The sequence below is a fragment of the Catenuloplanes indicus genome (genome assembly GCF_030813715.1).
GTDB classification, from domain to species: Bacteria; Actinomycetota; Actinomycetes; order Mycobacteriales; family Micromonosporaceae; genus Catenuloplanes; species Catenuloplanes indicus.
The window spans coordinates 6,848,340-6,904,888 of record NZ_JAUSUZ010000001.1; the positions used below are offsets into that span (position 1 = coordinate 6,848,340).

The window sequence follows — 56,549 nt, forward strand, 5'->3', positions numbered from 1 at the left end:
CGTCTCGTCGCTGGTGTGCGCGCCGCGGATCACCTCGACCAGCGGCATCCTGTCGACCGGGGAGAAGAAGTGCAGCCCGGCGAAGTCCGCCTGGCGGCGGACGCCCTCGGCCAGCATCGTGATCGGCAGTGTCGACGTGTTCGAGCAGAGCAGTGCGTCCGGCGCGACCAGCTCCTCGATCTCGGCGAAGACCTTGTGCTTGAGCGCCGGGTCCTCGTAGACCGCCTCGATCACCACGTGGACGCCGGTCAGCGCGGCCGGGTCGTCGGCGGGGGAGATGCGGGAGAGCAGCTCGGTGCCGGCCGCCTCGGTGAGCCGGCCGCGCTGCACGGCCTCGGCGACCAGGCGTTGCGAGTAGCCGAGGCCGCGGGTGGCGGCCGCCATGGACACGTCCTTGAGCACCACGTCGAGCCCGGCCTTGGCGCAGACGTACGCGATCGCGGCGCCCATCATGCCGGCGCCGAGCACGCCGACCCGCTGGAACGGCGGGACGTCGCCGATGTCGCGCGCGTTCGCCGCGTTCAGGTCGAAGAAGAACGCGCCGATCATGTTCTTCGCGATCTGGCCGGTGACCAGCTCCACGAAGTACCGGTTCTCGATCGTGAACGCGGTGTCGAGGTCGACCTGCGCGCCCTCGACCGCGGCCGCGAGGATGTTGCGAGGTGCCGGGTACGGCGCGTTCTTCAGCTCCTTGCGCAGGGTGGCCGGGAACGCGGGCAGCATCGCGGCCAGCGCGGGCGTGGACGGCGTACCCCCTGGAATCTTGTAGCCCTTGACGTCCCACGGCTGGGTGGCGCCGGGGTTCGCCCGGATCCACTCCCGGGCGGCCGGCAGCAGGTCGGCGACGGACGGGACGAGCGCGGAGATCAGGCCGAGATCGCGGGCCGCGGCGGCGCGGTGCCGCTGACCGCGCAGCAGCACCTGGGTGAGCGCGGTGGCCAGGCCCAGCATGCGCACGGTGCGGACCACGCCACCGGCGCCGGGGAGCAGGCCCAGCGTCACCTCGGGGAAACCGACCTCCAGCTTCGGGTCGTCGACCGCGATCCGGTGGTGGCAGGCGAGCGCCAGCTCCAGCCCGCCGCCCAGCGCGGACCCGTTGAGCGCGGCGACCACCGGCCGGCCGAGCGTCTCCAGCCGGCGGAACTGTGCCTTGACGGTCGCGGCCCGGGCGAACGACGCGGCGCCCTGGTCCGGCCCGGGCGTGCGGAGCGAATCGAGGTCGCCACCGGCGAAGAACGACTTCTTCGCGGACACGAGGACCACGCCGGTGATCGAGTCGCGTTCCGCCTCCAGCCGGGTGACGGTCTCCGCCATGCTCCGCACGTAGGCCTCGGTCATGGTGTTGGCGGCGCGCGTCGGGTCGTTCAGCGTGAGCACGACGATGCCGTCGTCCTCGCGGTCCCAGCGGATCATTCGCATAACCTCCGTCAGAGCCGTTCGACGACCGTGGCGATGCCCATGCCGCCGCCGATGCAGAGTGTGGCCAGGCCGTATCGACCGCCGCGCCGGTCCAGCTCGTCGACGAGCGTGCCGAGGATCATCGCGCCGGTCGCGCCGAGCGGGTGGCCCATGGCGATCGCCCCGCCGTTGACGTTGACGATCTCCGGGTCGAACTTCATGTCGTCGATGTAGTGCAGGACCACGGCCGCGAACGCCTCGTTGATCTCGACCAGGTCGACGTCGTCGACGGTCAGGCCGGCCCGGTCGAGCGCCTTGCGGGACGCCGGCGCGGGGCCGGTCAGCATGATGGTCGGGTCGGCGCCGCTGAGCGCGGCGGAGACGATGCGCGCCCGCGGGGTCATGCCGGCCGCTTCGCCCGCGGCCTGCGACCCGACCAGCACCAGCGCGGCACCGTCCACGATGCCGGACGAGTTGCCCGCGTGGTGCACGTGCGCGATGCGCTCGACCCAGTGGTATTTCTGCAGCGCCACCGCGTCGAACCCGGCCTGCTCGCCGATCTGCGCGAACGAGGGCTTGAGCGCGCCCAGACCGGCCAGTGTGGAATCGGCGCGGATGTGCTCGTCGTGGTCGAGGATCAGCAGGCCGTTGCGGTCGTGCACCGGCACCACGCTGCGGCTGAACCGGCCCTCCGCCCAGGCCCGGGCCGCCCGCTCCTGCGAGCGCAGCGCGAACCGGTCGACGTCCTCCCGGGAGTAGCCGCCGATGGTGGCGATCAGGTCGGCGCTGATGCCCTGCGGGACGAAGTCGGTCAGCATGCTGGTCTCCGGGTCGAGCGCCCACGCCCCACCGTCCGAGCCCATCGGCACCCGGGACATCGACTCGACGCCACCGGCCAGCACCAGATGCTCCCAGCCGGACCGGACCTTCTGCGCCGCGATGTTCACCGCCTCGAGCCCGGAGCCGCAGAACCGGTTGACCTGCACGCCGGCCACCTCCGGCGGCAGCCCGGCCGCGAGCGCCGCGGTCTTGGCCAGGTCGGAGCCCTGGTCGCCGAGCGGGGAGACGATGCCGAGCACCACGTCGTCGATGCGTGCCGGGTCGACGCCGGGGAAACGGTGGCGCAGCTCCGCGATCAGGCCGACGACGAGCGAGATCGGCTTCACCCCGTGCAGTGCGCCGTCCTGCTTGCCCCGGCCGCGCGGCGTGCGCACCGCGTCGTAGATGAACGCCTCGCTCATCACGCCTCCCCATCTGCGAACCGGCGTTAACTTTCCGCCTCGTTTCGGCTAGCTGTCAAGGATCTCACGGTTTCCTCGATGCGAACGCGCTCTCACCGGCGGTATGCTTCCGCCGGTGCGTAGCGCAGAGACGATCGAGCCGCCGAGGCGCCGGCCGAAGGACCGCAAGGACCAGATCGCCATGGTCGCGGCCGAGCTGTTCTGCGCGCGTGGCTACCACGGTGTCGGCATCGACGAGATCGCGGCCACGGTCGGCATCAGTGGCCCCGCGGTCTACCGGCACTTCCGCGGGAAGTACGCGATCCTGGTCTACGCCACGCGCCGGCTGATCGAACGCGTGCTGGTGGAGGTGGACGCGGACGACGCCGACCCGGCCGCCCGGCTGGACGCACTGCTCGCGGCGCTGGCCCGGATCGCGGTCGAGGGCCGCAAGGTCGGCGGCCTCTACCAGTGGGAGTGGCGCTACCTGGAGCCGGCGCACGTCGCGGAGTTCACGGCGCAGCTGGCGGTCCTGTCCCACCGTTTCGCCGTACCGTTGCGGGCGGTTCGAAATGATCTTGATGATCGTGGCGCGTCCGCGCTGGTCCGGGCGATGCTCAGCGTGTTCGGCAGCCTCGCCACGCACCGCGCCGCGATCGCGCGCGGCCGCGCCGAGCAGACGCTGCACCGCGTCGGCCTGGCCGTGCTGCACGGGGAGCCACCGGTGCCCCGCACGCCGGGTGACGATCCCGAGCCAGATCAAGATCCCGCGGGGGTACGGCCCGGAGCGCGCCGCGAGCTGATCCTGACCGAGGCGGTCATGCTGTTCCATCGGTACGGCTACCACGCGGTCGGGGTGGACGACATCGCGCACCGGGTGGGCATCAACGCGTCCAGCGTCTACCGGGTCTTTCCCGGCAAGGCGGACATCCTGGCCGCCGCGTTCTACCGGGCGTCCGAGCGGGTGGCCGAGGCGACCGCGGTCGCGCTGGACGGCGCCGTGGACGCGCCGGACGCGCTGCGCCGGATGGCGGAGTCCTACGTGGAGCTGACGTTCGAGCGCAGCGACCTGGTCTCGGTCTACCTCGCGGAGAACAGCAACCTGCCCGGCGGCGACCGGCACGAGCTGCGCAAGGTGCAGCGGCTGCACGTGGAGGAGTGGGTGCTGCTGCTGACCGAGGTGCGACCGGAGCTGCCGGCGCCCGAGGCGCGGGTGCTGGTGCACGCGGCGCTGAATCTGGTGACCGATCTGAGCAGATGGGTCCGGTTCGACCGGCGGACCGGCATGGACGCGCACCTGGTCCGGCTCGCGATGCTGATCATGACCGCGTGAAGTTAATCCCGGTTCGCGCATCCGGGCAGCGGCATCCAGACCGATCGAGCGGAATCGCTTCCCTCCGAAGTTAACCGCCGTTTACAGTCTCGGCATGAACGACGCACCCCCGTCCGCCACCGCGACGCCGGCCCGCCCGGACCGGCGAAGGGAGCCGTCATGTCCACTGCCTCCACCGATCGCGCCGCCCGCTGCGCCGAGGCCGCGCGCGGTCTGACCGTTCCGCTGCTGCTGCACCGCAACGCCACCGAGTTCGGTGACCTGCCCGCGCTGACCGCGCTCGGCGCGGACGACGACACGCTCACCTGGTCGGCGCTGCGCGACCGGGTCACCCACGCCGCCCGCGGTCTCTCCGCGCTCGGCCTCGACAGCGGCGACCGCATGCTGATCAACATGTCGAGCCGGCCCGAGCACTGGCTCCTCGACCTCGCCGCCGTCCACGTCGGCGCGATCCCGTCCACGGTGTACGCCACGCTCAGCCCCGGCCAGCTGCGCTACCTCGCCGAGCACAGCGGCGCCGGGATCGTGGTGCTGGAGGGCGAGGCCGAGCTGGCCCGGTGGGCGCCGATCCTGGCCGGGGTGCCCACGATCCGCCACGTGGTCACGGTCTCCGGCCAGGGCTCCGGCGACGGGCGCGTGGTGACGCTGGCGGAGCTGGAGTCCACCGGCGCGGCCGCGCACCGGGCCGATCCGGGCGCGTTCGAGAAACGCTGGCGCGAGGTGCCGCCGGAGGCGCCGGTCACGATGCTCTACACGTCCGGCACCACCGGGGACCCGAAGGGCGTGGTGCTCACTCACCGCAACGTGGCCCACCAGTGTGTGCTGATCGAGGACACGGTGAAGACGCCGGACCACTCGCGATCGCTGGCATACCTGCCGCTGGCGCACATCGCGGAGCGGGTGCTCGGCATCTACTACCCGCTCTACCGGGCCAACCACGTCACCATCTGCCCCGACCAGAGGCAGCTGCTCGCCGCGCTGACCGCGGTCCGGCCGATCTCGTTCTTCGGCGTGCCGCGCGTGTGGGAGAAGATGGCGGCCGGTGTGCAGGCGCGGATCGCCGCGGCCGACGAGCGGGTCCGGGCCGCGTTCGACGCGGCCAGCACCGCGGCGCTGGAGAGCTACCGGCTGCGCGCGGCCGGCTCGCCGGTCCCGCCGGAGCTCGCCGCGCGGGTCGCCGCGCTGGACGAGGCCGTGCTGCGCCCGCTGCGTACCGGGCTCGGCCTGGAGAACCTGGTCTGGCCGGGCAGCGGCGCCGCGCCGATCCCGGTGTCCACGCTGCTCTACCTGGCCGGGCTCGGCATCGACGTGTTCGAGGTGTGGGGGATGACCGAGACCACCGGCTCCTGCACGATCAACACACCGGAGGCGTTCCGCACCGGCAGCGTCGGCCGGGTGCTGCCCGGCATGGAGCTGCGCGTCGCCGGTGACGGCGAGATCCTGGTGCGCGGCCCGCTGGTCTGCTCCGGGTACCTCACGGCCGGCGGCGGCGTGGAGCCGATCACGGACGCGGACGGCTGGCTGGCCACCGGCGACGTCGGCGTGCTCGATGACGACGGATTCCTGACGATCACCGACCGGAAGAAGGAGCTGATCATCAACTCCGGTGGGAAGAACATCTCACCGGCGCGGATCGAGTCGCTGCTGCGCGCCCACCCGCTGATCGGCCAGGCCGTGGCGATCGGCGACCGGCGGCCGTACGTGACCGCGCTGATCGTGCTGGACGAGGAGATCGCGCCGATGTGGGCCCGCGGCAAAGGCCTGCCGGACACCTCGATCGCGGCGCTGGCCACCGACCCGCTGCTGCACGCGGAGATCACCGGAGCGGTCGACGCGGCCAACGCCGAACTGTCCCGGCCGGAGCAGGTCAAGGCGTTCCGGATCATGCCGACGCCGTGGACGCCGGAGACCGGCGAACTCACCCCGACGCTCAAGCTACGCCGCCGGATCGTCGCTCAGCAGCACGCGGCGGCGATCGACGCGCTCTACGACACGCCGTCCGCCACCTGACCTCGGCCGGTCGTCGGCTGCTGCCGTTCGCCGCGGCCGGCGAGCGTCGTCGTGATCAGTGCCGCGATCCGGCCGCCCGCGATGCGCAGTGGCGGCGGGACGACGGCCATGGTGCCGCACACGACCGTGGCGAAGCGGCGCAGGCGGCGCTCCTGCGCCGCGGACCAGGTGAGGCCGAGACGGTCGCGCAGCACCTCGGGCAGCGCGCCGACCAGCACCAGGTACGCGAGCCGCCCGGCGGCGGCACCGACCGGGCGCCACACGAAGGAGGGGATCACGGCCAGCGGCTTCTTCAGGTGACGGACACTGTCGATCACGTCCCACACCGCGCGGTTGTCCTCCAGGCGGTGCCGGACGCGCTCGTCGTAGTACGCGCGGAAGCTCGCCCAGTCCGCGGGCAGGTGGTGCTCGCGCAGCCCGAGCAGCAGGCCGACCTGGCGCATGTCCGCGTAGTACGCGGCGATCTGCGCGTCGGTGAGCGGGTGGCCGAAGGTGCGGTGCGCGTCCACGCCGCCCTGGACGAGCGTGGCGTGCACCCACAGGTACGCCTCCGGGTGGAGCGCGTGGTAGCGACGGCCCTGGTCGTCGACGCCCTTGATGGTCTCGTGCAGCCGGCGCAGGCGGGCGGCCTCCCGCTCGGCGCCGCGCTGCCCGCCGTAGATGACTGTGGAGAGCGACAGGTAGGTGCGGACCAGACGCTGCCATGGCTCGTCCCGGTAGTTCGAGTGCTGCAGCACGCCCGCGCCCACCACCGGGTGCGCCACCTGGAGCACCAGCAGCGACGGCCCGAGCAGCATGTTCCGGGCGTCGCCGAAGTACCGCCAGACCACCGACCCGCGCCGCGGCGCCCGGCCCTCCGCCCGCATACCCGTCCCCTCTCTCCGCCGTCCCCTCATGCATACCTCGCCCGGCCGGCCGGGACCGGCCGCGCCGGGTCAGTCCCGGTGCGGCGCGACCGCGTCGCGGATCGCGGCGGCGACGACGCCGATCGTGGTGGCGCGGACGGTGTCGAGGTCGCCGTCGCCGGCCGGGGCGGCGGTGCCGGTGGCGAGGGCGACCACCGCGTCCCCGTCGAAGCGGGTGTGCGACGGGTGCAGGGCGCGGGCCATGCCGTCGTGGCCGCTCTGCGCGACCAGCAGGCACTCGCTCTTGCTGAGCGCCGCGTCCGTGACGACCACGACCAGCGTGGTGTTCTCCCGCCCGGACCCGAACGGCCGTTCCGCGCCGCCGGTGGCCGGGGTGCCGTGGCCCGGCGCGGTGCGCACCGGCGAGCCGTCCGGGCCGATGACCACGCCGAGCGCGTTGACCACGGCGAACGCGGTCACCAGGGCGCCACCGGCATCACGCGCGGACGCGGCGCCGAACCCGCCGGGATCCTGCCGGCCGAGCCACCGCCCGCTCATCGCGCCCGCGCCGGCACCGACCCGGCCGACGCGGAGCGCGCCGCCCGGCGCCAGCGCGTCCAGGAGCGCGGCACGCCCCGCGGCGGCGTCCGGTGGCGTGGCGGCCACGGACGCGTCGAAGACGGACATGCCGACCACGATCGGGACCGGGCCGTGCGCGGTCGGGAAGCCCTCGCCGCGGTCGCGCAGCGCCCGCATCACGCCGTCGCCGGCGGCCAGGCCGAACGCGGAGCCGCCGGAGAGCACCACGGCGTCCACCCGGCCGACCATCCGTTCCGGGCTCAGCAGCGCGAACTCCCGGGTCGCGGGCGCCCCACCGCGCACCTCGCCGGAGCCGACCGTGCCGGCCGGCGGCAGCACGACGGTGACGCCCGTGCCGTCGCCGGTCCAGTGCCCGACGCGCACCCCGGCCGGCACCTCGACCGGCGCGGGAGAGTCGGTGACCTCGTGCGGACCGGTATGCATGAGGCGATCGTAGGCCCGCCGATCATGGCTCTCGTCGCTCCCGGGCCGGTGACGCCCGTTCTCACAACCCGAGCGACCGGCCGATGACCTCCTTCATGATCTCGGTCGTGCCGCCGTAGATGGTCTGCACGCGCGAGTCGAGATAGGCGCGGGCGACCGGGTACTCGCGCATGTATCCGTACCCTCCGTGCAACTGCAGGCAGCGGTCGACGACACGCTGCTGAAGTTCCGTCGTCCACCACTTCGCCATCGCGGCGTCGGCCGGGCTCAGGTCCGGTTCGACCAGGCAGCGGTCGACGAACACCCGGCCGAGCCGCAGTTCGGTGGCGAGTTCGGCGAGCACGAAACGGCTGTGCTGGAACCGCCCGATCGGTCGGCCGAACGCCTCCCGGTCCCGGCAGTAGTCCAGCGTGATCCGGAAGATCTCCTCGGCCGCGGCCATCGCGGCGACCGCGATGGAGAGACGTTCCGCGGGCAGGTTCCGCATCAGGTACGCGAAGCCCATGCCCGGCTCGCCGAGCACGTTGGCCGCGGGCACCCGCACGTCCTGGAAGAACAGCTCCGCGGTGTCCTGCGCGTGCTGCCCGATCTTGTCGAGCGTGCGCCCGCGGGTGAAGCCGTCCATGCCGCGCTCGACCACGAGCAGGCTGATCCCGTGGCTGCCGGCGTCCGGGTCGGTGCGCGCCGCCACGATCACCAGGTCGGAGATGATGCCGTTGCTGATGAACGTCTTCTGCCCGTTGAGGATCCAGTCGTCGCCGTCGCGGACCGCGGTGGTGCGCATGCCCTGCAGGTCGCTGCCCGCGCCCGGCTCGGTCATCGCGATCGCCGTGATGATCTCCCCGGTGCAGAACCCGGGCAGCCAGCGTGCCCTCTGGGCGTCGGTGGCCAGCGACGTCAGGTACGGCCCCACGATGTCGTTGTGCAGCGGGAACGCCGGCCCGGTCGCACCGGCGCGGGCCAGTTCCTCCGCCAGGATCGCGTGGTAGCGGAGGTCGGTGACGCCGGCGCCGCCGTACGCCGCGGGCACGAAGAAGCCGAGCAGCCCGGCACGCCCGGCCGCGGTCCACACCGCGCGGTCGACGATCCGGTCCTGCTCCCACCGCGCGTGGTGCGGCACGATCTCCTTGGCCACGAACGACGACACCAGCGACCGGAACGCCGCGTGGTCCTCCGTGAAGATGTCCCGCTTCACGACACCAGCTCCTTCACCTGAACGATCAGCGTCCGCCGGCCCGGTCAGGGCGACGTCCCGATTCGCATCACGCCTCCCAGTCGGCCAGTACGTCGGTGGTGTGCGCGCCGGGCAGCGCCGGTGGCCGGCGCAGCGATGCCGGGGTGGCGGAGAAGCGCGGCGCCGGGGCCGGCTGCGGCACGCCGTCCCGGTTCGCGAACGTGCCGCGGGCCACCAGATGCGGGTCACGTGTCGCCTCGGCGAGCGAGAGCACCGGCGCCACGCACGCGTCGCTGCCCGCGAAGACCTTCACCCATTCGTCCCGGGTACGGCCGGCGAACGCGTTGCTGATCTCCTCGCGCAGGCCGGGGCCGTCAGAGACGCCCAGCAGGCCGATGAACTCCGCGAAGAACCTCGGCTCCAGCGCGCCGACCGCCATGTGCCGGCCGTCCGCGGTCTCGTACACGTCGTAGCGCGCGGCGCCGGTGTCCAGCAGGTTCACGCCGCGTTCGTCCCGCCACGCACCGGCCGCGAGCAGGCCGTGCAGCATCGTGGTCAGATGCGCGGCGCCGTCCACGATCGCCGCGTCCACCACCTGGCCGCGGCCGGAGCGCAGCGCCGCGAGCACGCCGATCACCAGGTACAGCGAGCCGCCGGCGAAGTCGCCGAGCAGGTTCACCGGCACCTGCGGCGGCCCGCCGGCCCGGCCGATCGGGTGCAGCGCGCCGGACAGCGCCAGGTAGCCGATGTCGTGCCCGGCCGTGTGCGCGAGCGGGCCGTCCTGCCCCCAGCCGGTCATCCGGCCGTAGACCAGCAGCGGGTTGCGCGCCAGCACCGGCTCCGGGCCGACGCCGAGCCGTTCCGCGACGCCCGGCCGCCAGCCCTCGATCAGCACGTCCGCGCGGGCGGCCAGCCGCAGCACCAGGCCGACGCCGTCCGGCGTCTTCAGATCCGCGAGGACCGAGCGTTTGCCGCGGTTGAGCAGGTCGTGTGCCGGGTCCCCGGCGAGCGGCGAGCCGGGGCCGGGGCGGTCGACGCGCACCACGTCCGCACCGAGGTCGGCCAGCAGCATCGCCGCGAACGGCGCCGGCCCGATCCCGGCCAGCTCGACCACCCTGAGCCCGTGCAACGGTCCTGCCACGCGTACCCCCATATACTGATATTTGGTAATGTAAGTGGATGCTGGCTGAGGAAGTGGCGACCGCGCTGCGCGCCCGGATCATGTCCGGTGAGCTGCGGCCCGGCGACCGGATCCGGCTCGAGGAGGTCGCCTCGCAGCTCGGCGTCAGCATCACGCCGGTCCGCGAGGCGCTGCTGCACCTGCGCGGTGAGGACATGGTGGAGCTGGAGCCGCGCAAGGGCTACGTGGTGGCGCCGCTGTCCCGCCAGGACATTCGCGACGTCTTCCAGCTCCAGGGCGACATCGCCGGTGAGCTGGCCGCGCGCGTCGCGGCCCGGGTCACCGACGGGCAGCTCGCGCAGCTGCGCCTGATGGACCGTGCGCTGGCCCGCTCCCGGAAGGCCGGTGAGATCGAGACGCTGGAGTTCGACTTCCATCGCGCGGTCAACCGGATCACGGAGGCGCGCAAGCTCAGCTGGTTCCTGCACACGGCCACGCGCTACACACCGGCCCGCTTCTATTCCGCCGACCCGGGCTGGCGAGCCGGCATGCGCGAGGACCACGAGGCGCTGCTGGCCGCGTTCGCCGCGCACGATCCGGGGGCGGCGCGCACCGTGATGCGGCGGCACTTCGTCGACGGCGCGGACCGGCTGGTCAAGCACCTCGACGAGCTCGGCATCTGGTCCTGACATGCCTCTCCCGATCGGGAACACGTACCGCCAGATTTGATATTTGATATTTTACTTTCATTGTCAATACCCTGTTGATAATGCATATGCGTGGCAATAGGTATCGATCTTTAAGGGCTGGGCGATGAGCAGCAGGCAATCGCCGAGGCGGGCCGCGCGTCCGTGATGCCGTGCTCCGGCACCGCATCGCCGACCTGGCCACCGGTAGACGGGTGCACCCGTCTACCGGTCCACCGCACCGCCGCACCGGTCGACCGCGACCCCGCGCGTGCTGCCCCGACGGTCTACGGCGACATCACCGGCAAGACCCACGGACTTTGACGTTTATCCCCACACCCGTCGGGTACGCCTACGTATCCGCTGCTCAGAGGGGTGGTAGTCATGGGTCTGCAGACGCTCGCGACCGGCATCGACACCGCCGGCGTGCACCTCGCCGCCGACATCGTGATGCCGGCCGAGGCGATCGGCGTGGTCCTGTTCGCACACGGCAGCGGCAGCTCCCGGCACAGCCCGCGCAACACCGTCGTCGCGGAGGAACTGCACCGCCACCGGCTCGGCACGATCCTGCCCGACCTGCTCACCTGGGACGAGGCCGCCGAGGACGCGCGCGACCACCACCTGCGCTTCGACATCGGGCTGCTCGCCGACCGGCTGATCGGCGTGATCGACTGGATCCACGCGCAGGACTGGCGACGCGGCCAGCCCTACCAGGGCAACCACGAGCCGAACGTACCGCCGGCGATCGGGCTCTTCGGCGCCAGCACCGGCGCCGCGGCCGCGCTGGTCGCCGCGGCCGCCCGCCCCGACGCGGTCCGCGCGGTCGTCTCCCGCGGCGGCCGCCCCGACCTGGCCGGCCCCGCGCTGGTCCAGGTGGCCGCGCCGACGCTGCTCGTCGTGGGCGAGCACGACCCGGACGTGATGGCGCTCAACCGGGACGCCCGCGCGCAGCTCACCACGCGCTCCGACCTGCTGATGATCCCCGGCGCCACCCATCTCTTCGAGGAGGAGGGCACGCTGGAGCAGGTCTCGTCCGCGGCCGCGGCCTGGTTCGCGGACCACCTGCGAAAGGGTTGACCGATGCGGTTCACCGACCGTGCCGACGCCGCCCGCCGGCTTGCCGGTGCGGTCGCCGACCATCTCGCCACGCTGCCGCCCGGCCGGCCACTCGTGCTGGGCCTGCCGCGCGGCGGCGTGCCGATGGCCGCGCTCGTCGCCCGGCAGGTGGACGGCGACCTGGACGTCACGGTCGCCCGGAAGATCGGCGCGCCTGGTCACCCGGAGTTCGGCATCGGCGCGGTCGCGGCCTCCGGCGAACCGATCTTCGACCTCCGCTCGCTCGACCGGCTCGGCCTGAGCCCGGCCGACCTCGCCGCGGACGTGGACCGGGAACGCACGGAGGCGCGCCGCCGCCTCGTTGCCTACCGCGGCACGCACCCGCCGCCGCAGGCCGGTGGCCGCATCGTGATCGTGGTCGACGACGGCCTGGCCACCGGCGTCACCGCCCGCGCCGCGGTGCGTGCACTGCGCGCCGCCGGTCCGGCACACCTCGCGCTGGCCGTGCCGGTGTGCACGCCGGAGGCACGGGAGCTGCTCGCCGCGGAGACGGACGCGGTGCTCTGCCTGCACTGCCCGCCCGACTTCCGCGCGGTCGGCGCGTACTACGACGACTTCGCCCAGCTGACCGACGCGGACGTGCACGCCGCGCTCTCCGCCGCGGCGAGGTGACGGGCGGACAAGGCCCGCAGGTCTTCAGATCAGCGCGGGGGTCAGCGCGACCGGCAGGCTGATCGTCACGTGGGTGCCCTGGTCGAGTTCGGAGACCAGCGTGATGTCGCCGCCGTGCCCCTCGACGATGCTGCGGGTGATGGCGAGACCGAGGCCGGAGCCCTGGATCGCCTGTTCGCTGGCGTTCGCGGCGCGGTAGAAGCGGCGGAACAGGTTCGCCTGGTCCTCGCGCGGGATGCCCATGCCGGTGTCGCTGACGGTGATCTCGACGTGGTCGGGGCGGGAGCTCGGTACGGCGCAGCGGATCGTGACGTGGCCGGGGCCCGGGGTGAACTTGATGGCGTTGGAGAGCAGGTGCAGGAGCGCGCGTTCGAGCAGCTCCGGGTCGCCGGCCACGTGGGCGTCGCGGGCGCGGTTGTCGACGGTGAAGGACAGGTTCGCGGCGGTGGCCATCGGGGCGAGCGAGGTGGTCGCGAGGTCGACCACGCTGGCTATGCGGACCGGGCGCTTCTCCAGTTCGGAGCTGGCGGCCTCGACCTGGGAGAGCGTGAGCAGGTCCTCGACCAGGTTGAGCAGGCGGCGCGCGTTGCGGTCGACGACGCCGAGCATGCGCTGCTGCGCGGGCGGGATCGCGGTCATGTCGTCCTGGATCGCCTCCAGGTAGCCCTGGATGCTGGTCAGCGGCGTGCGCAGCTCGTGCGAGATGGTGGAGACGAACTCGTCCTTGTGCCGGTCCAGCGCCTGCAGCTCGGCCACGACGGCGCGCTGCTGCGCGTGGAGCGCGGCGTGGTGCAGCGCGCGGTTGAGGTCCTCGACGACCAGGTCGAGCAGCTGCCGGTCGTCGTCGGTGGTCTCCCGGCGCGGGTCCAGCTCGACGCTGATCACGCCGCGCGCCTCGTCGGTGACGCCGACCGGGCGGCTCAGGTCCTTGCCGGGCGCGGCCCGGTCGAGCAGCATCGGCTCCAGGCCCGCGCGGTGCCACTGCGCCGCGCGGGGCAGGCCGCCGCCGAGACGGATCCAGACCCGGTCGGCGTGCATGGCGACGCCGAGGCGGTCCACCACCTCCTGGAGGATCACGTCGGTCTCCAGCGCGTCGCCGATCGCGCCGCCGATCGCGCGGGCCAGCGCGCGCGTCTCCAGCTGCTGCTGTTGCAGGCGGCGCAGCCGGTCGCTCTCCTCCGCGAGCGTGTTCAGCGACAGGCCGGCCTCACGCAACTCGGCCGGGCCGGACACCCGGGCACGGGCGCCGTGCTCGGCCGCGGCCAACCGGCGCAGCGTGCGGGTCAGGTCGGTCAGCGGCATGCCGATGCCGCGAACCACGCGGACCGCCAGTACCAGCACGAACGCGACGCTGACCATGGACAGGACGACCGTGGTGGCGTCCGCGACCGGGACCAGCCGGCCGATCGTGCGGACCACCTGGGCCTGCTTGCCGGCCAGCCACGCCTCGGCCTCGCGGTGCGCGGCGCGGAACCGATCGCTCCACTGCTTGCCGACCGCGTCCCAGGCCGTGCTGACGGCCGCGGGCCCGCCGGGGCCGGCCGCGATCGGCGCCGCGAACTCGGTGAGCCAGCGGTCGCCCAGCGTGCGTTCGGTCTCCAGCAGCCGGCGCAGTGTCGGGTCGCCGGTGTGGCCGAGCGCCTCCTCCAGCGCGGGTCCGAAATCGGCCGCGCCCCGGTGGTACGCGTCCAGAAAGCGCGCGTCCGCGGTCAGCTGGTAGCCACGGATGCCGGTCTCCGCGTCGGTCAGCGCCTGCAGCGCACGGGTGTTCGCGGCACCGGCCGGATAGATCGACTCGGTGAGGATGCGTGCGGACGCGGTCAGCTGGCCGATCATGGCCCACCGCACCACGCCGGCGGCCAGCAGGAATACGGTCAGGAAGGTGAAGCCGACGATGAGCTGCCGGACCGCGGAACCACGCGGAGCATCACGCCACCATGCTGCGCGCATCTCTCTCCAGTCGTCGCGGTTCCCTGCGGATCCATACGGCGGCTGTGCACCGAACCTGAGTTTTTGCCGCTCAGCCCGCGACGGCCTGCAGCGTGTACGTCAGCGGCAGCCGCTCCGGCCGCTCCGTGAGCCGCCACTCGCCCCGCGCGTCCTGGTGCATCTTCCCGGGAAGTGCCTCCCACGGTACGGAGTCGTGCTCGACCAGCCCGGTGATCCGCATCCCGGCGTCCAGGACCGCGCTGACGATCTCGCCGAGGCCGTGGTTCCAGCTGTGCGTGGTGGTGTTCGTCAGCTTCCGGCCGCCGGTGTCGACGTAGGTCTCGTCCTCCTCCCAGACCAGCGGCTCCGGCGTCTCGAAGTAGGGCAGATCAACCACCAGTCGTGCACCCGCGATCCGCTCGTCGATCGCCCACATCATCGGGTGTCCCTCGCGGATGAACAGCCGGCCGCCGGGCCGCAGCAGCCCGGCCACGGTCCACGCCCAGCGCCGGATGTCGGGCAGCCAGCCGATCGCCCCGATCCCGGTGTAGACCAGGTCGAACCGGGCGCCGCCGAGCACGTCGACCGCGCCGTAGACGTCCGACTCGACGAACTCCACGGACGCGCCCGCACGCGCGGCGAGCCGCCGTGCCTCGGTCAGCGACGCGGGGGAGAAGTCCAGGCCGGTCATCCGCGCGCCGAGCCGGGCCAGCGAGATCGTGTCGGTGCCGATGTGGCACTGCAGGTGCACCGCGTCCAGGCCGTCGACGTCGCCGAGCCGCGGCCGGTCGAACCGCACGACGTCGCTCAGGAACGCCGGGTCGTCCACGAACCGGTCCGTGCGGTACCCGCTCACGTGCAGGCCCGCGCGCTCGTCCCAGTTCCGCCGGTTGATGTCCAGGTAGTCGCTGCTCACGGCGGAAGGCTAACGTCCGGCGGTCTGGTCCTCGAACGAAATTCGCAGTAGGTTGACATGCTCCGGGAGCGCTCGCCAGACTGTGCCCCGATGAGAGCGCTCTCTATGGCGCCGTGGACGGCGCTCGTCGTACCGGTGCTGGCTCTGGCCGTGGGATGTTCCGGCCCGGCGCCGGTCCCGGCCCCGGCGCCGCCGCCCAGCGTGGCGGCAACGGCCGAGACCACCTTCAACGGTACGGACGTCGCCTGGATCCAGTTGATGATCCCGATGACCGAGCAGCTGGTGCCGCTGCTGGACATCGCGGCCGCGCGCGCCGGTGAGCAGCCGCTGCGCGACCTCGCGGCCCGGCTGCGCGACACGCACCGCGCGGAGGCCGGCGAGCTGCGCGCGCTGCTGGCCCGCACCGGCCTGCCGGACGTGAACCCGCACGAGGGCCACAACATGCCCGGCATGGTCACGCCGGACGAGGTCACCGCGCTCGCCCAGGCGCAGGGCGCCGCGTTCGACGAGGGCTTCACCACGTCGCTGCGCGACTATCTGGCCCAGGTCGCGATGGTCTCCGGCAGCGAGAGCGAGGTCGGCGCGGACCCGCAGACCACCGCGCTGGCCGCCCGGATCGCCGCGGACCGGGCGAAGGACCTGGCCGAGCTGGAGAAGACCGGCTAGCGTGCCGGCTCCGGGTCGGTCACGTCCGCGACCGTGGCGGTCAGGGCCGCGATCGCGTCGTCCGCGGCCAGCGACAGCGCGGTGCCGTGCGCGCCGCCGCCGAGCGAGATCCGGCGGCCGGCGATCCGCTCGTCCGCGATCACCGGCCAGGCCGTGGTGGCGCCGAACGGCGTGATCGTGCCGCGCTCGTACCCGGTGGCGTCCTTCGCGGTCCCGGCGTCCGGCATGGAGAGGCGGCTGACGCCGAGCAGCGTCCGCAGCTTCGGCCAGGAGATCACCCGGCCGCCCGGGACCAGCACGAACAGGTAGTCGTCGACGCCGCGCCGGACCACGATCGTCTTCACGATGTCGCGGACCTCGGCGTTGCGCGCGGCCGCGGCCTCGGCGAGGCTCCGGACCGGCCCGTGCGTCACGACCTCGTGGGCGATGCCGGCGGCGGCGACCGCACGCGTGGCTGGGGTGTCGCTCATGACAGAGATCAAACCATTGATGCCACGGTACGGTTCCCGGCAGTGGCGGATGTCGCCATCCGGAACCTGGTCCGCGCTTTCCGCGTCTCTTCCTGTGCCGGTCGGCCGATCGGCACGGACCTCGAGGGAGGCGGAATGCAGCCTTACGCCGATGCACCGGAGAGTCGTTCGTGGAGGGCGCCGGTGGTGCCCGCGCGCCGCGACGGCGAGATGCCGTCCGTGGGGATCAATCCCCGGCCGCCGAAGCGCACCGACCGGAAGAAGCGGTCATGAAGCGAGCCCGGCCCCCGGCGCCGTGAACGGCCCGAGGGCGCCGGGCTCTCATCGTGCGATCGCCGCCGCCTGCCGTAGTGCGGTGATCTCCGGATAGGCCACCGCGAGCGTGTCGCGCACCCAGAGCATCCGCCGGACGGCGGTCTCCGGGTCGTCGCCGAACTCGGCCGCCATCACGGCGGCACAGCCCTCACTGCCGAGGCGCAGGATCATCCGGGTCACCTCGGCCTGGACCACCTCGCACGTGGGGCGCTGCGACGGCTGCAGGTGGGAGACGAAGAGCGCCTCCGCAGCCAGATCGTCAACTGTTGTCATCACCATGTCCCCGCTGCTAGCTCCATCTTCTTCCAACGTAGCACTGTTGTGATCTACCTAACTCCCAACTACGTACCGCATCGGCGGACAACGGGTACGTCGACCGGCTGTCTGATCCATCGCCCGAACGGTCATTTCCTGAAATAGCCCCAAAAAACCGGGCGACGCGGGAATTCCAGGCGGGGTTCGTTTTGTGGACAGGACTATGGCGTGATCACGGTGCGGGCGCCCTCGCCGCGACTCATCCGGGCGAACGCGGCGGGCGCGTCGTCCAGCGTGGCGTGGTGCGTGACAAGCGGCCGCAGGTCCAGCGAACCGTCCAGCACCGCGGCCGCGAGCCGGGGAATCTCCACGTCGAAGTCGGCCGTACCGTAGACGCAGCCGCGCAGCGTCCGGCCGGAGTGGAACAGCTCGAGCGCGGAGAGCTCCACGATGTCCGACCGTGCGCCCATGCCGACCACGACGACCCGGCCGCCCCGGCGCGCACCGCGGTACGCGGCCCGGATCGTCGCGGCCCGGCCCACGCACTCGACCACCACGTCCGCACCGCGCCCGCCGGTCAGCCCGCGCAGCGCCCGGCTCAGCGTGCCGTCCGAGACCAGAAAGTCCGTCGCACCGGCGGCCAGCGCCAGCTTCTCCTTCTCCGGGGACACGTCGACCGCCACGATCGGGCGGGCCCCGGCCGCGCGCGCGGCGCCGACCACGGACAGGCCGACGCCGCCCAGGCCGATCACCGCCACGGACTCGCCGGACCGGACGCCCGCGGTGTTGCGTATCGCGCCGAAGCCGGTCAGCACCGCGCAGCCGAGCAGCGCCGCGTCCGCGAACGACAGCTCGCCCGGTACCGGCACGGCGGCCCGCGCGGGGATGACCACGCGGGTGGCCAGCGCGCCCAGGCCCAGCGTGACGTGCAGCGGCGTGCCGTCCGGCAGCGCGCCGCGTGGCGTGGACGGGGCACCGGCGGTCTCGCACAGCCATGGCTCGCCGTGCGTGCAGTGCCAGCACGCCCGGCACGGCGGCGCCCAGTTCAGCACCACCCGGTCGCCGGCGCGCATGCGGTCGACGTCCGCCCCCACCGCGACCACGGTGCCGGCCGCCTCGTGGCCGAGGACCAGCGGGAACGACGGCGCGAGCGTGCCGTTGACCATGGACAGGTCGGAGTGGCAGACGCCGGCCGCGCCGATCTCCACCTCGATCTCGCCGTCGCCGGGCGGATCGAGGTGGAACTCCTCCACGGTCAGCTCGGCGCCGCGTGCGATCAGGCCGCGGGCCGCGATCACCGCTGGATGGCCTTGGTCTCGAGGAACTCGTGCAGGCCGTGCACGCCCAGCTCGCGGCCGAGGCCGGAGCGCTTGTAGCCGCCGAACGGCGCGACCGGGTTGAACCGGCCGCCGTTGATGTCGACCTGCCCGGTGCGCATCCGGCGGGCGACCCGCAGCGCACGCTCCTCGTCGCCGGACCAGACGCCGCCGGCCAGCCCGTACCGCGAGTTGTTCGCGATCGCGACCGCCTCGTCGTCGTCCGCGAACGGGATGATCGACAGCACCGGGCCGAAGATCTCCTCCTGGGCCACGGTGGCGTCCGGCGTCACGTCGGCCAGCACGGTCGGCGCCACGAAATGACCGCGCTCCGGGACGGTCGCGTCCAGGCCGCCGGTGGTGAGCCGGGCACCCTCGGCGAGCCCTTTCGCCACGTACCCCCGGACCCGGTTCTTCTGGCTCTGCGAACTGAGTGGGCCGAGCCGCGTACCCGCGGCGAAGGGGTCGCCCAGCGGGTACGCCGAGGCGGCGGCCGTGGCCAGCTCGACCGCGTCCGGGTAGAGCGAGCGGTGCACCAGCATGCGCGTCCAGGCGGTGCAGGTCTGACCGGAGTTGAGGAACGCGTTGCCGACGCCGACCTTGACCGCCTTCGTCAGGTCCGCGTCGGCGAGGATCACGTTGGCGGACTTGCCGCCCAGCTCCAGCGCCACCCGGGCGATCCGGTCCGCGGCCAGGTGGCTGATCCGCGCGCCGACCGCGGTCGAGCCGGTGAACGAGACCATGTCCACGTCCGGGTGGACCGCGAGCGCCTCGCCGACCACCGGGCCGGTGCCGGTGACCAGGTTGACCACGCCCGGTGGCAGGCCGGCCGCGTCGATCGCGTCGAAGAGCAGGTACGCCACCAGCGGCGTGATCTCGCTCGGCTTGAGCACCACGGTGCAGCCGGCGGCCAGCGCGGGCGCGAGCTTCGCGACCACCTGATGCAGCGGATAGTTCCACGGCGTGATCGCGCCGACCACGCCGATCGGCTCGCGCACCACGGTGGAGTTGCCGATCGTCTCCTCCGGCAGCGGCCGCGCGGCCAGATCGGCGTAACTGCGCAGCACCGCCAGCGGCAGCCCGGCCTGCACCGCGGTCGCCACCTTCAGCGGCGTGCCCAGCTCGCGTGCGATCGTGCGGGCGATCTCGTCGGCCCGGCCGGCCAGCACGGTGTGCAGCTTGTCCAGGTGCGCGGCGCGCTCGGCCGGGTCCGCGGCCGACCAGGCCGGGAACGCGCGCCGGGCCGCGGCCACCGCGCGGTCGACGTCCTCGGCGGTGCCGGCCGGGACGTGGTCGATGATCGTCTCGTGGGTCGGGTCCTCGACCGGGATCGTGTCCCGGCCGGCCGGTGCGACCCATCCGCCGTCGATGTAGAAGCGGTCCATGGTGTGCCCCTTCGTCGGTGAAGAGATCATAAAACTAGCGCCGCAAGTTTTCACCGTACCGGAACTGCTCGTAGGTGCGCGTCAGCCCGTCGATCAACGCGTCCAGGCCGAGCGTGAACGCGCCCTCGTCCACGCTGCGCTGGTGTTCCGCCAGCCGGTGCGCCTGGGTGAGGTGCGGGTAGTCCTCCGCGTAGAGTGCCGGGTCCTCGACGAAACCGCGCGCGAACGAGCCGAGCGCGGACCCGGCCACCAGGTAGCGCATCAGTGCGCCGATGTGCGTGGCGCGCGCCGGTGGCCAGCCCGCGCGGACCAGCCCGCCGTAGACCGCGTCCGCCATCCGCAGCGCGGCCGGCCGCCGGCCCGGGCCACGGGCCATGTGCGGCACGATGTTCGGGTGCGCGGCCAGTGCGGACCGGTAGGCGTGGCCCCACGTCCGCAGTGCCTCCGGCCAGGGCTTCCGCGCGAAGGCCGAGGTGTCGACGTGCTCGATGATGGAGTCGGCGACCGCGTCCAGGATCTCGTCCTTGGTGGCGAAGTGGTTGTACAGCGACGGGCCGCGCACGCCCAGCTCGGCCGCGAGTCGCCGGGTGGAGACCGCCTCCAGGCCCTCGCCGTCGATCAGCGCGGTCGCGGCCTCGATGATCCGATCGCGGCTGAGGAGGGCTTGCTTCGGCCTCGGCATGTCACTCCCTTTACTTCACAAAACTAACGGCGCTAGTTTAAGCGTGACGGAGGGACATGCGCCATGGATCTTGCACTCTCACCCGAAAAGGACGCGGTGCGCGAGCTGGCCGCGCGCTTCGCCGACCGGGAACTGCTGCCGCACGCGGCCGAGTGGGACCGCCGGGAGGCCCTCGACCTCGGCATCGTCAAGCAGCTCGGTGACCTGGGCTTCCTCGGCCTGACCATCCCTTCGGCCGAGGGCGGGTCGGACGGTGATCACCTGGCGTACTGCCTGGTCCTGGAGGAACTCGGGCGTGGCGACTCGGCGGTCCGCGGCGTGCTCTCCGTCTCGCTCGGCCTCGTGGCGAAAACCATCAGCGGGTACGGGACACCGGCGCAGAAGTCCGAGTGGCTGCCCCGGCTGTGCGCGGGGGAGGTGCTGGGCTGTTTCGCGCTGACCGAGCCAGGGACCGGCTCGGACGCGGGCTCGCTGGCCACCCGCGCGGTGCCCGACGGCACGGACTGGCTGATCAGCGGCGAGAAGACCTTCATCACCAACGGTACGTGGGCCGACGTCGCGCTCGTCTTCGCGCGCACCGACGCCGGCGTGACCGCGTTCCTCGTACCCACGGATGCCCCTGGTTTCTCCCGGCATGAGATCAAGGGGAAGCTGGGGCTGCGAGCGCAGGCCACGGCGTCGCTGTCGTTCGATGCCGTGCGCGTGCCGTCGACCGCGGTGGTCGGCCAGCTCGGCAAGGGATTCCGGATCGCGATGTCCGCGCTGGCGAAGGGCCGCATGTCGGTGGCCGCCGGATGCGTCGGCATCGCGCAGGGCTGCCTGGACGCTGCGGTGTCCTATGCGGGCTCGCGCACCCAGTTCGGGAAGCCGATCGCGGGTCACCAGCTCGTGCAGCAACTGCTGTCGTCCATCGCGGTGGACACGGCGGCGGCGCGTCTTCTGACCTGGCGGGTGGCGGATCTGATCGACCGTGGCGAGCCGTTCGCCACCGAGTCGTCGATGGCGAAACTGTTCGCCAGCGAGGCTGCGGTGCGGTGCGCGAACGACGCGCTCCAGGTGTTCGGCGGCTACGGATACATCGACGAATACCCGGTCGGCAAGTATCTGCGCGACGCGCGGGTCATGACGCTCTACGAAGGCACCAGCCAGATCCAGCAACTCATCATCGGCCGGGCGCTGACCGGCATCAACGCTATCTCGTGATTTCGGCGGAGGGATTCCCGTGGACTTCTCACTGAGCGACGAGGAAAAGGCGATCCGGGAGACGGTTCGCAGTTTCGTGGAGAAGGAGGTGATGCCGCTGGAGGACACGGTGCTGCGCCGGGAACGCGCACACCAGCCCGGACTGACGCTGGAGGAACTGCGCGAGTTGCAGCAGAAGGCGCGCGCGTTCGGCTTCTGGGGCCTGGCCACGCCGGAGGAGTACGGCGGAATGGACCTGCCGGCCGTGATGCAGTCGCTGATCTGGACCGAGATCGGGCGCACCGTCGTGCCGTTCCGGTTCGGCGGCGAGGCGGACAACATCCTGTTCTACGCGTCCGCGGAGCAGAAGGAGGAGTTCCTGCTGCCGACGATCGAGGGCAAGCGGATCTCGTGCTTCGCGATCACCGAGCCGGGCGCCGGGTCGGACGCGGCGAACATCCGGATGTCCGCGCGCCAGGACGGCGACGACTGGATCCTCAACGGCGAGAAGACGTTCATCACGAACGGCAACGAGGCCGACTTCGCGATCGTGGTCGCGGTGACCGACCCCGCCCTCGGCGCGCGGAAGGGCGGCGCGACCGCGTTCCTGGTCGACCGCGCGATGGGATGGCGGTCCGAGTTCATCCAGACGATGGGCGAGGGCGGGCCGGCGTCGCTGATCTTCGAGGACGTGCGGGTGCCGTCCAGGAACATCCTCGGCACCGTGGGCCAGGGCTTCGAGCTGGGCATGCAGTGGATCGGCAAGGGGCGGTACACGATCCCGTCGCACGCGATCGGCATCGCGGAACGCGCGCTGGAGATGGCGCTGGCGCACGCGCGCACCCGGGAGACGTTCGGCCGGGTGATCGGCGAGAACCAGGCGATCCAGTGGATGATCGCGGACTCCGAGGTGGAGCTGGAGGCCGCGCGCATGCTGGTGCTGCGGGCCGCGTGGACCGTGGACGCCGGGCGGGACCCGCGGCACGCGTCGTCGATGGCGAAGCTCTACGGCGCCGCCATGGTCAACAACGTGGTGGACCGGGTGCTGCAGATCCACGGCGGTATGGGTTACACCCGGGAACTGCCGATCGAGCGCTGGTACCGGCAGGTGCGGCTCTACCGGATCTTCGAGGGCACGGACGAGATGCAGCGGCTGATCATCTCCCGGGACCTGCTGCGCGGGTACACGAAGATCGGCCTTCTGCTGTAGGCAGAGTGTGCACCGGTGCCCGGTCGGGCAGTCTGTCCGGCATGAGGCTGCTGGTGCTGGGCGGGACCGAGTTCGTGGGCCGGGCCGTGGTGGAGGCCGCGGTCGCGCGCGGGTGGTGGGTGACCGTGCTCAACCGCGGCCGCAACACGGTGACGCAGTCCGGGGTGGTGTCGCTGCGGGGAGATCGGCTCGCCCCGGACGGGCTCGCCGCACTGGACGGGTTGTCGTTCGACGCGGTGGTGGACACGTGGAGCTGGGCGCCCTCCGCGGTGGCCACCGCCGCGTCCACGGTCTCCGCCGGCGCGTACGCGTACATCTCCAGCCGTTCCGTCTACGCCTGGCCCGCCGCGGCCGGTGCGACCGAGTCCGCGCCCCTGGTCCCGCCGTCCGACGACGTCGCGGACTACGCGGGCGTCAAGCGGGCCGGTGAGCTGGCCGCATCGTCGGTGTTCGGCGACCGGGCACTGCTGGTGCGCGCCGGGTTGATCCTCGGGCCGTACGAGAACATCGGCCGGCTGCCCTGGTGGCTGCGGCGCGTCGTGCGCGGTGGCGAGGTGCTGGCGCCCGGACCGGCGTCGCTGCCGTTGCAGTACATCGACGCCCGGGACCTGGCCGAGTGGACGCTGGACGCGCTCGCGGCCGGGCTCGGCGGACCGTTCAACCTGGTCGGTCCGGCCGGGCACGCCACCATGTCGTCGCTGCTGTCCGCCTGCATCGAGGCCACCGGCGCGGACGCCGTACTGCGCTGGGCGGAGCCGTCCGTGCTCCTGGACGCGGGTGTGGAACCCTGGACCGACCTGCCGATCTGGATGCCGCCGGGCGAGATGCACGACGCGATGCACACCTCCGACGTCTCCCGCGCGGTCGCGGCCGGTCTCCGCCCGCGCCCCCTGATCGACACGGTCACCGACACCTGGTCCTGGCTGGCGTCGATCGGCGGCGTCGCGCCGCAGCGGGCGGATCGGCCCCCGGTCGGCCTCGACCCGGAGCTCGAGGCCACGCTCCTGGCGAAGCTGCGCTGATGCCGGCCGTGAGATCGGTGAGCGGTTCCGGGACCGCCGATGCGGGTGCCGGCGGTTCCCGGTGATCCGGCCGGGTGCGAGAGGGGAGACGGCGATGCCGGTGATCGAGGTGGTGCTCGGTGATCTGGTCGCGCAGCGGGTGGACGCGATCGTCACCGCGGCGAACGAGTCGCTGCTCGGCGGCGGCGGGGTCGACCGGGCCGTGCACGCGGCGGCCGGGCCGCGGCTCGCCGAAGCGGGGTCCGCGCTCGCGCCGCTGGACCCGGGAGACGCGGTCGCCACGCCCGCGTTCCGGCTGGACCCGCCGGTCCGGCACGTGATCCACACGGTCGGACCGGTCTGGGAGGGCGGTGGCTACGACGAGGCGGCCGTGCTCGCGTCCTGCTACCGGCGCTGCCTGGAGGTCGCGGATGCGCTGGGCGTCCGCACGCTCGCGATCCCGGCGATCAGCACCGGCGTGTACGGGTACCCGCCCGAGGAGGCGGCGCGCATCGCGGTGTCGACGCTGCGCGCCACGCGTACCGGGGTGGAGCTGGTGCGTTTGGTCGCGTTCGACGAGGGAAGTAGGGATCTCCTGACGCGGGAGGTGTCATGACGGTCCGTTTCGCACAGTGGACGATCGACGCGCTCGACGTGGAGCTGATGGCGTCGTTCTGGAGCGCCGCGCTCGGGTACCGGGTCGAGCGGGAGGCGGACGGTTCCGCGCACCTCCGGTCGCCGGCGGACGGCGAGCCGAGCGTGTGGCTCCAGCCGGCCGGCGGCGTGAAGCGGGACAAGAACCGCAACCATCCCGACCTGCTCCCCGCCACCGGGGCCACGGTGGACCAGGAGGTGGAGCGGCTGCTCGCGCTCGGTGCGACCCGGGCCGACGTGGGACAGCGGGGCGACGAGCCGTTCGAGGTGCTGGCCGACCCGGAGGGGAACGAGTTCTGCGTCCTGCACCCGTAGTTTCACTCATTCCCGGGTGCGGAGCGCCGACGGGCGGTAGCGTGACCGGAGCGCTACCGTAGCGGTATGTCTGTGGAAGGACGACTGCTCGTCGCCGGGATCGCCCTGCTCATGCTCGCGATGCTGGCGGGCGCGATCGTCCTGGGCTTCCGCGTCTGGAAGATGCGCCGCATGCTCACGGAGCTGGGCGCGGGCGGCAAGTTCGCGTTCTGGGGCGCGATCGTCTACACGATCTCGCCGGTCGACCTGCTGCCCGATCCGATCCTGCTGGACGACCTCGGCGTGCTGGCGGGGTCGCTGCTCTACCTCACCCATCTGGTCCGCAAGGTGCACGCGAGCCGCCGTCCGCCGGTGCAGCACGGCGGGCCGCTCTACACGCCGCCCCCGGCGCCGCCGCTCGCCGCGCCGCCCTATGCGCAGCAGGCGCCGTCCGCTCCGGCGCCGCATCGCCCGCTTCCACCGGCCGGCCCGAAGCCGCCGTCCGCCTGAGCGGTGTGCCGGCCCGCCCGCGTGAGCGGCCGGTCAGTCTGATCCGACTCACGACTCAGTGCCGGCTGACCATCGGCTCCGTTCTTCCGGACCGGCGACTCAGTCGGCGTTCTCGGTGAGGCGGTCGCCGCGGCGGGCCAGCATCTTCAGGCCGGGGATGCCGGCCAGCGCGAGCCGCAGCTCCCGGGTGACCTCCAGCAGCTCGTGGATGTCCGGGCCGACGCGGTCCAGGGTGCGCAGGATCGGCAGGATGCTCTCGGTGACGTGCCCGGTGAGCTTCGGCAGCTCGTCCACCAGCCGGATCGCGGCATCGACCTCCTCCGGGGACAGCTGCTCCACGAACCGGTGCGCCATCGGCGCCGCGCGGTAGAGCGCCGGCGCATACGACGCGAGCAGGTCATCGGCCGTGACCGCGGTGTTCTCCACGCGTGCGACCAGCGCGGACGCCCGGCTGGCCACTGTCTCCGCGCCGGTCACCACACCCTCCGCGGACCCGGCGACCCTCGTCGCGGTCTCGATGATCAGCGCGGCTTCCTCGATCGCCTTCGTCGCGGCCGTGCTGATCAGTACGACCTCGTTGATCGCGGCCTGCGCCTCGCCGACCAGCGTGCCGGCCGTGCCCACGGTCTCGCCGGTGCGGCCGATCAGACCGCTTGCCTCACCCAGCAGCGCCTCGATCGCGGTCACCGCGTGCTCCGCACGCGTGATCAGCCCAGCGGCCCCGCCGATCGCCTGATCCGCGTGCGCCACCAGCACACCGGCTTCGTCGATCGTCCCGCCGGCCCGGCTGACGAGTGTGCCGGCCTGGTCGATGGTTCCGCCGGCGCGGGTGACGAGGCTCCCGGCCTGGTCGATGGTTCCGCCGGCGCGGGTGACGAGTGTGCCGGCCTCGTCGATGGTGGTGCCGGCCGTGACGACCAGGCCGTCGGCGGTGGTGATGGTCTGCCCGGCGCGGCCGACCAGCAGCTCCGCCGTACCGACCGTGGTCTCGACCCGGGCGACCAGCTCCTCCGCGATGCCGACCGTGGTCTCGACGCGCGAGATCAGGGCCTCGGCCGTGTCGACCGCGGCGCCGACCCGGCCGGTCAGCGTCTCCACGTCGCCGAGCACCGTCAGCAGCCGGCTCGGAGCCGTGGCCAGTGCGACCGCGGTGGAGGCCGCGCCCCGGGCCACCTCGGACGCCACGTCGCGGGCCGCACCCGCCACGCCCGGCGCACCGGCGACCATGCCCTGTGCGACGTTCAGCGCCCCCTGCGCCACCCCGATCGCGCCCTGCGCGGCCAGTAGGCTCGCATCCACCACGCCGCGGGCAGTCTCGGACGCGAGCCGCCCCGCCGGGTTGTCACGGGCGGCCCGGCCGATCGCGCGATGGGCGACCCCGCTGAGCGAGGCGGCGCCGAGCGCGGCCCCCTCCAGCGCGGCGCGACCGTAGCCGAACAGGTCAGCGGGTCGAGGTAGCGGAGCCATACCCCCATTGTCCCCCGCCCCGGCCACCACCAACCACGCACCGTGAGACACCCACCGGCCAGGCCGGCCGGACGGTGCGAGCGGCACCGACAGCCCACTGCGCCACGTCGGTCTCGGGCCGGAGCCGGCCGTGTTGAATGCCGGCGTGCCGGGCACGACTCGTATGGCCGGGCCCGCGCACCGTGGCAGGCGGCGGTTACCGCCGGAGCCGCCGCCTGCCACGCGCCGGGGAGCGCGAGCGGCGGCGGCCCATAGCGGTCCGGGGATGAAGCGGGTGCGGCGCCGGATCATCGGAACGCCGGCCTCGCCCCAGCGCGAGCAGTACGCCGCCGCCCGCGATCACCGCGGTATGCGTGCTGGTGATCGGCAATTCGCCACTGCACGCGGTGCCGCTACACCGCGGTGCCACTGCACGCGGTGCCACTGCGCGCGCTGCTGGCTGCACGAGCTGCCGTTGCACGGTTGCCACTGCACGCGCTGCCACTGCGCGCGCTGCTGGCTGCACGAGCTGCCGTTGCACGGTTGCCACTGCACGCGCTGCCACTGCACGCGCTGCCACTGCGCGCGCTGCTGGCTGCACGAGCTGCCGTTGCACGGTTGCCACTGCACGCGGTGCCACTGCACGCGCTGTCACTGCACGCGCTGCGAACTGCACGCGCTGCCGGCCGCCCGCGCCGCCGTCCCTGGAGGCGTGGTCGTGGCCGGCGTGGCCGCGCGCTGGGCGTACCCCGGTGTCAGTCGCCCTTGACGTTGATGAACTGGCGCAGCGTGTGGCGGATCTCGACCAGGTCGGCCGCGTCCGTCATCACCTGGTCGATCGGCTTGTACGCGGCCGGGATCTCGTCGATGAACGCGTCCGTGTCGCGGTACTCGATGCCCTTCATCGCCTCGCGCAGCTGGTCGCGGGTGAACGTGCGGCGCGCGGCCGAGCGCGAGTAGTTGCGGCCCGCGCCGTGCGGCGCCGAGTTCAGCGCGACCGGGTTGCCCTTGCCGACCACCACGTACGACGCGTCGCCCATCGAGCCGGGGATCAGCCCGGGTACACCGCGCGCCGCGTTGATCGCGCCCTTGCGGGACAGCCAGACCTCCCGGCCGAAGTGCGTCTCACGGGTGGTGTAGTTGTGGTGGCAGCTGACCCGCTCGGACTCGATCACGGCCTCGCCCTGCCACTCGGCGAAGCAGGCGACCACGCGGTCCATCATCTCCTCGCGGTTGAGCAGCGCGTACTCCTGCGCCCAGTTCAGCGCCGCGATGTACGCGTCGAACTCGGCCGTGCCCTCGACCAGGTACGCCATGTCGAGGTCGGGGAGGTCGATCCAGTACCGCTTCATCAGGTCCCGGGCGACCTGGATGTGGTGGCCGGCGATCCGGTTGCCGACGCCACGCGAACCGGAGTGCAGGAACAGCCAGACCATGCCGTTCTCGTCCGTGCTGCACTCGATGAAATGGTTGCCGGAGCCGAGCGAGCCGAGCTGCAGGTCCCACTTGGCCGCGAAGTCCGCCGGATCAAATCCTGCTTTATCCGACATCTCGGTCAGGTGGGCCACGCGCGCGGCGGCGGACGCGGTCAGCGACGTGTTCGCCCCGCCGGCCGACAGCGGGATCGCCCGCTCGATCGCGACCCGCAGCTTCGACAGGTCCCCGGTCAGCGACGACCGGTGGAACTGCGTCTTCACCGCGGCCATGCCGCAGCCGATGTCCACGCCCACGGCGGCCGGGATGATCGCGCCGAGCGTCGGGATGACCGAGCCGACGGTCGCGCCCTTGCCCAGGTGCGCGTCCGGCATCAGCGCCAGGTGCGGGAATATGAACGGCAGCGTGGAGGTCCGTTCGGCCTGCTCGCGAGTCTTCGACTCAAGGATGCTCGCCCAGTTGACGAGCCGCTCGTTGATCTTCTCCACGGTGACGTTCCTCCCCTCGGAACAAACAAGAACGAAGATCAGCCTGCCGTACGTACGGAATGGAAGCAGCCGATTTTTCAGCCGCCAGCGGACAAACAAAAGCGGCGGAGCCTCCGTTTCGCGGGCTAGGTTCGGTGGGTGACAGAAACGCCAGAGGCGCTTGTGCCGAACCCGCCCGCCGGCCTGCCCCGCACGATCGGGGAGCTCAAGGCCGCCGGCCACATCTTCCGGACCGTCAAGGAGGAGCTGCGCGAGAACCTGCTCGCCCAGCTCCGCAGCGGGGAGAAGCGCTTCCCCGGCGTCGTCGGCTACGACGACACGGTGCTGCCCGAGGTCGAGCGCGCGCTGCTCGCCGGGCACGACATGGTCCTGCTCGGCGAGCGCGGCCAGGGCAAGACGCGCCTGATCCGCTCGCTGGTCAACCTGCTCGACGAGTGGACGCCGGTGCTGCCCGGCTCCGAGCTCAACGAGCACCCGCTGCGGCCGCTCACACCGTCCGCCCAGGCCCAGGTCAGGGAGACCGGCGACGACACCCCGATCGCCTGGCTGCACCGGAGCATGCGGTACGGCGAGAAGCTCGCCACGCCGGACACCAGCGTCGGTGACCTGATCGGCGACGTCGACCCCATCAAGATCGCCCAGGGCCGTACGCTCGGCGACCCGGAGACGATCCACTTCGGCCTGGTCCCGCGCACCAACCGCGGCGTCTTCGCGGTCAACGAGCTGCCCGACCTGGCCGAGCGCATCCAGGTCAGCCTGCTCAACGTGCTGGAGGAGCGGGACATCCAGGTCCGCGGCTACCAGCTGCGCATGCCGCTGGACATCCTGCTGGTCGCGTCCGCGAACCCGGAGGACTACACGAACCGCGGCCGGATCATCACGCCGCTGAAGGACCGGTTCGGTGCGGAGATCCGTACCCACTACCCGGTCGAGCTTGAGATGGAACTCGACCTGGTCAAGCAGGAGGCCGATCTGGCCGCCGAGGTGCCGGACCACGTGCTGGAGATCGTCGCCCGGTTCGCCCGCGCGGTGCGCGAGTCGCCGAGCGTCGACCAGCGCTCCGGCGTCAGCGCCCGGTTCGCGATCGCCGCCGCGGAGACCGTCGCGGCCGGTGCGCTGCGCCGGGCCGGGCTGCGCGGCGAGGCCCAGCCGGTCGCGCGCGTGGCGGACACCACGTCGATCGTCTCCACGCTGCGCGGCAAGGTCGAGTTCGAGAGCGGCGAGGAGGGCCGGGAGATCGAGATCCTGGCGCACCTGCTGCGCACCGCGGTCGCGGACACGTTCCGGGCCAAGCTGTCCGGCCTCGACCTGTCCGGCTTCACCGACCTGGCCGCGGACGGCACGATCATCGAGAGCGGCGACATGGTCAGCGCGGACGAGCTGCTCAACCAGGTCGGCACCGTGCCCGGCCTGGCCAAGGTGCTCGACCGGCTCGGCCTCGGCGACGCGCCCACCCGCGGCGAGGCCGCGGCCGGTGTCGAGCTGGTCCTGGAGGGGCTGCACCTGACCCGCCGGCTGGCCAAGGACGTCACCGACGACGGCCGCACGATCTACGGGAGCTGACACGATGGCCGGAAACCGGTTCCGGTACGGCGCGTGGCGGGACGGGCCGGACCCGCTCGCCCCGCCGTTCGACGTACGGGCCGCGGTGGACCAGGTCGGCGGCGAGATCCTGGAGGGCCGCAACCTCCGGGACGCGCTGCGCGACCTGCTGCGCCGCGGCCCCCGGGGCGAGCGCGGCCTGGACGACCTGACCGCGCGGGCCAAGCGCATGCGCCGCGAGGCGATGCGCCGGGGCAACCTGGACGGCGCGGTCACCCGCTCGCGCGCGCTGCTCGACCAGGCGCTCGCCGCGGAGAAGGACGCGCTCAACCGCAGCGACGACCCCGAGGCGATCTTCAAGCACGCGCAGCTGGACAACCTGCCGCGGTCCACCGCCCGCGCGGTCGAGGAGCTGTCCGGCTACGAGTGGACCAGCGACGAGGCCCGGCAGCTCTATCAGCAGATCCTCGACGGTCTGCGGAACGAGGTGCTGGAGCAGCGCTTCGCCGGCCTGAAGCAGGCGCTGCAGAACGACCCGCAGGCCGCCGCGCGGATGGCCGAGATGATGACCGACCTCAATGCGCTGCTCGAACGGCACGCCCGCGGCGAGGACACCACGGACGCGTTCGCCGAGTTCATGCGCCGGCACGGCGACATGTTCCCGGAGAACCCGGAGACCGTCGACGAGCTGATCGACGCGCTGGCCCGCCGGGCCGCGGCGGGGGAGCGGCTGATGCGCTCGCTCTCCCCGTCGCAGCGCGAGGAGCTGGAGAGCCTGATGGCGCAGGCGTTCGGGAACTCCGGGCTGGCCGAGCAGATGGCCGCGCTCGGCGACAACCTGCGCACGCTGCGGCCGAACCTCAACTGGGGCGGGCGCGAGCGGGTGCAGGGACGCGGCGAACTCGGCTACGGCGACGCGGCCGGTGCGCTGGAGGAGATCGGCGACCTGGACGACCTGATCGACCAGCTCGGCCAGGACCATCCCGGCGCGACGCTGGACGACGTGGACGTCGAGGCCGTCGAGCGACAGCTCGGCCGGTCCGCGGCGGACGACGTACGCCGGCTCCGCGATCTAGAACGTGAACTGCGCCGGCAGGGCTGGGTGCAACGCGGCCAGGACGGGCTCACGCTCAGCCCGAAGGCGCTGCGCCGGCTCGGCGGCACCGCGCTCCGGCAGGTCTTCGCGCACCTCGGCGACGGCCGCCGCGGCCAGCACGACCTGCGCTCCGCCGGGGCCGCGGGCGAGCTGACCGGCGCGTCCCGCCCGTGGGAATTCGGCGACGAGCAACCGCTGGACGTGGTGCGCACGCTGGGCAACGCGATCCGGCGTACCGCGTCGTCCGGTCAGGCCCCGATCCCGCTCCGGCTCCAGCCGGACGACTTCGAGGTCGCCGAGACCGAACGCCGCGCGTCCGCCGCCGTCGCCGTGCTGGTCGACCTGTCCTACTCGATGTTCGCCGACGGCCGGTGGGGCCCGATGAAGCAGACCGCGCTCGCGCTGTCCCACCTGGTCGCCACGAAGTTCCCGCAGGACGCACTGGAGATCATCGGCTTCAACCGATACGCCGTGCGCCTCACCCAGCAGGAACTCGCGGAGATCGAACCCACCCGGCTCCAGGGCACGAACCTGCAGCACGCCCTGATGCTGGCCGGCCGTCACCTGCGCAAACACCCCCAGGCCGAGCCCGTGGTGCTGGTCATCACGGACGGCGAGCCGACCGCCCACCTGGACGCCGACGGCGAGGCCTGGTTCGACTGGCCGACCACCATGGAGACACTGCGCGCCACGCTCACCGAGGTCGACCACCTCACCCGCTACGGCGCAACGTTGAACACGTTCATGCTCGGCGACGACGAGGGCCTCCGCCGCTTCGTCGAGGGCCTGGCCCGCCGCAACGGCGGCCGCGTCTTCGCCCCCGACGCCGACGAACTCGGCTCCTACGTCGTCTCCGACTACATCCGCGCCCGCCGAGGCCGCCGCGGCGGTTTGGCCGCCTGAGCAACCCGTTCCCGGCGCCGGTCGTTCGCGACCGGCGCCGTTCTTTTTGTCTGCCCAGCTTCCGGCGGCCGCTGTTGCGCGGGCACCGGTGCGATGCACCTTGATCTTGAAGGTGGGCGTGGTGCGGGCCCGCGTTTCCCGCCTGCGGGAGGGCCGCGCTTGCTGTCGCCGAAGGCGGTGTTGCCCTCCGTCGTGCTTTTCAGAGGCGGAACGAGAGGTCGGCGGTCAGATCGGTGACGTCCATCTGGGCTTTCTGGAGGTGGCCGGAGTGGTCCCAGTTCATCGACTGCCAGCGGGTGAACTGGTCGAGGACCCAGCGGCCGGACTGGCGGCTGCCGTTGCCGGACTTGCCGTTGCCGCCGAACGGGAGGTGCGCCTCGGCGCCGGAGGTGGAGTTGTTGACGCTGACCATGCCGGCCGAGACGCGGCGGCGGAACGTGAAGACATCGGCCGGGTCGGTGGTGTAGATGGCGCTGCTCAGGCCGTATCCGGGCAGGTTGGCCAGGCGGATCGCGTCGTCGAGCGTGTCGTAGGGGAGGATGCCGACCAGCGGGCCGAACGTCTCGTGCAGGAAGATCGGGTCGGTTTCGGTGAGGCCGGCGACGATCGTGGGGTGGTAGTACAGGCCGGCCTCGGCGGAGCCGGTGAAACCCTTGCGGGGTGCGTCCGCGGTTATCCGGCCGGTCGCGGACGAGCCGGAGACCGTGTGGTGCGGCGCGATCCAGCCGAGATACTCGTCGAAGCGGGCGGCGAAACGCGCGTCGAGCAGCGGGCCGAGCAGCACGTCGCCGGCCGGGTCGCCGATCGGGGCGGCCTCGACCGCGGCGGTGAACCGGCGCAGGAACTCGTCGTGCACGCTCCGGTGCGCGATGACCGTGCCGAGCGACGTGCAGCGCTGCCCGGCGGTGCCGAAGCCGGCGAAGAGCGCGCCCTCGACGGCCAGGTCCAGGTCCGCGCTCGGCGTGACCACCATGGGATTCTTGCCGCCGAGTTCCAGGCACGGTGACTGCAGATGCCGGCCGCACAGCTCGCCGATCCGCCGCCCGACCTCGGTGGAGCCGGTGAAGCCGACCTTGTCGACCAGCCCGGCGTCGAGCGCGCGGGACAGCCCGGTGAACGTGTCGTCGCCGTCCGCGAAGACCAGCTGGAGCACGCCGTCCGGCAGCCCGGCCGCGACGAACAGCCGGTGGAGCGCGTGCGCGGACGCGGCGGCGTACTCGGCCGGCTTCCACACCACGGTGTTGCCGGTGAGCAGCGCGGGAACCAGGTACCAGGACGGCACCGCGACCGGGAAGTTGCCCGCGGTGATCACCGCGACCGTGCCGACCGGGTTGCGGAACGTGAACAGCTGCTTGTCCGGCATCTCGCTCGGCACCGTCTCGCCGTACAGGCGCCGGCCCTCGCCGAGGAAGAACTCGCAGGTGTCGACGATCTCCCGGACCTCACCGAGCGCTTCCGCGTACGGTTTGCCGATCTCCCGGGTGACCAGGCGGGCCAGCGTCTCCGCGTTCGCCTCGACCAGCCGCCCGGCCGCGCCCATCACCCGGCCACGGACCGGCGCGGGCACGTCGGCCCAGGCGGGCTGGCGCTCGTGGGCGGCGGCGCAGGCGGCGACGAACGTGTCCGCGTCGCCGAGCGCCACCTCCGCGACGACGTCATCGGTACGGGCGGGGTTGCGGGACAGATAGACGGTGCCCGCCGGGTGCGACGTGATCCTCATCGACGTACGATCCCACGGCCCACCGCGCCCGTCATCGAAGTTGATCAAAGGGCGTGTGCTCGACCAGGACCCGGCCGCCGCTGTACAGCGAGATCGCGCCCTCGATCTCCGCGCGCGAGGTCCGGTTCAGCCAGCCCGCGGTCACGATCGCCACGTGCGCGCCCGTCCTGGCGTGCACCCGGAGGAACTGCCGGTGCAGCATCGTGCCCGGCGCGGCGACCGCGCCCGGGTCGCGCAGTGTGAACAGGATCGCGGGAACCAGGCCGAGCTTGCCGAGCCGGGCGCTCTCCACCTGCCACCACGGGACGACCGTGTCGTATCGGTGCCAGGTCAGGGTGCGCGACCGGATGCCGGCGTCGGAGATCAGTACGGGGCGGCGGCTCTGGACCACCGAGGACGCGGCGAAGAAGAGGGACATGGCCGTGCCGGCCAGATTGACGAGGAGCGGCCCGGTCATCGCGATGCCGGCGAGGAAGAACGAGACGAAGGCTAGGTGACCGGCGGCGTAGAAGGGGAGAGTCGTCTGCACGCGGAACTCTTCGCGGGGCACGGCCGCGATCGTACGAACACCGGTCGAGGTGCACATCGGACGGGCGTCCGTGACGTCCGGGATGAGCGGCCACGAGACGGAGGTGCGAAGGACGAGTTCGTCGGCGCGCACGAGCGACAGCCTAGGCGCGGCCGTCAATCATCCCGATAGGACCAGCCGGACCAGGACGTGATGGTGAGCACGAGCGTCGGCCCGGTCGGTGGCGTCGCGGCGTACTGCGGGTACTTGGCGGTGAGCGCGTCCAGTGCGTCCGCCGGCGCCGTGTCCAGCACGGTGAGCGTGCCGTCCACCCGGACCCACCACAGCCGCGTCCAGTCGTCGTCGTACTCGTCGATCAGCAGGGACGCGACGCCGGTCTCCCGCGCGTTGGCCAGGCGGCGCAGCCGTACCGTCCGCTTGGGTTTGTGGTCGACCGCGCTGACGATCCGCTCGCCGGCCAGCGCGAAGCAGATCGGCACCAGGTGTGGCCGGCCGTCCGCGCCGACCGTGGCCAGTCGGCCCACGCGCGCCGCCGCCACCCGGGCGCGGAGATCCATCGCCTACCAGCCGGTGAAGCCGGCGGCCGCGAGCGTGCGGGTCAGTTCCGGCAGGTGCAGCGCGCTGATCAGGTGCATCGCCTCCGGGTGGCGCAGTTCCGCGGCCGCGGCCAGGTCGCGGGCGTCCGGCGCGGTCAGCCGGTCCACGTCCTCCGGCACCGGGGCGATCGCGGTCGCGGCGACGGCCAGATCGGCGTCGGTGAGCAGTGCGGCGGCCCAGCTGGCCAGCACCTCGTCGACCTGTGCGCGCCACGGCTCGCCGGGCGTCGGGTGCACGTCGGAGCCGGTCAGCCAGTCCAGCCGCCCGGCGCCGCCGGTGCCGGTGATCAGCAGCAGGCCGGCCTCCAGGTCGGTCGGGTAGCGCAGCCGGGCCGCGATCGCGACCGCCGCCCGGACCTGCTCCTCGGCGAGCCGGAAGGACAGGAAACCGGGCCGCGGCGGGTACGCCGAGAGCAGCCAGCGCGTCGTCGCATGGATCACCGGGGAGAGGTCGGTGAAGGGTGCCGACCCGGTTGACTCGATCGGCTCGGTGGTCATGAGAACCTCGCAAAGGCGTTGCTGCGCTTGGAGACTCGCCGTGCGACGATGCGAGCGAGCAGGCCTCATGGTAGGTGAGCAGGGCCCGTCCGCCAGCCCCGTCCTCGGGTGAACCCGAAAAAATTACCCGTTCGCGGGGTGATCAATCGGACTTGTGGACATCGATGCACCCATGAGCGACGCTCGGTTTCCGATCATCCGGCTGCTAACCTACGGAAACGTAGGTTACGGATCCGTAGGAGTGCGCGTGGCAGACGATCGGCCCTGGCTGGCGGCCTACCCCGAGGGAGTCCCGGCGGACATCACGGTCCCGGAGACGCCGCTGACCGCGAACCTGGACGCCGCCGTGGCGCGCTTCCCGGACCGCGTCGCGCTCGACTTCCTCGGCGCCGCCACCACGTACCGGCAGCTCGGCGACCAGGTGGCCCGCGCCGCCGGCGCGCTGTACGAGCTGGGCGTGCGGGCCGGTGACCGGGTCGCGCTGGTGCTGCCGAACTGCCCGCAGCACGTGGTCGCGTTCTACGCGGTGCTCCGGCTCGGTGCGATCGTGGTCGAGCACAACCCGCTCTACACCAGGGACGAGCTGGCGCACCAGCTCGCCGACCACGGTGCCCGCGTCGCGATCGTCTGGCAGAAGGTGGCGTCGCTGGTCGACGCGACCCGGGATCGCACCGGCGTCGAGACGATCGTCGCGGTGGACCTGCCGGCCGCGCTCCCGCTGGTCAAGCGCCTCGCGCTGCGGCTGCCGATCGCCCGCGCGCGGAAGACCCGCGCTGACATGACCGGCCCGGCCCCGGCGTCCGCGCGCAGCTGGGAGAAGCTGGTCGCGCAGGCGGCGCCGATCGCGGACGCGGTGCCCGGCCCCGGCGTCGACGACACCGCGGTGCTGCAGTACACCGGCGGCACCACCGGCACGCCCAAGGGCGCGATCCTCAGCCACCGCAACCTGGCCGCGAACGCGCAGCAGAACCTCGCCTGGGTGCAGGGCCTGCGGTACGGCGACGAGGTGTTCTACGCGGTGCTGCCGATGTTCCACGTGTACGGCCTGACGCTCTGCCTGACCACGTCGATCACGATCGGTGCGACCACCGTGCTGCTGCCCCGGTTCGACCCGGGCATGGTGCTGGACGCGGCCAAGCGACGTCCGCCCACGTTCTTCCCGGGTGTGCCGCCGATGTACGACCGGCTCGGCGCGGAGGCGCGCAAGCGCGGCGTCGACCTCTCCTCGGTGCGGTACGCGATCTCCGGCGCCATGACGCTGCCGCCGGACACGGTCGACCGCTGGGAGAAGATCACCGGTGGCCTGCTGATCGAGGGCTACGGCATGACCGAGACGTCGCCGATCACGGTCGGCAACCCGATGTCGAAGGGGCGCCGGCCCGGCTCGATCGGCGTGCCGTTCCCGTCCACCCGGGTCCGCCTCGCCGACCGCGAGGACCCGTCCGTGGACGTGCCGCCGGGCGAGCCCGGCGAGCTGCTCATCCAGGGCCCGCAGGTGTTCTCCGGGTACTGGAACCTGCCGGAGGAGACCGCGCGGGTGCTGCTGCCCGGCGGCTGGATCCGCACCGGCGACGTGGCCGTGATGAGCGAGGACGGCTACCTGACGATCGTCGACCGGATCAAGGAACTGATCATCACCGGCGGCTTCAACGTCTATCCCTCCGAGGTGGAGGAGGTGCTGCGCCAGCACGCGGACGTGGCGGACGCGGCCGTGGTGGGCGTGCCCGGCAAGGACGGCGGCGAGCAGGTCGTGGCCGTGGTGGTGCCGGCCGAGGGCACGCACCCGGACCCGGAGACGCTGCGGGCCTGGGCCCGTGAGCGGCTGGCCGGTTACAAGGCACCGCGCCGCATCGTGATCGCCACGGAGCTGCCGCGCAGCATGATCGGCAAGGTGCTGCGCCGCCAGGTCCGGGAGAAGCTGCTCGCCGACGGCTCCTGACCCGCGGCGCGGGTTTTCCGGCCGGACGGCCGGGTAGTTCCGTTGCCATGAGCGTTTCCGGAACCGCGGTCGGTGCGCCCCGCACCGAGAGCGGCAGGGCGGCACGGCGCCGGCCGCCCCGGGCCACCGCGTGCGACACGGTCCGCGTGCTGACCCGGGTGCTCGCCCCCGGCGTCGCCCGGGGCGTGGTCACGCCGCGCCCGTGGGCCGGCCGGTTCGCGCTGGACCGGTTCGCGGATTCCGAGATCAACCGCCTGCGTGACCGATACGGGCTCGGCCCGCTGCGCCTCACCGTGCCGGGCCGCTCGGTCGCGCTGATCCTGGACGAGGGCCACGCCCGGCGTGTGCTCTCCGGGGAATTCCCGCCGGTGGGACGGGAGCGGCGCAGCGCGCTGGCGCACTACACGTTCGGTCCGCTGCCGGAGACGATGCCACCGGCGGAACCGCCGGGCGACGTCGACCGGATCGTCCGCGAGGAGATCCGGCCGCTGGCAGCGGACGGCACGATCGGCTGGGACGAGGTGCGGCCCGCGCTGCGCCGCGCGGTCCGCCGGATCGTGCTCGGTGCCGGTGCTCGCGACGACGACCTGGTCACCGGCCTGCTCGACCGGCTTCGCACGGACGCGAACTGGGGTTACCTGCGCCGCCGCCGCGACCCGGTGCGCTGGCGTTTCCTGGCCCGGATCCGTGCGCACCTGCGCCGCGCCGGCCGGGACGATCTCGCCGAGCGGGCTCCGCACCTGCTCGCCGAGCTGGAGGACGCGGGCGCGGTGGCGTACCGGACGCTCGGCCTGCTGGCCGCGCACCCGGACGCGCTGGCCGCGGCGCGCACGGACGTCACGTACCTGCAGGCCTGCGTGCGGGAGGCGCGGCGGCTGTGGCCGGACGAGCCCGCGGTGCTGCGCGACACCCGCCGCAAGACGCGCTGGGACGGCGCGGAACTGCCGGCCGGGACCACGCTGATCGTCCCCACGGTCTGGCTGCACCGGCCGGCCCGGTTCGCGCCGGTCGCGTCCACGCTCCCGCCCGATCCGGCGCTCCGGACCGCGACCTCGATGATCAAGAGCCTGATCGACGGGTACGACGTGCGCCTCTCCGGGGCCGGCGACCTGAGCCCGATGCCACGCACGCTCCACCCGTCCGAGCTGCGCTTCTCGTTCCGGCGTTCACAGCTTTGAGCACTACTGTCGGCCGGATGGACCGGCGGCGGCGATACCTCGCGATCTGGCTCGTGCTGCTGACCGTGGCGCAGGCCGCCGCGCTGCTCGCGGTCTACCGGGTCTTCGTGCAGACCCGGACCGGCCAGGCCGTGGACACCATCGCGCTGACCGCGAACTGGATCGGCTACGAGGAGCTGTACCGCCCGGTGACGCTGGTGCTGAACACGATGTCCGTGGTGTCGCTCGCGCTGGTGACCGCGCTGGTCTTCTTCATCGCGGTGTACCGGCGGCGCTTCCGGCTCGCGGTCGTCGCGATCGTGGTGATCGCCGGCGCGAACGTCACCACCCAGCTGCTCAAACACCAGGGGCTGCGACCGGAGTACGGCATCGACCCGTGGCGGGAGGGCAACACGCTGCCCAGCGGCCACACCACGATCGCGGCCTCGGTGGCGATCGCCTTCATCCTGGTCCTGCCGCGCGCGATCAGCGCGGCAGGGACGCTGGCGCTGGCCGGGTGGGCCGCTTTCGCGGGCGTGGCCACGCTCGCGGCGGGCTGGCACCGGCCGAGCGACGCGGTGGCGGCGTTCCTGGTCGCGGGTGCCTGGGCGTCCGCGACCAGCCTGCTCCTCGTACCGTCGCCGCTCGCCCTTGATCCTGCTTCGGACCGGGGCGGTCCGCGCGGTGCCGGCCCCGGGTGGGCCGCGGGTACGCTGCTGGGTGGCGGCGTGGCCGCGCTGGTGCTGGCCGGGCTGCTGCTGTGGCTGACGTCCGACGTGATCAACTGGTCGATCGAGGAGCTGAGCCGGACCCGGCTGCTGGCCGCCTACGCGGGCGGCGCGGCCGGCATCGCCGGCACCGCGGGCGTGGTGCTCGGCCTGATCGCCGCGACCGTGCCACACCTGGTGCCACCACGCACCGTCACCCCACCTCCGTGAGGATCGGCGGCCCGGCCGGGGATCTCTTGCGGGAGAGCCGGTGTTCCGGCCGGCACGGGCCGCCGAGGCGCGATCCTACGGTCCGCGCCGTTCAACGTTGAGCCTGGGGTCGGTGGTCAGCGGCGGACCGCGCGCAGCGCCGCGGTGGCGAGCGCCGCCTCGACCGTCTCCAGCAGGTGGCGTGACTGGAACGGCTTCGGCACCAGGTAGTCGTGCGGGCTCGGCGGATCGTTCAGCTCCTCCGCCCGGAGCGAGCCGCTGGCCAGCACGATCGGCAGGTCCGCGGTCTCCGGGGTGAGCCGGAGCGTATTGCGCACCTCCAGGCCGGTCATGTGCGGCATCTGGTTGTCGATGATCAGCACGTCCGGCCGATCCGCACGGACCCGGGCCAGCGCCGCGGCGCCGTCCTCCTCGACCGTCACGACGTGACCGGCGCGGCGCAGCACGGCCGCCACGATGGCGCGTAAGTCCGGATCGTCGTCGGCAGCGATGATGGTCGCCATACGTCCTCCCAGTACCGTAGCAGCCGGTGTGCTCCAACTGCTTTCAAGCACTAAAACACCATATGTCGGTTTTTTCGTCTGAATTGGTGTCAGGAAGCCGACAGTGGTGGTTTGCCGGGATCAGCCCCTGCGCGGCTGCGCCCGTCTCGTCGGCGGCGCGGTGGTCGGGTCCGCCGGCCACGGATGCCGCGGATAACGCCCCCGCATCTCGGCTCTCACCTGCGGATACCCGTTCTCCCAGAAGGACGGCAGATCCGCGGTCACCGCCACCGGACGCCCGGCCGGCGACAGCAGGTGCAGCACCACCGCGACCCGCCCGTCCCCGACCATCGGCGCCCGAGCCCACCCGAACGCCTCCTGCACCTTCACCGCCAGCACCGGCGCACCCGGATCCGTGTAGTCCAGCCGCACCCGCGACCCGCTCGGCACCGTCACCCGCTCCGGCGCCACCTCGTCCAGCCGGGCCGCCTCCCGCCACGGCAGCAGCCGCCGCAGCGCCGTACCCAGGTCCGCGCTCCGCAGATCCCGCAGCCGCCGGGCCCGGGCCAGCTCCGGACCCAGCCACTCGTCCAGCCGCTCCAGCAGCGCGGCGTCGCTCACGTCCGGCCAGGGCTCGCCCAGCGCGGCCCGGCAGAACGCCAGCCGCCGGCGCAGCGCCGTCGCCTCCGGCCGCCAGTCCAGCACCGCGCTCAGACCGCGTTCCGCGAGCGCGTCCCGCAGCGCGGCCGTGACCAGCGCCCGGTCCGGCTGCGCGAGCGGACGCTCCCGCAGCACCAGCGCACCGAGCCGCTCCACGTACCGCGCCCGCAGCTCGTCACCGTCCCAGACCACCTCATCGGCCGCGCTGAGCAGCGGCGCACCCGCCTCGCGCGCGGTCGCCTCATCGATCACCGCGGCCAGACGAACCCGCGCGCTGGCCCGCCCGGCCGCCCGATCGGCACCCGCGATCGCCAGCCACGGGCTGCCGGCCAGCGCCGACCGGTCCGCCAGCTCGGCCGCGGTCCCACCGGCCATCAGATACCCGCCGCTCCCGGCCGCCCGTGCCCGCGCCAGCCACTCCGGATACGCCAGCCCGGCCACCAGCCCCGCCGCCAGGTCATCAGGCAACCGCCCGCCGCCTCGCCGCGCGCCACCCGGCACATCGGCCGGTCCGGTGGCGGCAGGCGGCAGGACGCCGTCGTCCGGGGAGGCGGCGGCGCGGAGACGGCGAGACTCGGCACGCCAGCGGGCGGAGGCGGCCGGGTCGGCGCCGGTGCGCAGCGCGCGCCAGGCCGCGGCCAGGTCGTCGCGGCGACCGGTGAGCGTGTCGTCCGAGAGCAGCGCGACCACCTCGGCCGCGCGGTCCGCGCCGGCCGCCGGGGTGCCGTCGAGCAGGGCACGGGCCAGCCGCGGGTGGGCACCCACCCGGGACATCGCCCGGCCGCGCGGCGTGACCCGGCCGTTCGCGTCGACCGCGCCGAGCGCCCGCAGCGTGGTCGTGGCGACCTCCAGCGCGGCCGCCGGAGGCGGGTCGGGAAGCGCGAGCCCGCTGCCGTCCGGTGCGCCCCAGACCGCCAGCTCCAGCGCGAACGCGGTCAGATCCGCCGCCGCGACCTCCGGCTCCGGGAACGCGGGCAACCGCTCGTGCTCCGCCTCCGCCCAGCACCGGTAGACCCGCCCCGGCGCCTCCCGCCCGGCCCGGCCGGCCCGCTGGGTGGCCGCGGCACGCGACACCCGCACGGTGGCGAGCGACCCCAGCCCCCGAGAAAGATCCATCCGGGGTACGCGACTGAGCCCCGCATCCACCACCACGCGCACGCCCGGCACGGTCAGGCTGCTCTCCGCGACCGCACTGGCCAGCACCACCCGGCGCCGCGCACCCGGCCGCAGCGCCGCGTCCTGCGCACCCGAGTCCTGCCGCCCGTGCAGCGTGACCAGGTCGACGTCGCCGCGCAGCCCGGACAGCCGACCCGCCACCGCGCCGATCTCCCCGTCACCCGGCAGGAACACCAGCAGGTCCCCGTCACTCTCCGCCACCGCTCGCCGCACCACGGCCGCCACATGATCGAGGAACCGCGGCTCCACCCGCATCCCGTGCGGCGGCGGAATCGGCCGCTCCGGCGGCGCCCACACGACCTCCACCGGGAACACCGCCGCGGTCGCGGTGACCACCGGCACCCCACCGGCCACCACCGGCCCCCCGCCCACACCGTTCGCCGCGCCGGCGACGGTCCGGGGATCGGTGTCCGGTGTGGCGCCGGCCTCCGGGTCGGCGAGGCAGCGCGCGATGCGGTGGGCCTCGGCGGTCGCGGAGGTGGCGAGGACCAGCAGATCGGGACGGAGGTTCGCCCGGACGTCGGCCGCGAACGCCAGCGCGAGGTCCGAGTCCAGGTGCCGTTCGTGGCATTCGTCCAGGATCAATGCGGCGATCCCGGGCAGTTCCGGATCTCGCTGCAACCGGGCGACCAGGACACCGGTCGTGACCACCTCGACGCGGGTCCGCGGGCCGACCTTGCGCTCGCCGCGGACCGTGAATCCGACGGTCTCGCCGACCGGCTCCCCGAGCAGCGCGGCCATCCGCCGCGCGGCGGCGCGGGCCGCGACCCGCCGCGGCTCCGCGACCACGACGCGACCGGCGCGCACCGGAAACCCGCCGCCGGTGCCGGCCGCGCCGCCGGTGCCGGCCGCGCCGGTCACCGGACCGGAGCCGGTATCGGTGCCGGATCCGGCAGCGGAGCTGGAGCTCGCATCCGTGCCGGAGCCGGCAGCCGCGCCGTTCAGGGCGGCGGCCAGCGCCAGCGGGACCACCGTCGTCTTGCCGGTGCCCGGCGGGGCGACCAGCACGGCCGCGCCGTGCTCGCGGAGTGCGGGGATCAGTGACGGCAGGACCGCCTCGACCGGGAGACCGGTGTTCTGCCAGCCCGTCACGAAAATCGCCGCCTCTCGCCGTACCCTCGGATGCCCTTGGGTTGTAGCAAACGGCGCCGGGGTCAGTCGCGGTAGGAGCGGTTGATCATGTCGAGGGCCCAGGTCATCCGGTGGGCGGCGGCCTCCGGGTGGTCGCCGAACTCGCCCGCGACCTCGCCGGCGCAGCCGCGGGCGCCGAGCCGGCCGAGCATGTCGACGACGGCCGCGCGGACCTCGATGTCCGCCGGGCGCTGGGATGCCTGCAGCCGGGATGCAAAAAGCGCGTCCGCGCGAGTGCTCACGGTGCACCTCCTGAAACGTCGTGCCTGGTGAGACAGCTAACCCGGTACGCGGTGCCGGTGGGGGTCGCGGGCGGTTGCGGAACGGTCACAGCGGTTCTTCGGTGACCGTGCCGGCGTCCACGGCGAGCCGCCGGCTGACCCGGACCGCGTCCAGCATCCGGCGGTCGTGCGTGACCAGCAGCAGCGTGCCGGGATAGCCCTCCAGCGCGGACTCCAGCTGCTCGATCGCCGGCAGGTCCAGGTGGTTCGTGGGCTCGTCGAGGACCAGCAGGTTCACGCCACGCGCCTGGAGAAGGGCAAGGGCCGCGCGGGTACGTTCGCCGGGCGACAGGGACGCGGCCGGGCGCAGCACGTGGTCGGCGCGCAGGCCGAACTTGGCCAGCAGCGTCCGTACCTCGGCCGGCGCCTGCTCCGGCACGTGGGCGGCGAACGCGTCCAGCAGCGAGTCGTCGCCGAGGAACAGCCCGCGCGCCTGGTCCACCTCGCCGACCACCACGCCGGAGCCGAGCGCGGCCGTGCCGGAGTCAAGGTTGAGCCGGGTAAGCAGAGCGGCGAGCAGCGTCGACTTGCCGGAGCCGTTCGCGCCGGTGATGGCGACCCGGTCCGCCCAGTCGATCTGCAGCGTGACCGGGCCGAGCGTGAACCCGCCGCGGGTCACCACGGCCTCCCGCAGCGACGCGACCACCGCACCGGCCCGGGGCGCGGCTGCGATGGTCATCCGCAGCTCCCACTCCTTGCGCGGCTCCTCGACCACCTCCAGCCGTTCGATCATCTTCTCGGTCTGCCGGGCCTTCGCGGCCTGCTTCTCGGTCGACTCGGCCCGGTGCTTGCGCCCGATCTTGTCGTTGTCCGTGGCCTTCCGGCGTGCGTTGCGGACGCCCTTCTCCATCCAGTTGCGCTGCATACGGGCGCGCGCCTCCAGGCCCTCGCGGGTGTCCGCGTACTCCTCGTAGGACTCACGGGCGTGCCGGCGCGCGGTCTCCCGCTCCTCCAGGTACGCCTCGTAGCCGCCGCCGTACGTGTTGACCTGCTGCTGTGCCAGGTCCAGCTCGACCACCCGGGTCACGGTCCGGGCCAGGAACTCGCGGTCGTGGCTGACCAGCACGGTCGCGGCGCGCAGGCCGGTGACGAAGCGCTCCAGCCGGCCCAGGCCGTCCAGATCCAGGTCGTTCGTCGGCTCGTCGAGCAGCACCACGTCATAGCGGCTGAGCAGCAGCGACGCGAGACCGGCGCGGGCCGCCTGGCCGCCGGAGAGCCCGGTCATCGGGTGGTCCAGGTCGACGGTCAGGCCCAGGTCGGCCGCGACCTCCTCGGCGCGCTCGTCCAGGTCCGCGCCGCCGAGGTCGAGCCAGCGTTCCAGCGCGGTCGCGTAGAGATCGTCGGCGCCCGGCCGCTGCTCGGTCAGCGCGAGCGTGGCCTCGTCCAGCGCCTGCTGTGCGGCCGCGACGCCGGTCCGGCGGGCCAGGAACGCGCGCACCGACTCGCCGGGCACCCGGTCCGCCTCCTGCGGCAGGTAGCCGACGGTGGCGGCCGGCGGGTTGACCTGCACCGTGCCCTGCTCGGCCGGGATCAGCCCGGCCAGCGTGCGGAGCAGCGTGGACTTGCCGGCGCCGTTCGCCCCGACCAGGCCGACCACGTCGCCGGGCGCGACGACGAGGTCCAGACCGGAGAAGAGGACGCGGTCCCCGTGGCCGGCGGCGAGTTCGCGGGCAATCATCGTGGCGGTCACAAGGTGAGCAGCCTACCCACTCCGATTCCACCCCGGAGGTACGGCCGAGCGGTTACGTTGTGCCTGGTGGCCGATGTGACAGGAGCGGGGTGACGGGCATGGATGAGCGTTCGTTCTGGACCGCTGTCGCGCTGCTGTCGGCGGAGGAGCTGGACGCCGCGGTCGCCACGCTCACCGCCGAGCTGGCCGGCCGGCCGATCAACGAGATCACCGCGTTCGCGGACCACCTGGCCGTGGTCGTGCACGCGATCGACACACCCGCGCACGCCGCGTACGTACCCGGCGGCGCGGAGGTGTTCCTGGCGGCCCGGTGCGCGGTGGTGGCGGCCGGCCGGGACACGTACCTGCGGGTGTTCGGCGACCCACCGGCGATCGCGGAGTTCGCGAGTCCCGGCGCGGAGTGGCTGCTCGCGGTGCCGGCGAACGCGTTCGAGCGGGCGACCGGCCTGGCCTGGACGCACGAGCCGCCGGTCAGCGTGGAGACCGGCAGCAACCCGCTCTGGTCGCCGATCACGGCGGACGACACGGACGAGGAGACCTGGCTGACGTACGGCGGCGGCCTGCACACCGTGCTCGGCACCCGACCCGCCTACGACGCCACCATGCAGGTGCTGATCGCGGCCGTGGACGCGGACCCGCGCTGGTGCCGCTGGTGGTCCCGGGCCGGCGTGCACACGCTCGACCTGGCACCGCTGTGGAGCGACGGCGACGCACCCGGCGTGACCGTGCGCCGCGGCGCCCAGCGCGTGGTGGTCGACGCGATCATGGATCCGCGTGGCTTCACCCGCACCGACCGCGCGTTCCTGCGCGAGCTGGCCCGCGCCGACCTGCTCACCATGCTGGAGGCGGTCCGGTCCGCGCTCGACCTCGACCCGCTGCCGTCCCTCCCGCGCACCCCCGACCTGCCGGACATGCCCGACTCGTTCGCCCCCGGCCAGGAGCTCCCCCGTCTCGACGTCGACGAGGTGGTCCGCTTCGCCGAGGAGGTCGGCGGCGTCGACCTGGAAGAACTCCGCCCGGTCCTGCACATGCTCGCCACCGACCCACCGCTCTAAGTGCTTCCGCACTGAGCGGACGAGCCACGATGGCCGGATGGAGCCTGGCATTCGGCTCATTCCCCGTTGCGGTGTCCGGGACGATGCGGTGCAATCGGAGTTCCCACGGGAGTGAGGAGTTCCATGGTGGTTCTCGTGAAGACCTGTTCCAGGCGCGCTCCGATGTCGACCGGGGCGGTGCCTCTGATTCGGTCGGCGTGGGCACCGTCGAGTGCTGCCGGAGTACGGGCGTGAGATGGCCTGCGGCCAACAGACGCATGGTGTGGGCATTTCTCTCCGCGATGGCCGTCGGGGCGCTCATGTACCTGACACTCGCCCTCTCCGACGCACCTTCGATGGTCGACGTCGCGCTCGCCGTCCTGGCTGCGGGCGGCGCGTTGATCGCTCAAGCGCAGGTGAGGCTCACGCGGCGGCTCGCCGCCGTAGAGGTGGTGACGCTGCCGGCCGATCCCATCAGCCGGATACTTCGCTACTCGCGGCAGATCACACCCGAGTCACCGTCGCTCGTGTACCACTTCGTCGAACAGGAATCCGAGCGGATGTCGGACTTCCTGAAGGAGATCGTCGAGCGCGGGGAGATTCACTATGACGGTGAGGACCGCGACTGGTTGCTGAGGCTGACCGACCACGCGCAGGTCACTATCGATGCGGTCAGCCTGGCGTCCGTTGACCGTGGCTTCTGGACGAGCGAGATCGGCACTCGTTACCTGGGTGCCCAACGCGCCGCCGTGGAGCGCGGGGTTAAGGTCCGCCGCATCTTCTTGATCGATCAGCCCGGTGGAGGCATCGAACCGGAGGTCCGTCGCACATGTGAGCAGCAGAGTCGGATGGGCATCGAGATCCGGACGCTCGATCGTGCCCGAATTCCCGAGGTCCGGCGGGTGGACGGCCTCGGGTTCATCATTTTCGACCGCCTGATGACCTACGAGATCATTCCCTCGTCGATGGAGGACAAGGCTCGGTCGGTCATCGCGGAGACCCGGCTGGTGCTGCGGGAGAAACGGGTGCAAAAGTCTACCGAGATCTACCGTGATCTGTGGGAGGAAGCTGCTGAACTACCCCCGCTCAGCCACTGACGATCAGCCCGGCAGCCTGAGGGCGATGTCGCGCACGTCGGCCGCGCACCCCCAGGACAGGCTGACGCCGTGGCCGTAGTTGTGCACCACGTGATGCCCGCCGACCAGTTCATGCTCCACCCGCACCGGGTCGCGCCGAGCGGATGCCGATGCGGTGCCCGAGAAACGGCAGGTCCGCGATCCGCGGGTCGATCAGCGCGCACCTGGCCCGAATCCGCGCGGCGACCGCGGCGTCCTCCGCGACGTCCGCCCGCCCGTGTTCGGCACTGCCGCCGAGCAGCAGCACCGGGCCCTGGGGCAGCAGGTACGTCACCTCGCGCAGGTCGTCGGTGTGCTCGGCGAAGAACTCGGTGAGGCCCGGGTTCGCCACCACGGCGAGCTGCCCGCGGATCGGCGTGACGGCCGGGTCTGGCACGAACTTCGCCGCGCCCAGGCCGGTGCAGTTAACTACGACCGGCGCCGCGGCGGCCAGGCGGCGCGCGTACCCGATCGAGATCGTGCCGCCGGCCGCCTTGAACCGGCGCTGCAGGTACTTGAGGTAGACCGGTATGTCGACGACGGGCGCGCGGTAACGCCAGCCGACCGTGAAGCCGGTCGGCAGCTCCGACGGTGCGCAGCGGCGGTATCCGGGTAGCGCGGCTGCGTACTCCGCCGGGGTGGTGCGGTCGCGGGAGGCCTCGATGCCGTCGAGCAGGCGGACGCCGGCGTCCGGTGACGTCGCGGCCAACTCCGCGAGTGTCCGATAGGCGACGTCACTCCACCGTGGTACCCGCTCGTGAGTCGCGTGAAGCGGTTCCGGATCGCCCCGGCACCGTACGATATGGACTTCGACGGCGGCGCCGCAGTGCGCACCTGCACGCTCATCCCGGCCTCTGCCAGCAGCACCCCCGTGGTGATTCCGGACACGCCGGCGCCGATGATCAGAACCGTGGTCATTCCGCGACAATATCCGGACGCTTCGTAGTCCGGCAGCGGTCGATGCTATGTCGTTTGTCGATATATCTGTATCGTGTCGCAATCAAAAAATGAGCGTTGCATCATCGATACGCGGTGCGGTGCAATCGGATAGTCGCGCGATTGAGGAATTCATGATGATCCTTGGTGAGATCCACACTGGGTTGTTACGCCACTCCACCCCGGTCGCCACGGGTCTGGCTCGGGACCTGCTCGACCTGGTCGCCGGCGAGGTGGTGCGGGCGTCCGAGCGGCCGATTTCCTGCGCGTGGTCACCCGACCTGGTCACCGGGGTGGACTGCCCGCTCGCCGGGACGTCCGACCGGGCCGTCGGAACGGTCCGGCACCGCGCCGTCCTCACCGGCGGCTGCATGGTGCAGGCGTCGGCGTACACGACGGTCGAGCCCGCGGCCGAGGTGCGGCGCCTGCCGTGGTCGCACTACATCTCGCGCCCCGGCCACGTGGAGGTGCTGGCGAAGACGCCGCCGGCCGGCCTCGCCGATGCCTTCCTGGCCGGCGAGCGCGGTCCGGGTGCGCTCGATCTCGGCGGCATCTGCGCCCGCACGATCGAACGGGTGCAAGCCTCGCCACGGCTCGACCGGCGGGTGGCGCTCCGGGTGCCGCGCACCCGGTTCCGCTGGGTCGCCACCGTGGGGCCGGACCGGGTGCACCTCCTGGTCGACGACGGTGACCTGCGCACACTGCGGCTCGCGCTGCCCGAGCTGCCGGCCGGCCGGATCGCCGACCTGTGCACGGACATCGCGCGGCACGACTGGCTGCTCAGCTCGCTGATCGAGGTGATTGGCGCGAGCGCGCTCGGCGTCCGGGCCCGCGGGGAGACGCTGCCCCGGCTGGCCCCGGCAATCGACACGCTGCTCCACCTGTGGATGCCCGCGGCCCTGCTGGACGACGGGATGGCCACGGTTTGGGCGTCCTTGGAGCGGCGGCCCGGCTTCACCCGGCAGTGGGCGACGCTGGTCGCCCGGATCCGCGACCAACTCTCGGTCGGCACTGTCGAGGCGCTGTCGGCCGGGGTGCGTGTCTGATGTGGACCGCAGCCCGGTCCCGGGTCGTGCGCCGGGTGGCGGTCACGCCAGCGATCGGCACGATGACGCACCTGGTGACCGACTTCTTCGAGCCGCCGCAGATCCTCGCGATCGCGCTCCCTATCCTGCTCGGCAGCGTCACGCTGATCGCCCAGTTCCTGATCGAGTTCGAGCAGCGGCTGGCCGGTGTCGAGGAGACCCAGCACCTCCGATCGCAGCGGATGGAGGACCCGGTCAAGGAACGCAGCCAGATCTTCGGCGAGCTGTGGGAGCTGGCCTCTACGCCCGCGAGGTGAAGACGTAGTCGATGCGGTCGACGACTTCGTCCGGGATTGTGATGCCCTCGGCTGCCGCGCGTGTCGCGACCTGTTCGGCCACGTCGCGCTGGACCGCGACCTGGCTCAGGATCACCCGCACCGCGGTCTCGATCTCGATGAAACGGGTGTCCAGCACCGAGGCGGTGCGGAGCGCGGTGAACGGCGCGGCCCGGGGCTCCCACTGGATCACGGCGGGCAGCTCGTGCCAGGACGCCGGCAGGTCCGCGCGGGTGGCCGGTTCCGGTCGCCAGACCGGCTCGCCGCGGTCGCGCAGCAGGCCCAGGCGGAGCAGCTGCCAGACCGCGGCCAGGAACGGGCACGCCCACAGCCGGCCGGTCTTGCGCTCCTGCCAGATCTCCACGTCGACGTAGATCGAGTGGTTCTTCACCGCGTTCTGCCGGGGCGGCTGCCAGCCGCGGGCCGCGTCCATCGCCTCGGACGCGGCGGCGCCGGTGGACGGCGGCTCGCCGTTGGAGAGCCAGCCGCTCTGGTGCGTGGGCGGGCGCGAGCCGTTCGTGCCGCGCGGCGGGTCGGCGACCAGCCGGCTCTCCACGATCCGGGCCACCTCGACGCCGTCCGTGGTCGCGCAGGCAGACTCGCGCGCGATGTAGTCGATCCGCAGGCCGGCCTCGTCCGCGGCGGCGGCCAGCTCCGGTATCACGTCGGCGGGCGAGCCGAACGGCGCGAAGTAGTCGTCGATCAGAAAGCAGGTGCTGATCCGGCTGGCCTGGCCGGGGCGGCTGTCCGCCTCCACCCGGCGCAGCGCGTCCGCCCACGGCCGGACCCGCCGGAACTGGGCGCGCAGTCGTTCCGGCCCGGCCGCGAAGTCCTCCATGTAGAGATGACCCAGCTCGATCGACAGGTGGGCGAGCGGCGTCGACCGTACCCTCGGGGTCGCGGTGGTCTCCGTGTAGGTCACCTCCGGGACGGTCACAGGCCCTCCCAGGCGTCGTCGTCGACGATCTTCTTCGCGAGCTTGTCCAGCGCGTCCACGGTCTGCTGGTTGGCCGCGTGCCGCTGCCACACGTCGCCGTCGGTGAGCAGCTGCTCGCGCCACTGCAGCACCGGGTCGAGCGGGATCTGGCCGAGCATCAGCGTGCGCCCGACCCGTTCCCGGGCGGCCTGCCGCTGCAGCTCCTGGTTGCACGCGTCCACCCAGGCCAGCTGCTCCGGGCGGAGCCCGGCGTAGTCCGGCGACCGTGGGTCGACCACCGCGGTCCGCACGAAACGCACTGAGTTCGCCAGCCGCCGGGGGTCGTGGCCGCGGTCCTCACCGATCCGCAGGATGCCGCGCTCGCCGTAGACCAGGCTGGCCGCGGCGCCGATGTGCTGGCTGGTCCACCGGTGGAAGACCAGCCACCGGTGCCGCAGGTGGGCCAGCTCGGTCCGCGCGGTCGCGGCCAGTGCGATGTCGATCGCGTACGACCGGCCCGCGCTCAGGTCGACCAGGCAGAGGTCGAACTCCTCGTCCAACCGGAGGAACAGCTCCGTGCACCGGTCGACGATCTCGCCGGTCGACGCGAACTCACCGCCACCGGCGTCGCCCGGGAAGAGCATCAGCCGGCCCGCCCCGGCTGGCCGGCTGCGCAGGCTCGGCCGCTGCGACTCGGTCCACACGTTCAGCCGGCGCGGTGACGCGCTCTGGCCGCGCAGGTAGGAGTGCATGCCGTCGTGCGGCACCCTGGCCTGCGCCGCGGAGATCTGGAAGATCGCGCCCGCGGTGGGGGAGCCGAAGTCGAAGTCGAGGTAGCAGGCGTCGCCGCCCTGCAGTGCGTGCCGGTAGACCACGTTGCTGCTGGTCACCGAGCGCCCGGTGCCGCCCTTGTCGGACGTGGCGAAGACGAGCATGTCACACCGGCTCGGCGGTGGCCTCGCGCGCGGCGGCGAGGCGGTCGAGCCGGATCAGCACGTCCTCGGCCAGCGCCTTGGCGCTGCCCGGCCGCTGCCGCAGGATCCGGCGGGCTCGCTGGAGCTGGCGGTTGACCTGCTCCAGCTCGGTGCGCAGCCGCTCGCCGCGCTGCGCGAGGCCGTTGAGCTGTTCCTGGTCGTACAGGTGCTCGGCCTCGATCAGGAGGTCGGCTGCGATGTCGGTGAGCCGCTCACTGCGCGGCGGCGAGCTGCGGATCACCTGGGCGGCCTGGATCAGGCAGTCGACCACGCGTTTCGTGTAGTACCAGGAGGGGAGCATGGGCTTGGCGTCGATGTCGAACACCCGGGACGGGTCGTCCCACAGGTCCGCGGCGCGGTCGTCGGTGAGCCGCCGGTCGGTGAGGTGTGCCCAGACCCGGCCGGCCAGCGACGTGGCGCTCTGCCGGGCCTCGTTGTCGGAGAGCAGCCCGGCCAGGTGCACGGTGCGCTTGAGCAGCACCGGCGCGAAGTCGGACGCGATCCAGCCGAGCTGCGGCCCGCCGGCCTTCTCGCTGCCGACCAGCACGAAGCTCTCACCGGGATGGTGCAGGCGGATCGCCGCGTCGCCCTCGAACGGGCGGCGGGTGATCCGGCTGCGGTTGGCCAGCTCGTCCAGCACGGCGCCGACCCGGGCGAGGTCCGCGTCGGACGCGCGCCGGGTGATCAGGTCCTGCACCACCATGCCGCTGATCAGCAGGTTGAGGTAGTCGGACTCGCGGCCGTCGGTCCCCACCCACGGCAGGTCCTCCAGCGGCCACCGATCGGAGCCGAACGTGCCGACCACCGACCAGTACGACTGGGTGAGGTCCCAGCGCAGTTGCAGCGCCTGCGCGAGGCGCAGCTGGTCCTCGTTGAGCAGGCCGAGCAGCCGGGTGCGCTCGGAGAACAGCGACCGGATCGCGTCCAGCGCGACCACCGTGAAGTACAGGTACGGCTTCGGCTCGGCCACGCCGTCGGGCTGACGGCCGATCGGGTCCGTTCCCTCGATCGGCGGCGCGTTCTCCACCAGCCCCCAGGACCAGCCGCACTCGAACAGCCGGTTCGGGTCGTCGAGCAGGCTGCCCTCCTCGGCACCGGAACCGATGGTGACGTCGTCCCGCAGGCGGGCGTTGATCTCCCGCAGCGAGAGCCGGAGCTCCTCCACGATCTGGCGTTCCGGCAACCGGCCCTGGTTCGTGGTCTTCAGCAGCTGCCGGCCCTGCTCGTCGGTGGTGTCGAAGACGTTGACCGCGAAGCTGCGCAGCAGGCCGACCATGGCCGCGGTGAGCCGGACGCTCGCCATCCGCTCCAGCCGGTCGACCTGCTGCCGCAGCGTCTCCCGGGTGACCACGGCACGGAACGTCTTCGCGAAACCGATGGTCGCGAGCATCAGCGTCACGGAGATCGAGAACGAGTCGACCACGTCCAGCGCACGCTGCTCCGGCTTGATCTCGTCGGCCGTGTGCGGCTCCGCGGCGCTGAAGTACGTGTCCCCGGAGAACAGCGGCGTGCCGTCCGGCGCCGTGTACTTCTCCAGGTACTCCGTGATCAGTGAGACCAGCCGTTTCGGCACCTCGAGGTGATCGCCCAGCGCGGCCAGTGAGCCGATCACGTCGTCCTCGGTCTCGTCCGGCCGGTCGATACGGAACGTGGGCACGTCGGCGGCCGGTGCCATGACGCAGAGCAGCTGCTCCGCGTCGCTGATCGAGTTGCTACCGTCGCGCCCGCCCCAGCGCCACTCGGCGCCGCCACCGGAGTAGCTGGCGAACGCGCGCCAGATCTCCAGGAGGTGCTGGCGAGGTTGGACATCCATCCCGGCTGCTCACTTCCTGTGAGACGCGCTGCCTCTACCTGCGAAACCCGTCACGACGATCATTCCCTTGTAGCCGTCGCGCAGTGTCGTGTCGTCCACCGTGTGCAGATTGACATTATGGGTCAGGCCCGCAAGGCAGCGCTCGATGTCGTTCTCGTCCACCGCCAGCGCGGGAAACTCCAGCGTGCCGACCTTGTAACCCTGCGATTCCTTCATGAAGGCGGCGACGAATGGGGCGGACCGCTTGAGAGACCCCACGAAGTTGCGGGTGGCCCGCTCGAACTCGTGCCGGTTCTGCGTGATCGACTCGGCGACGAAGAACATCGTCCCCATGTCGAACGCGCCGTTCTGCGGCAGCGTGAAGACGTTGCCCGCGACGATCTCGGTGCGATCGCTGATCGCGGTGGACGGATCCGCGATCACGTCGTAGGCCGGGCGGCCGGCCCGCAGCCGCGCGGTGAACTCCGCCCAGCTCGGGCTGGGTGACGCCTGCTGGCGCGCGAGCCAGGCACGGTTCGTGCGGGCGCGCTCGAACAGCGTTACCCGATCGGCCCACGGCAGCATGGACAGCGAGGGGTAGAGGTTCGTTCCGGTGCCGACGTCGATCGCCAGCCCGTGCCGGCGCGGCTGGGCCGAGGAGAAGAACCTGCCGAGATGATCAAGAATCTCGGCGTCCGCCCGGCGCACGCTGTCATAGTTGTGCTTGAAGTACAAGTCAGAGTCGAAAGCGTCCCACGCCCACTCCGCGTTCGACCGAGTCTGCGTATCGGTCATAACCGACTGTAACTCCCTCGTTTTGATCGCGAGTCCCCAACTTGGGATCCGGGTCGACTCCGAGGATGCATGGTGACTCGCTTTTCGATGCCCGGTCCTCGTCGGTGAGCGAGGGCATGTGAGGGATCTTATGGTGCTGTCACTGTGGTGGAGTCGATCGAGTGACCAAATTGGACGGGCCTAGTTATACACCATCTATGTGCGCTTTCGGGGGCATCCGTGAACTCTCGCTGAATCGGGTGTGGCGCACCCCGTCAAGCATGATGGGCGGTGTCCAGCACTCTTAATGCTCCCGAGATTGCTCTTCAGTCGATCAGATCATCCGGTCTACGGTGAAACCGAATCGCCGCACGCCCATCCACTGCGAATGACCTTCGACGATGGGGTGGCCGCAGATGACCGCTCCCCGCCTCCGGACCACCCGCACCTGTCCCTTCGCACCGCCCGAGGAGCACGAGCGGCTGCGCGACCGGGAGACGCCGGCGAAGGTCACCATGCCGGACGGCGAGCAGGCCTGGGGCGCTCGGCCGCCTCGACCACATCCGTGCGATGCTCTCCGACCCCCGGTTCAGCTCCGACCGCCGGCTCCCCGGCTTCCCCTCGCTCACCGAGGACCGCCTGCGGGCCGCGCCCGCCCGCCGTACCCCGCTGGTGATGATGGACCCGCCGGAGCACGGATCGGCGCGGCGGGCCGTGGTCGGGGAGTTCACCGTCCGGCGGATGGAGGCGCTGCGCCCGCGGATCCAGCAGATCGTCGACGAGTACATCGACGCGATGCTCGCCGGGCCGCGCCCGGCCGACCTGGTCGCGGCGCTGTCCCTGCCGGTGCCGTCGCTGGTGATCTGCGAGCTGCTCGACGTGCCGTACGCGGATCACGACTTCTTCCTGGCCGCCTCTGCGACGCTGCTCAGCCTGTCCGCGCCGGCCCGGGAGCGCGCGGCCGCGGCCGAGGCGCTGCACGTCTACCTGGCCGGCCTGATCGCGCGCCGCCGCGAGCACCCGGGCGACGACCTGCTCAGCCGCCAGCTCGCGAAGTCGGACGACATCGAGGCGCTGGTCTCGCTCGGCTTCCTGCTGTTGCTCGCCGGCCACGAGACCACCGCGAACATGACCTCCCTCGGCGTGGTGGCGCTGCTCGGCCACCCGGACCAGCTCAAGGCGATCACCACGGACCCGTCCCGTACGCCGGCCGCGGTCGAGGAGCTGCTGCGCTACCTCACGATCGCGGAGTTCGCCACGTCCCGGGTCGCGCGCGAGGACGTCGAGCTGGGCGGCGTGCTGATCCGCGCGGGCGAGGGCGTGGTCACGCTCGGCAACGCGGCGAACCGGGACCCGGCCGCGTTCCCGGACGGCGCCGACCTGGACGTCGCGCGCGGCGCGAGGCACCACATCGCGTTCGGCTTCGGCCCGCACCAGTGCCTCGGGCAGAACCTGGCCCGCCTCGAACTCCAGATCGTCTTCGACACGCTGTTCCGCCGCGTGCCGGGCCTGCACCTGGCCGTGCCCGCGGACGACCTGTCGTACAAGGACGACGCGACGATCTACGGCCTCTATCGCCTGCCGGTCACCTGGGACGCGGCATGACCTCAGAAGCGTGATGTACCCGCTTCCGGCGGCGCGGGTCCCGCATGCTGCAGATCTGGCACCCGCACCACCGAGCCGGCGGCCGCCGCACCTCACGCCCGAAATATCACGATAGGGGACGAGGCGCCCGGCGGCTCTCCGCCGGCCCGGCGCGAAGGCACCGCCGCCGACCCTGAGTGATCACTCAGTGGCGCGAAAAGGAGATCAAATATCGAAGTTGATCGCCATTTCGCGCCACTGATTGATCACTCAGTCGGGCGGGCGGGATTCCCGCGGATACGGACACTCGAAAGCGTCGCCAGATATGGCGATATTTCGGACGCGGGCTTCGCGCGCGCTCCGAAGCAGCCACTGCGCAGCGCCGCGCCGCGCGGCCCGACGCGGCGCGGCGCGGCGCGTTCGTGTGGTGCTCGGCGCGCGCCCGTGCCAGGCCGGGTCGCACCTTCGGGTCGGGTCGGGTATCCGGGCCGGATCGGGTATCCGGGCCGGGGCCTTCGCGTTGGGCCGGGTATCCGGGCGGGGTCGGGTCTCCGCGCGGGCCGGTCTCCGGGGCGTGCCGTGTGCCTTCGGGGGTGGGGCCTTGCGCCGGTTGCGAGGTATTTCGGCTGGCTGCCTGGGGCGAGGGGTGCAGAGGGAAATGTGGGTGTTTGGGTAGGGCGGGTGGTCAGGTAAGCAGAGCAAAGCGATGACGATGGAGGGCTTACGGCCACAGACCGGCAGGGAGAAACCGCGGCGACGACCGGCGCCCCATGCCACTCGGCCTATTTTGATCTTGAAGCGGATCCGGTGCGGCCACGAGTCCCCGGCCGGCGCAGATGCCGAACCGTGCGGTTCGGCGCGGCAGGGAGCAGACGCGGCGGGGTGCTTTGCAGAACCCATGTCAGAGTCCGTGATCAACTTAAGCTAAGTGTCATCGGGCCCCGGTCGTCGCTGGCGCTCCTGGAGAAGGAACCCGTCAGAGCGGGAACTCGTCGAAGAGCACCACGTCGCCGCCGGTCGCGGTGTCGTAGCGGTA

At 72.5% G+C, this 56,549-nt stretch carries 52 protein-coding genes (2 of these 52 cut by a window edge); 23 read left to right on the forward strand and 29 right to left on the reverse strand.

Going from position 1 to position 56,549, the window contains the following annotated elements; all coding sequences use genetic code 11:
- A protein-coding gene (locus J2S42_RS31105; RefSeq protein WP_307244843.1) for a 3-hydroxyacyl-CoA dehydrogenase NAD-binding domain-containing protein crosses the window boundary here: on the reverse strand, positions 1-1,413 show its 5' portion. 711 nt of this gene lie to the left of the window's left edge; 1,413 of the gene's 2,124 nt are visible here — the first part of the coding sequence; the start codon lies at positions 1,411-1,413; the stop codon falls past the left edge of the window.
- A 14-nt stretch (positions 1,414-1,427) separates the two neighbouring features.
- The gene (locus J2S42_RS31110) at positions 1,428-2,642 is read right to left on the reverse strand and encodes an acetyl-CoA C-acetyltransferase (protein WP_307244845.1); all 1,215 of its coding nucleotides are present in this window, start codon (positions 2,640-2,642) and stop codon (positions 1,428-1,430) included.
- A gap of 112 nt (positions 2,643-2,754) precedes the next feature.
- On the opposite strand from J2S42_RS31110, the gene J2S42_RS31115 reads away from it, so the two are divergent.
- Together J2S42_RS31115 and J2S42_RS31120 are read left to right on the forward strand one after the other, a co-directional pair.
- Complete coding sequence (locus J2S42_RS31115) at positions 2,755-3,951, forward strand: TetR/AcrR family transcriptional regulator (RefSeq protein WP_307244846.1); 1,197 nt, start codon at positions 2,755-2,757, stop codon at positions 3,949-3,951.
- A 159-nt stretch (positions 3,952-4,110) separates the two neighbouring features.
- Positions 4,111-5,961: an AMP-dependent synthetase/ligase gene (locus tag J2S42_RS31120; protein WP_307244848.1), complete on the forward strand. Its 1,851-nt coding sequence runs from the start codon at positions 4,111-4,113 to the stop codon at positions 5,959-5,961.
- Here J2S42_RS31120 and J2S42_RS31125 read toward each other — a convergent pair.
- The 4 genes from J2S42_RS31125 to J2S42_RS31140 form a co-directional block, all read right to left on the reverse strand.
- The gene (locus tag J2S42_RS31125; RefSeq protein ID WP_307244849.1) at positions 5,937-6,827 is read right to left on the reverse strand and encodes an oxygenase MpaB family protein; all 891 of its coding nucleotides are present in this window, start codon (positions 6,825-6,827) and stop codon (positions 5,937-5,939) included. The two genes, J2S42_RS31120 and J2S42_RS31125, sit on opposite strands and share 25 nt — an antisense overlap.
- A 69-nt stretch (positions 6,828-6,896) precedes the next feature.
- Entirely contained in the window at positions 6,897-7,829 is a 933-nt protein-coding gene (locus J2S42_RS31130; RefSeq protein ID WP_307244851.1) for a P1 family peptidase, read from the reverse strand.
- Positions 7,830-7,890: 61 nt separating this feature from the next.
- The gene (locus J2S42_RS31135; RefSeq protein WP_307244853.1) at positions 7,891-9,024 is read right to left on the reverse strand and encodes an acyl-CoA dehydrogenase family protein; all 1,134 of its coding nucleotides are present in this window, start codon (positions 9,022-9,024) and stop codon (positions 7,891-7,893) included.
- 67 nt (positions 9,025-9,091) lie between these two features.
- Positions 9,092-10,156, reverse strand: a complete 1,065-nt coding sequence (locus J2S42_RS31140) for a CaiB/BaiF CoA transferase family protein (RefSeq protein WP_307244855.1) — start codon at positions 10,154-10,156, stop codon at positions 9,092-9,094.
- Positions 10,157-10,182: 26 nt separating this feature from the next.
- Here J2S42_RS31140 and J2S42_RS31145 point away from each other — a divergent pair, with 26 nt between their 5' ends.
- From J2S42_RS31145 to J2S42_RS31155, 3 genes are all read left to right on the forward strand, one after another.
- Positions 10,183-10,812, forward strand: coding sequence for a GntR family transcriptional regulator (locus J2S42_RS31145; protein WP_307244857.1), 630 nt, complete (start codon positions 10,183-10,185; stop codon positions 10,810-10,812).
- A gap of 381 nt (positions 10,813-11,193) precedes the next feature.
- Positions 11,194-11,886 (forward strand): dienelactone hydrolase family protein, encoded by a 693-nt coding sequence (locus J2S42_RS31150; RefSeq protein WP_307244859.1) that lies wholly within the window; start codon positions 11,194-11,196, stop codon positions 11,884-11,886.
- A gap of 3 nt (positions 11,887-11,889) precedes the next feature.
- Positions 11,890-12,537 (forward strand): phosphoribosyltransferase, encoded by a 648-nt coding sequence (locus tag J2S42_RS31155; protein ID WP_307244860.1) that lies wholly within the window; start codon positions 11,890-11,892, stop codon positions 12,535-12,537.
- A 24-nt stretch (positions 12,538-12,561) separates the two neighbouring features.
- Here the strand turns inward: J2S42_RS31155 and J2S42_RS31160 are convergent, their stop codons facing one another.
- On the reverse strand, positions 12,562-14,487 hold the full coding sequence (locus J2S42_RS31160) for an ATP-binding protein (protein ID WP_307244862.1): 1,926 nt from the start codon (positions 14,485-14,487) through the stop codon (positions 12,562-12,564).
- A gap of 70 nt (positions 14,488-14,557) precedes the next feature.
- Positions 14,558-15,382: a class I SAM-dependent methyltransferase gene (locus J2S42_RS31165; RefSeq protein ID WP_307244864.1), complete on the reverse strand. Its 825-nt coding sequence runs from the start codon at positions 15,380-15,382 to the stop codon at positions 14,558-14,560.
- Between the two features lie 90 nt (positions 15,383-15,472).
- On the opposite strand from J2S42_RS31165, the gene J2S42_RS31170 reads away from it, so the two are divergent.
- The gene (locus J2S42_RS31170; protein WP_307244865.1) at positions 15,473-16,048 is read left to right on the forward strand and encodes a DUF305 domain-containing protein; all 576 of its coding nucleotides are present in this window, start codon (positions 15,473-15,475) and stop codon (positions 16,046-16,048) included.
- Here the strand turns inward: J2S42_RS31170 and J2S42_RS31175 are convergent.
- The 5 genes from J2S42_RS31175 to J2S42_RS31195 all read right to left on the reverse strand — a co-directional run bounded on the left by J2S42_RS31175 (position 16,045) and on the right by J2S42_RS31195 (position 20,471).
- Positions 16,045-16,518, reverse strand: a complete 474-nt coding sequence (locus tag J2S42_RS31175; protein ID WP_307244867.1) for an aminoacyl-tRNA deacylase — start codon at positions 16,516-16,518, stop codon at positions 16,045-16,047. The two genes, J2S42_RS31170 and J2S42_RS31175, sit on opposite strands and share 4 nt — an antisense overlap.
- Before the next feature lie 321 nt (positions 16,519-16,839).
- Positions 16,840-17,106, reverse strand: coding sequence for a hypothetical protein (locus J2S42_RS31180; protein WP_307244868.1), 267 nt, complete (start codon positions 17,104-17,106; stop codon positions 16,840-16,842).
- 203 nt (positions 17,107-17,309) lie between these two features.
- Positions 17,310-18,386, reverse strand: coding sequence for an alcohol dehydrogenase catalytic domain-containing protein (locus J2S42_RS31185; RefSeq protein ID WP_307244870.1), 1,077 nt, complete (start codon positions 18,384-18,386; stop codon positions 17,310-17,312).
- Positions 18,383-19,789 carry an aldehyde dehydrogenase family protein gene (locus J2S42_RS31190; RefSeq protein WP_307244872.1) on the reverse strand — a complete coding sequence of 469 codons (1,407 nt, stop codon included), beginning with the start codon at positions 19,787-19,789 and terminating at the stop codon, positions 18,383-18,385. Before J2S42_RS31190 ends, J2S42_RS31185 begins: the two co-directional genes overlap by 4 nt.
- 34 nt (positions 19,790-19,823) lie before the next feature.
- Positions 19,824-20,471 (reverse strand): TetR/AcrR family transcriptional regulator, encoded by a 648-nt coding sequence (locus J2S42_RS31195; protein WP_307244874.1) that lies wholly within the window; start codon positions 20,469-20,471, stop codon positions 19,824-19,826.
- 63 nt (positions 20,472-20,534) lie between these two features.
- On the opposite strand from J2S42_RS31195, the gene J2S42_RS31200 reads away from it, so the two are divergent.
- The 6 genes from J2S42_RS31200 (at position 20,535) to J2S42_RS31225 (ending at position 25,322) form a co-directional block, all read left to right on the forward strand.
- Positions 20,535-21,674, forward strand: a complete 1,140-nt coding sequence (locus tag J2S42_RS31200; protein WP_307244876.1) for an acyl-CoA dehydrogenase family protein — start codon at positions 20,535-20,537, stop codon at positions 21,672-21,674.
- A 19-nt stretch (positions 21,675-21,693) separates the two neighbouring features.
- Entirely contained in the window at positions 21,694-22,863 is a 1,170-nt protein-coding gene (locus tag J2S42_RS31205; protein WP_307244879.1) for an acyl-CoA dehydrogenase family protein, read from the forward strand.
- Between the two features lie 41 nt (positions 22,864-22,904).
- Complete coding sequence (locus J2S42_RS31210) at positions 22,905-23,885, forward strand: NAD-dependent epimerase/dehydratase family protein (RefSeq protein ID WP_307244881.1); 981 nt, start codon at positions 22,905-22,907, stop codon at positions 23,883-23,885.
- A 94-nt stretch (positions 23,886-23,979) separates the two neighbouring features.
- Complete coding sequence (locus J2S42_RS31215) at positions 23,980-24,480, forward strand: macro domain-containing protein (RefSeq protein WP_307244883.1); 501 nt, start codon at positions 23,980-23,982, stop codon at positions 24,478-24,480.
- Positions 24,477-24,833 (forward strand): VOC family protein, encoded by a 357-nt coding sequence (locus J2S42_RS31220; RefSeq protein WP_307244885.1) that lies wholly within the window; start codon positions 24,477-24,479, stop codon positions 24,831-24,833. The genes J2S42_RS31215 and J2S42_RS31220 overlap by 4 nt, the downstream gene beginning before the upstream one ends.
- Positions 24,834-24,899: 66 nt before the next feature.
- A complete protein-coding gene (locus tag J2S42_RS31225; RefSeq protein WP_307244887.1) occupies positions 24,900-25,322 on the forward strand; it encodes a DUF1232 domain-containing protein in 423 nt (140 codons plus the stop codon).
- 99 nt (positions 25,323-25,421) lie between these two features.
- On the opposite strand, the gene J2S42_RS31230 is transcribed toward J2S42_RS31225, so the two are convergent.
- Positions 25,422-26,789 (reverse strand): methyl-accepting chemotaxis protein, encoded by a 1,368-nt coding sequence (locus J2S42_RS31230; protein WP_307244889.1) that lies wholly within the window; start codon positions 26,787-26,789, stop codon positions 25,422-25,424.
- Positions 26,790-27,523: 734 nt separating this feature from the next.
- On the reverse strand, positions 27,524-28,690 hold the full coding sequence (locus J2S42_RS31235) for an RtcB family protein (RefSeq protein ID WP_307244890.1): 1,167 nt from the start codon (positions 28,688-28,690) through the stop codon (positions 27,524-27,526).
- Between the two features lie 138 nt (positions 28,691-28,828).
- On the opposite strand from J2S42_RS31235, the gene J2S42_RS31240 reads away from it, so the two are divergent.
- Both J2S42_RS31240 and J2S42_RS31245 read left to right on the forward strand, forming a co-directional pair.
- A complete protein-coding gene (locus tag J2S42_RS31240; protein ID WP_307244892.1) occupies positions 28,829-30,253 on the forward strand; it encodes a sigma 54-interacting transcriptional regulator in 1,425 nt (474 codons plus the stop codon).
- Between the two features lie 4 nt (positions 30,254-30,257).
- Entirely contained in the window at positions 30,258-32,231 is a 1,974-nt protein-coding gene (locus J2S42_RS31245; protein WP_307244894.1) for a vWA domain-containing protein, read from the forward strand.
- 199 nt (positions 32,232-32,430) lie between these two features.
- Here the strand turns inward: J2S42_RS31245 and J2S42_RS31250 are convergent, their stop codons facing one another.
- From J2S42_RS31250 to J2S42_RS31265, 4 genes are all read right to left on the reverse strand, one after another.
- The gene (locus J2S42_RS31250; RefSeq protein WP_307244896.1) at positions 32,431-33,951 is read right to left on the reverse strand and encodes an aldehyde dehydrogenase family protein; all 1,521 of its coding nucleotides are present in this window, start codon (positions 33,949-33,951) and stop codon (positions 32,431-32,433) included.
- Positions 33,952-33,982: 31 nt separating this feature from the next.
- The gene (locus tag J2S42_RS31255) at positions 33,983-34,501 is read right to left on the reverse strand and encodes a hypothetical protein (protein ID WP_307244898.1); all 519 of its coding nucleotides are present in this window, start codon (positions 34,499-34,501) and stop codon (positions 33,983-33,985) included.
- Between the two features lie 134 nt (positions 34,502-34,635).
- Entirely contained in the window at positions 34,636-35,037 is a 402-nt protein-coding gene (locus J2S42_RS31260) for a TIGR03668 family PPOX class F420-dependent oxidoreductase (protein WP_307244900.1), read from the reverse strand.
- Between the two features lie 3 nt (positions 35,038-35,040).
- Positions 35,041-35,574 (reverse strand): hypothetical protein, encoded by a 534-nt coding sequence (locus J2S42_RS31265; RefSeq protein WP_307244902.1) that lies wholly within the window; start codon positions 35,572-35,574, stop codon positions 35,041-35,043.
- Between the two features lie 241 nt (positions 35,575-35,815).
- Between J2S42_RS31265 and J2S42_RS31270 the strand changes: the two genes are divergently transcribed.
- From J2S42_RS31270 to J2S42_RS31280, 3 genes are read left to right on the forward strand one after another with little or no spacing between them, the layout of a single operon-like run.
- Positions 35,816-37,513 carry a long-chain-fatty-acid--CoA ligase gene (locus tag J2S42_RS31270; RefSeq protein WP_307244904.1) on the forward strand — a complete coding sequence of 566 codons (1,698 nt, stop codon included), beginning with the start codon at positions 35,816-35,818 and terminating at the stop codon, positions 37,511-37,513.
- Between the two features lie 47 nt (positions 37,514-37,560).
- Positions 37,561-38,691 (forward strand): cytochrome P450 family protein, encoded by a 1,131-nt coding sequence (locus tag J2S42_RS31275; RefSeq protein ID WP_307244906.1) that lies wholly within the window; start codon positions 37,561-37,563, stop codon positions 38,689-38,691.
- 17 nt (positions 38,692-38,708) lie between these two features.
- Positions 38,709-39,608, forward strand: a complete 900-nt coding sequence (locus tag J2S42_RS31280) for a phosphatase PAP2 family protein (RefSeq protein WP_307244907.1) — start codon at positions 38,709-38,711, stop codon at positions 39,606-39,608.
- 116 nt (positions 39,609-39,724) lie between these two features.
- Here J2S42_RS31280 and J2S42_RS31285 read toward each other — a convergent pair whose 3' ends face one another.
- From J2S42_RS31285 to J2S42_RS31300, 4 genes are all read right to left on the reverse strand, one after another.
- Positions 39,725-40,111 (reverse strand): response regulator, encoded by a 387-nt coding sequence (locus tag J2S42_RS31285; RefSeq protein ID WP_307244908.1) that lies wholly within the window; start codon positions 40,109-40,111, stop codon positions 39,725-39,727.
- A gap of 120 nt (positions 40,112-40,231) precedes the next feature.
- Positions 40,232-43,018: an ATP-dependent helicase HrpB gene (hrpB, locus tag J2S42_RS31290; RefSeq protein WP_307244910.1), complete on the reverse strand. Its 2,787-nt coding sequence runs from the start codon at positions 43,016-43,018 to the stop codon at positions 40,232-40,234.
- 62 nt (positions 43,019-43,080) lie between these two features.
- Positions 43,081-43,299 carry a hypothetical protein gene (locus tag J2S42_RS31295; RefSeq protein ID WP_307244912.1) on the reverse strand — a complete coding sequence of 73 codons (219 nt, stop codon included), beginning with the start codon at positions 43,297-43,299 and terminating at the stop codon, positions 43,081-43,083.
- Between the two features lie 85 nt (positions 43,300-43,384).
- Positions 43,385-45,028: an ABC-F family ATP-binding cassette domain-containing protein gene (locus J2S42_RS31300; RefSeq protein WP_307244914.1), complete on the reverse strand. Its 1,644-nt coding sequence runs from the start codon at positions 45,026-45,028 to the stop codon at positions 43,385-43,387.
- A 98-nt stretch (positions 45,029-45,126) separates the two neighbouring features.
- On the opposite strand from J2S42_RS31300, the gene J2S42_RS31305 reads away from it, so the two are divergent.
- A complete protein-coding gene (locus tag J2S42_RS31305) occupies positions 45,127-46,083 on the forward strand; it encodes a DUF4240 domain-containing protein (RefSeq protein ID WP_307244916.1) in 957 nt (318 codons plus the stop codon).
- Positions 46,084-46,382: 299 nt separating this feature from the next.
- Positions 46,383-47,159, forward strand: coding sequence for a hypothetical protein (locus tag J2S42_RS31310; RefSeq protein ID WP_307244918.1), 777 nt, complete (start codon positions 46,383-46,385; stop codon positions 47,157-47,159).
- A 109-nt stretch (positions 47,160-47,268) separates the two neighbouring features.
- On the opposite strand, the gene J2S42_RS31315 is transcribed toward J2S42_RS31310, so the two are convergent.
- On the reverse strand, positions 47,269-47,886 hold the full coding sequence (locus tag J2S42_RS31315; protein ID WP_307244919.1) for an FAD-dependent oxidoreductase: 618 nt from the start codon (positions 47,884-47,886) through the stop codon (positions 47,269-47,271).
- Positions 47,887-47,934: 48 nt separating this feature from the next.
- Here J2S42_RS31315 and J2S42_RS31320 point away from each other — a divergent pair, with 48 nt between their 5' ends.
- The 3 genes from J2S42_RS31320 to J2S42_RS31330 all read left to right on the forward strand — a co-directional run bounded on the left by J2S42_RS31320 (position 47,935) and on the right by J2S42_RS31330 (position 49,455).
- Complete coding sequence (locus J2S42_RS31320) at positions 47,935-48,123, forward strand: hypothetical protein (RefSeq protein WP_307244921.1); 189 nt, start codon at positions 47,935-47,937, stop codon at positions 48,121-48,123.
- A gap of 124 nt (positions 48,124-48,247) precedes the next feature.
- Complete coding sequence (locus tag J2S42_RS31325; RefSeq protein ID WP_307244923.1) at positions 48,248-49,159, forward strand: SCO2521 family protein; 912 nt, start codon at positions 48,248-48,250, stop codon at positions 49,157-49,159.
- Positions 49,159-49,455 (forward strand): hypothetical protein, encoded by a 297-nt coding sequence (locus J2S42_RS31330; RefSeq protein ID WP_307244924.1) that lies wholly within the window; start codon positions 49,159-49,161, stop codon positions 49,453-49,455. Before J2S42_RS31325 ends, J2S42_RS31330 begins: the two co-directional genes overlap by 1 nt.
- On the opposite strand, the gene J2S42_RS31335 is transcribed toward J2S42_RS31330, so the two are convergent.
- From J2S42_RS31335 to J2S42_RS31350, 4 genes are read right to left on the reverse strand one after another with little or no spacing between them, the layout of a single operon-like run.
- Entirely contained in the window at positions 49,439-50,410 is a 972-nt protein-coding gene (locus J2S42_RS31335) for an SCO2522 family protein (RefSeq protein WP_307244926.1), read from the reverse strand. The two genes, J2S42_RS31330 and J2S42_RS31335, sit on opposite strands and share 17 nt — an antisense overlap.
- Positions 50,407-51,324, reverse strand: a complete 918-nt coding sequence (locus J2S42_RS31340) for an SCO2523 family variant P-loop protein (RefSeq protein ID WP_307244929.1) — start codon at positions 51,322-51,324, stop codon at positions 50,407-50,409. Before J2S42_RS31340 ends, J2S42_RS31335 begins: the two co-directional genes overlap by 4 nt.
- A gap of 1 nt (position 51,325) precedes the next feature.
- Positions 51,326-53,176: an SCO2524 family protein gene (locus J2S42_RS31345; RefSeq protein ID WP_307244930.1), complete on the reverse strand. Its 1,851-nt coding sequence runs from the start codon at positions 53,174-53,176 to the stop codon at positions 51,326-51,328.
- A 9-nt stretch (positions 53,177-53,185) separates the two neighbouring features.
- Positions 53,186-53,950, reverse strand: a complete 765-nt coding sequence (locus J2S42_RS31350) for an SCO2525 family SAM-dependent methyltransferase (protein WP_307244932.1) — start codon at positions 53,948-53,950, stop codon at positions 53,186-53,188.
- 549 nt (positions 53,951-54,499) lie between these two features.
- On the opposite strand from J2S42_RS31350, the gene J2S42_RS31355 reads away from it, so the two are divergent.
- Entirely contained in the window at positions 54,500-55,534 is a 1,035-nt protein-coding gene (locus J2S42_RS31355) for a cytochrome P450 (RefSeq protein ID WP_370879298.1), read from the forward strand.
- 955 nt (positions 55,535-56,489) lie between these two features.
- Here the strand turns inward: J2S42_RS31355 and J2S42_RS31360 are convergent.
- Positions 56,490-56,549, reverse strand: partial view of a metallophosphoesterase family protein gene (locus J2S42_RS31360; RefSeq protein WP_307244934.1) — the 3' end only. Its footprint extends 1,476 nt past the window's final position; 60 of the gene's 1,536 nt are visible here — the last part of the coding sequence; the start codon falls outside the window, past its right edge; it ends in the stop codon at positions 56,490-56,492.

Bases quoted from the DNA above. Each gene is read 5' to 3' on its own strand.
- J2S42_RS31140 (WP_307244855.1), bottom strand. From the start codon at position 10,156: ATGGGGGTACGCGTGGCAGGACCGTTGCACGGGCTCAGGGTGGTCGAG.
- J2S42_RS31155 (WP_307244860.1), top strand. From the start codon at position 11,890: ATGCGGTTCACCGACCGTGCCGACGCCGCCCGCCGGCTTGCCGGTGCG.
- J2S42_RS31285 (WP_307244908.1), bottom strand. From the start codon at position 40,111: ATGGCGACCATCATCGCTGCCGACGACGATCCGGACTTACGCGCCATC.
- J2S42_RS31170 (WP_307244865.1), top strand. From the start codon at position 15,473: ATGAGAGCGCTCTCTATGGCGCCGTGGACGGCGCTCGTCGTACCGGTG.
- J2S42_RS31145 (WP_307244857.1), top strand. From the start codon at position 10,183: ATGCTGGCTGAGGAAGTGGCGACCGCGCTGCGCGCCCGGATCATGTCC.
- J2S42_RS31355 (WP_370879298.1), top strand. From the start codon at position 54,500: ATGCTCTCCGACCCCCGGTTCAGCTCCGACCGCCGGCTCCCCGGCTTC.
- J2S42_RS31340 (WP_307244929.1), bottom strand. From the start codon at position 51,324: ATGCTCGTCTTCGCCACGTCCGACAAGGGCGGCACCGGGCGCTCGGTG.
- J2S42_RS31120 (WP_307244848.1), top strand. From the start codon at position 4,111: ATGTCCACTGCCTCCACCGATCGCGCCGCCCGCTGCGCCGAGGCCGCG.
- J2S42_RS31200 (WP_307244876.1), top strand. From the start codon at position 20,535: ATGGATCTTGCACTCTCACCCGAAAAGGACGCGGTGCGCGAGCTGGCC.
- J2S42_RS31350 (WP_307244932.1), bottom strand. From the start codon at position 53,950: ATGACCGATACGCAGACTCGGTCGAACGCGGAGTGGGCGTGGGACGCT.
- J2S42_RS31220 (WP_307244885.1), top strand. From the start codon at position 24,477: ATGACGGTCCGTTTCGCACAGTGGACGATCGACGCGCTCGACGTGGAG.
- J2S42_RS31150 (WP_307244859.1), top strand. From the start codon at position 11,194: ATGGGTCTGCAGACGCTCGCGACCGGCATCGACACCGCCGGCGTGCAC.
- J2S42_RS31190 (WP_307244872.1), bottom strand. From the start codon at position 19,789: ATGGACCGCTTCTACATCGACGGCGGATGGGTCGCACCGGCCGGCCGG.
- J2S42_RS31130 (WP_307244851.1), bottom strand. From the start codon at position 7,829: ATGCATACCGGTCCGCACGAGGTCACCGACTCTCCCGCGCCGGTCGAG.
- J2S42_RS31160 (WP_307244862.1), bottom strand. From the start codon at position 14,487: ATGCGCGCAGCATGGTGGCGTGATGCTCCGCGTGGTTCCGCGGTCCGG.
- J2S42_RS31345 (WP_307244930.1), bottom strand. From the start codon at position 53,176: ATGGATGTCCAACCTCGCCAGCACCTCCTGGAGATCTGGCGCGCGTTC.
- J2S42_RS31195 (WP_307244874.1), bottom strand. From the start codon at position 20,471: ATGCCGAGGCCGAAGCAAGCCCTCCTCAGCCGCGATCGGATCATCGAG.
- J2S42_RS31215 (WP_307244883.1), top strand. From the start codon at position 23,980: ATGCCGGTGATCGAGGTGGTGCTCGGTGATCTGGTCGCGCAGCGGGTG.
- J2S42_RS31330 (WP_307244924.1), top strand. From the start codon at position 49,159: ATGTGGACCGCAGCCCGGTCCCGGGTCGTGCGCCGGGTGGCGGTCACG.
- J2S42_RS31180 (WP_307244868.1), bottom strand. From the start codon at position 17,106: ATGACAACAGTTGACGATCTGGCTGCGGAGGCGCTCTTCGTCTCCCAC.
- J2S42_RS31260 (WP_307244900.1), bottom strand. From the start codon at position 35,037: ATGGATCTCCGCGCCCGGGTGGCGGCGGCGCGCGTGGGCCGACTGGCC.
- J2S42_RS31175 (WP_307244867.1), bottom strand. From the start codon at position 16,518: ATGAGCGACACCCCAGCCACGCGTGCGGTCGCCGCCGCCGGCATCGCC.
- J2S42_RS31125 (WP_307244849.1), bottom strand. From the start codon at position 6,827: ATGCGGGCGGAGGGCCGGGCGCCGCGGCGCGGGTCGGTGGTCTGGCGG.
- J2S42_RS31305 (WP_307244916.1), top strand. From the start codon at position 45,127: ATGGATGAGCGTTCGTTCTGGACCGCTGTCGCGCTGCTGTCGGCGGAG.
- J2S42_RS31325 (WP_307244923.1), top strand. From the start codon at position 48,248: ATGATGATCCTTGGTGAGATCCACACTGGGTTGTTACGCCACTCCACC.
- J2S42_RS31225 (WP_307244887.1), top strand. From the start codon at position 24,900: ATGTCTGTGGAAGGACGACTGCTCGTCGCCGGGATCGCCCTGCTCATG.
- J2S42_RS31245 (WP_307244894.1), top strand. From the start codon at position 30,258: ATGGCCGGAAACCGGTTCCGGTACGGCGCGTGGCGGGACGGGCCGGAC.
- J2S42_RS31265 (WP_307244902.1), bottom strand. From the start codon at position 35,574: ATGACCACCGAGCCGATCGAGTCAACCGGGTCGGCACCCTTCACCGAC.
- J2S42_RS31210 (WP_307244881.1), top strand. From the start codon at position 22,905: ATGAGGCTGCTGGTGCTGGGCGGGACCGAGTTCGTGGGCCGGGCCGTG.
- J2S42_RS31230 (WP_307244889.1), bottom strand. From the start codon at position 26,789: ATGGCTCCGCTACCTCGACCCGCTGACCTGTTCGGCTACGGTCGCGCC.
- J2S42_RS31275 (WP_307244906.1), top strand. From the start codon at position 37,561: ATGAGCGTTTCCGGAACCGCGGTCGGTGCGCCCCGCACCGAGAGCGGC.
- J2S42_RS31310 (WP_307244918.1), top strand. From the start codon at position 46,383: ATGTACCTGACACTCGCCCTCTCCGACGCACCTTCGATGGTCGACGTC.
- J2S42_RS31280 (WP_307244907.1), top strand. From the start codon at position 38,709: ATGGACCGGCGGCGGCGATACCTCGCGATCTGGCTCGTGCTGCTGACC.
- J2S42_RS31250 (WP_307244896.1), bottom strand. From the start codon at position 33,951: ATGAGGATCACGTCGCACCCGGCGGGCACCGTCTATCTGTCCCGCAAC.